The following is a 57,671-nucleotide window of genomic DNA, read 5'->3' as shown; positions in this document are numbered from 1 at the left end:
CCGGCCGTGCGGGCCTCATGTGCGGCGCTGGCGGCGGCGATCAGGGCCTTGGACGGGACGCAGCCGTAGTTGAGGCAGTCGCCACCCATCTCGCCCTTTTCGAACAGCACGACCTTGAGGTCCAGCTGGGCCGCGCCCGCCGCGACCGACAGGCCGCCCGAACCGGCCCCGATAACGGCCATGTCGACCTTGAGGGTTTTCGGGTTCACAGGGCGTCTCCGGTTTTGGCGCGGCGGCGCTGGTACAGGGTGACCCCGAGCGACAGCAGGCCGAGACCCACCAGCGGCAGGAGGATCATCGGTTCGAAGATGACCCCGGCGTCCGGCGTCTCGCCGCGCGCGATCAGTTCGCCGATCCCGGCACCGATGCCGCTGTAGATGAAGGTCGCCGGCATGATGCCGAGAAAGGTCGCCAGCGCATAGGCACGTAGCGGCGCATGGGCCAGGGCGGCAGCGATATTGACCAGCCAGAACGGGGCCAGCGGCACCAGACGCAAGGTCAGGATATAGCCGAAGGCCCCGGCCTCAACGCCGTCGATGACCGCCTTCAGCTTGCCGCCGGAAGCCTCGGCCCGGCGGCGCAACACCTCACCCAGCGACGTACGGACAGCATAGAACACCGCCACGGCCCCGAGGGTGGCTCCGACCACGGTGGCCGAGCCGCCGATCCACGGTCCGAACAGAAAGCCGCCAGTCAGGGTCAGGATCAGGGCTCCGGGCAAACTGACCGCCGTGGCCACGGCGTAGACCGCCATAAAGGTGATCAGGGCCAGGATCAGATTATCGCTGACGAAGGCGCGCAGGGCCGCCTCGTGGGTCTGCAAGGCCTCGATATTGAGGTAGCGGGTCACACCGCTGGCGAACACGGCCACCACGACGATGATGAGGACCAGCAAGGGTAGATAGCGTTTGAGCTGGCGCATCAGTTTCCTGTCGTGGCGTTGATCGCCCAGTTGTAGTCGTCACCGGCGATGCGGCTGGTCTGTCCGAGCCGGGCCGCCAGCGGCGCAGCGGCATATTGCGTGAGGTGGGCGATGACGCGGGCGTCCGTGCCACCGAAGTCCGCTGCATACCATTTGTAGATCGAGGACACAGTCAGCGACGACCCGTTGAAGGTGGCACCGCGTGAATGGTTGACATAGGCGCGCGCAGCGGCGTCCAGCGCTGGTCCGAGGCCTGCGCCGCGCCAGGCGCGAAGCGGCAGGTTGGGACAGCTGAACGAGGCGCAGTTGACCGCATAATGGACGCGCGCATCGGACCAGCCCTTGCGCAGGATCTCATGCTCGATGTCGTCCAGCGACAGGTCGACGCCACCGACCCGGGTGACCGTCTTCTTCCAAGGTCCGGAGACCAGCAGGGAGGACCGGATGTCGCGGATCGACCGTACCGGCCAGGCGTCCAGCACCACCCGGATGGTCGCAGCATTGTAGAGGTTGGCCCAGTAGGCGAACTGCTCGGGCCGGGTCAGGCTCAGCGGATCAAGTGCCGACAGGGCGTCGATGTAGCGGGTCAGGGCAGCGCGGTCGGCGGCCGAGCCGCGCCAGCCGGCGTAATCGACCCGCACGACGTCGTCGCGGGAGTTGCGCGCCCGGCGGCCCAGCAGGGCGTCGAACGCCCCATGATCGGCCACAGCCTGACCCGCCTGTCGGCCGGTGAAGCGCGACGTGGTCTGGGCCAGGACGGGGCTCGCGCCGAGGCCGGCGATCAGGCCGACACCGGCCACGATCAGGCCGCGTCTGTTGAAGGGAGTCATGCTCAGAACCTCGCTGTCAGTCGGGTGTAAAGGAATCGGCCATTGATTCCGACCGGCGACAGGACGTCCCAGGGCAGATTGCCGAAATAGTTGATCGCCGGGTCGGACCGGTCGGGATAGTTGTCCAGCAGATCGGTAACGCCCGCCGCCCAGGTCAGGTTTTCAGTGACGTCGAACGCCCCCTCCAGATCCACGCTGGTCTCGGAACCGTATTCCTGGCGGGGTTCGAAGCCGCCGCCGAAATTGAACACCCGCACCGTCGAGCCATAGCCGTTCAGCCGACCGAGCAGGCGGTAGCGGTCGGCGGTCCATTCAGCTGAGAGCAATGCCTTCCAGCGCGGTGCGGCCTCCTCCAGCGTGTTGATCTCCTCGACCCCGATCAGGGCGAAGGTGGGGTCGAGCGCCAGCAGGGCCGCCGGCGTGGCGCGGCGGCCGGTGATTTCCGTTTCGGCATAGCTGTACCCCGCACCCAGGGTCAGCTGTCCGGCGCTGAACGGGATGCGCCAGCTGGCCACGGCGTCGACGCCGGTGGTCTCGGTGTCCACGGCATTGGTGAAGAAGCGTACCGACTGGAGGCCCGTGCCGCCCGGTTGGGCCTGGACGAAGGCTTCGAGCGTCTGGCCGAAGAAACGATCCGACAGGGTGATGCGGTCGTCGACCTGAATCCGGAACGCATCCAGCGACAGGGTCAGTCCGACGACCGGCGCGGCCGTCACCCCGGCCGACAGGTTGAAGGCCCGCTCCTCGCGCAGATCCTCGGCCCCGAGCGAGCGGGCGATGGGATCGGAGACCGGCAGGGTTCGGGTGCTGGCCAGGGTGCCCCCCACGCCGAAATTGACGGTCCGGTCGGTGAAGGCCGTCTGGCCGAGGAAGGGCGCGCGAACGCTGTTGGAGACCGCGCCGCGCAGATGGACGGTGGGGCTCAAGGCATAGGACCCGGCCAGCTTGCCGGTCAGGGTCTCGCCGAAGTCACTGTAGGTCTCGGCCCGCACCGCGCCTTCGATCAGGAGCCGCTCGGTGGGGCGCAGGCCGACTTCCAGATAAGCGCCGCCCACGTCGCGCGACACCGAGCGTTCATCGGTCGGATCGAGGCCGGGAGCCCCCTGCGCGCCGATGGCCAGGGCCAGCGGCCCGGCCGCATAGGAGGCGAGATCCCCCGCCCGGGTCTCATAGGTCTCGTGACGGTATTCCAGGCCGGTGGCGACATCGGCTTCGATCGACCCGATCGGGACCGTGCGTGTCAGGTCCAGATTGGTGCTGGTCTGATCGAACAGATAGGTGCCCGACCGGAACGCGCGCGGCGTGGCCGTGCCCAGCGACGCATTGAGGCTGTTGCGGACGCCGTAGGTGAATTCGTTGCGGCCATAAGTCAGGCTGATATCGCTGCGCCAGGCTCCGAGCGGCGCGCGCCAGCCCGCCGTCAGCGCAAGATCGTCGTCCTCACCCGTCGTGATCGGCAGGAAACCCTGCGGATAGATCGCCGTCAGATTGTCGGTGCCGTCCGGATAGCGGAAGAAGGTCGCGCCCTCGGTGTCGCTGTGTCCCGCCGTGCCGAAGCCATAGAGCTCACCGCCGGCGACGGGGACCGCCGCGTTGAACCACAGGCCGAGGGCCTCAACGGCGGGATCGCCTTCCGCATAGTTGCGCTGTCCCGCCAGCGCCAGATTGGCCGGGGTGGCGGCGATGAAGAACGGAATCTGGTCGAAGCCGGCGCGATTGGTGGCCTTGCGGTCGCGGTAGCCGACACCGGCCCTCAGGAAGCCGCCATCCCCCAGCGCCATGCCGCCCGACGCTGACAGGGTGAAGGTCTCACCGTCGGTCAGGGTCTGGCCGATCGCCCCGACATCCGTGCGGTGAAAGCCGTAGCTGGTCGAAATCTCGAATCCCGACGGACGCTCGTCGAGGATCACATTGATGACCCCGGCGATGGCGTCTGAGCCATAGACGGCTCCGGCCCCGTCGCGCAGCACCTCGACCCGACCGACAGCGCCGAGGGGGATGGTGTTCAGATCGACCGCCGCCGTGCCGCGACCGATCTTGGTCTCCGTATTGACGATCGCTGACGGATGCCGCCGACGGCCGTTGACCAGAACCAGGGTCTGGTCCGGACTGAGGCCGCGAAGCTGGCCCGCGCGGATATGGTCCGATGTGCCCGAATTCGACTGACGGGGGAAGTTGAACGACGGGGCCAGGACGCTGATCGCCTGCCCCAGTTCGCCGCCCACCGCGCCGGTCGAAATCAGGTCCTGACGGCTCAGAACGTCGATGGGAACGGGTGACTCGGTTGCGGTTCGGGACGGCAGCCGGGTCCCCGTCACCACCACCTCCGGCAGCACGGCGTCCGGAACCTGCGGCTGCTGGAGTTCGACAAGGGCGACGAGGGCGAGTGACAACATGGGGGTTCCGGGTCTAGATCAGGGTCGCCGAGGCGTGGGTCAGACCTATTCGCCCGGCTGCCTCATTGGTTACAGCCGGGGCGATCCATGCGGGGGCGCAGGCTGTAACGAATTGGCCAGACGTCCGAATAGGGGGCTGTGTGAAGGCGCTGGAAGCACGGCTGAAGCCGCTCATGATCGCCGGACTCGACGGAGAGTCCCGGGCGTGGCGCGAGTTTCTGATGCTGTTGCGCCCGGCGCTGCACGCCTATTTCAACCGCCGTCAGTTTCATGGCGACGCCGATGTCGAGGATCTGGTGCAAGACGCGCTTCTGGCCATTCACACGAAGAGAGAAACCTGGCGGCGCGCCGATCCGGTGACGCCCTGGTGTTTCACGATCGCGCGCTACAAGCTGATCGACCACCTGCGCAAGTCCGGGCGCGCCAAGCTGGTGCCGCTCGTCGATGACCTCGTGATGGCGAGCGATGGCGTCGAGGACGGCGCGGTGCGCCATGACCTTGACCGACTGCTTGATACGGCCCCGGCGCGCCAGCGTGCCCTGATCGAGGACGTCCGGTTGTCTGGTTTCAGCCTCGCCGAGGCCGGCAAGCGCGCCGGGATGACGGAGGGGGCCGCCAAGGTCAGTCTGCATCGCGCCATGAAAGCCTTGATGAAACGGGTGGGTGATCGTGAACACTGACGATCTTATAGAGGCCCTGGCCTGCGACGCCCGGCGCGTTCCGCCCGGGCGCGCGGGATTGCGCGTCGCCTGCTGCACCGGCATGGCGCTGTCCGCCGCCGCCGTCGTGGTCTGGCTGACGCTCGGATTCAGGTCTGATCTGGTCACCCTGGTTGACGACGCCAGCTTCCTGATGCGTCAGGCCTATACTCTGTCGATTGCCGGCTTCGGTGCCCTGCTTCTGCTCAGGCTGGGTCAACCGGGAGCTCCGTTGCGTCTGCCGCTCGTCGGACTGGCCGTCACCGTAGCGGTGATCCTGATTGCGGTCGTCGCCGAGCAGTCCGCGCTAACGGGTCCTGCCCGGATGGATGCCTGGCTGGGACAGTCATGGCGGTCGTGCACCCTTCGGGTTGCCGCCATCAGTCTGGTGGCGACACCCTTCATCTTCATCGCCGCGCGACGGCTGGCTCCGCTACGGCCGACGATGGCGGGATTCGTGGCCGGCCTGGTCGCCGGCGCAGTGGCGGGCAGCGCCTACGGCCTGTTCTGTCCGGAAGCCTCAGTGTCCTTTCTGGCCAGCTGGTACAGCCTGGGTATTCTCGCAGCCGGAGCGATCGGTGCCGGCGTCGGACGCTTCCTGCTGCGCTGGTAAGATCGGCCAGGACGGCGAGCGTCCGGAACGCGGGAGTTTCGTCGTGCGAGTCCCGCGGATACTGCAGCAATCAGTAGCGGACGTCGTCGCTGAACACCGCGGACCGGATCAGCGGAATCTGTTCGCCGGATAGCGCCCGGCCCTGAATCCGGCCGCCTGCCAGCGAACCCGCTGTACGCATCATCAACCATAGATGCAGCGAAGCGTCATCGGCGTTTGACCTCCGGCGCGAGCGCGGCAATGATGGTTCGTCCGGGTTCGCGAAGGGGGTCGGACAGACCATCCAATCCTTTCAAACCTGCCCTGCGGATTCCGCAGATGGAGGCGAGCGTGCACAGACGAAACTTCCTGTCTCTCGGCGCAATGGGTGTGGGGGGGCTTGTTATCCCGTCCATGTTCGCCGGCAAGGTGATCGCGGCCGAGGATCTCGTTTCCTCGCTGGACGTCCGGATCAAGAAGGCGCTCGCCGATGCGGCGATGACCGCGGCGACCCAGGTTGGTGCCAGCTATTGCGACGTCCGGGTCGGCCGTTATCTGCGGCAGTTCGTCATCACGCGCGAAGCCAGTGTCCAGAACATCGTCAATACGGAGTCGACCGGCGTCGGCGTCCGTGTGATCGCGGACGGGGCCTGGGGCTTTGCCGCAACGAATGTGATGACCAACGACGCCGTGGCCGAGGCGGCGCGCCAGGCCGTCATTATTGCCAAGGCCAATGCCAAGGCGTTGACCGCACCCGTCCAGCTGGCCCCGGTGACCGGCGTGGGCGAGGTGACCTGGCGCACGCCGATCGTGAAGAACGCGATGGAAGTGCCGATCGGGGAGAAGGTCGAGCTCCTGATGGGCGTCAACGCCGCCGCGACCGGCGCGGGAGCCAGCTTCGTCCAGTCGATGCTGTTCCTCGTCAACGAGCAGAAATATTTCGCCAGTACCGACGGGTCCTACATTGACCAGGACGTGCATCGCATCTGGCCCTCCCTGAACGTGACCGTGGTGGACCAGGCGACCGGCAAGTTCCGCAATCGCGAGGGTCTCTCCTCGCCGATGGGTCTTGGGTTCGAATATCTGGACGGGGCGGCTTCCGGCAAGACCACGCTGCCGAACGGCGTCGTCGTGTACGGCAACTCCTACGATATGAAGGAGGATGCGATGGCTGCCGCCCATCAGGCGCGGGCCAAGCTGTCGGCCCCCTCGGTCCAGCCGAACAAATACGATCTTGTCCTGGACCCGTCACACACCTGGCTGACCATCCATGAATCGGTCGGCCACCCCCTCGAGCTCGACCGCGTGCTGGGCTACGAGGCCAACTATGCGGGCACCAGTTTCGCGACCATGGACAAGCTGAGGGACGGCTTCCAGTACGGCAGTGATCAGGTCAACCTGATCGCCGACAAGGTGCAGCCGGGCAGCCTCGGCGCGGTCGCCTATGATGACGAGGGCGTGGGCACCAAGAAGTGGGACCTGGTGCGCGACGGCAAGCTGGTCGGCTATCAGGCGATCCGTGATCAGGCGCACATCGAGGGCAAGGCGGCGTCGGATGGATGCTGCTATGCGGACAGTTGGTCCAGCGTCCAGTTCCAGCGCATGGCCAATGTTTCACTCGAGGCCGGCAAGGCACCGCTCAGCGTCGCCGATATGATCGCTGACGTCGAAGACGGCATCTACATCGTGGGCGACGGCTCGTTCTCGATTGACCAGCAGCGCTACAACGCCCAGTTCGGCGGCCAGCTATTCTACGAGATCAAGAACGGGGCGATCACTCACCAGATTGAGGATGTGGCCTACCAGATTCGCACCCCGGAGTTCTGGAATGCCTGCTCTGCGATCTGCGACGAACGCGACTACCGGCTGGGTGGATCGTTCTTCGACGGCAAGGGGCAGCCGTCCCAGGTATCCGCTGTGTCGCACGGGTCCAGCACCGCGCGCTTCGACGGCATCAACGTCATCAACACCGCTCGTTCGCTCGGCTGATCGTGCAAGGAGACTGAACCATGAGCATCCTTCCTGAAGCGCAGGCCCGAGCCATTCTCACCAAGGTGGTGGCCTTCTCGACCGCCGATGAGTGCACCGCCCAACTAAACGGATCGACACAGGGCAATATCCGCTTCGCCCTGAACAATGTGTCCACCAGCGGAATCGTCGACGATATCGGCCTTTCCGTGCAGGTGGCGTTCGGCAAGCGTATGGGCACCGCGACGATCAACCAGTTCGACGACGCCTCGCTGGAGCGGGTGGTGCGCCGGGCTGAGGAACTGGCCCGGCTGGCTCCCGAGAACCCGGAGTTCATGCCGGCTGTCGAGGCCCAGACCTATACGCCGACCGCGACGTACAGCGCCGCAACGGCCGCGATCACGCCGGAGGATCGCGCGGCGGTGGCGACCAATTCGATCGACCCCTGCAAGGCGGCCAATCTGATCGCCGCCGGCTATCTGGAGGACGTGACCGGCTTTGTCGCCTTCATGAACAGCAAGGGCAATTTCGGTTATCAGACCTCGACCAGCGCGGATTACACCTGCACGGTCCGAACCGAAGACGGTCGCGGATCGGGTTGGGTGGGACACAATGTTCAGGACGTCTCCACCTTCGACGCCGACGCCGACGTGCGTATCGCCATGCGCAAGGCCAGCGCCTCCGCCGAGGCCCTGGCGCTGGAGCCCGGCAAATACACGGTGATCCTCGAGCCCGCGGCGGTCGCCGGACTGGTCGGCTTCATGATGAATTTCTTTGACGCCCGGTCCGCCGACGAGGGCCGGAGCTTCCTGTCGAAGCCGGGCGGCGGCAACAGGATCGGCGAACAGATGTTCGGGCCGGAGGTCAACATCCATACGGACCCCGGTCATCCCGACGCCGCAGTCTATCCGTGGGATGGCGACGGCCTGCCGCGCACGGCAAGGCCGATTGTCGAGAACGGTCGGATCTCGAGCCTCGAATATTCGCGCTACTGGGCTCAAAAGCAGGGCAAGCCCGCGCTGGCGGGTTCGGGCAACCTGATCATGACCGGCGGCGACAAGTCGACGGCCGATCTGATCCGGTCCACCGAGCGCGGAATCCTTGTCACCCGGACCTGGTACATTCGCATGGTGGACCCGCAAACGGTGCTGCTGACCGGCCTGACCCGCGACGGGACCTTCTATATCGAGAACGGCCAGATCAAACATCCGGTCAAGAATTTCCGCTTCAATGAGTCGCCGGTGATCATGCTCAACAACGTCGAGGATCTGGGTCGGGCCGTACGCGTGCAGAGCGATGAGGGGGGGTATGTCATGGTGCTCCCGGCCATGAAGATCCGCGATTTCACCTTCACCTCGCTGTCGGACGCCGTCTGACGGTGACTGGCCGGCCGGATATATGAACCGCTCGCAGTTCCTTCGGCTGGGTGCCGGCGGGCTGGCCAGTCTGGTGCTGGCGGGACCGTCCCGGGTTTTGGCGTCCGCCGGCTACGATTTCTGGCTCACCCGGCTGCGCTATGACTCGGGCGACTGGGATGTCGACCAGCGCATGCCGTCGAACCTGATCACGTCGCTGATCGACTATACGACGCTGCGCGTCGATCCGGCCGAGCGGGTGATTGCCCTGTCGGACCCCCGGATGCTGACCGCACCATTTTGCTATCTGGCGGGGCATAAGCTGGTCGAGTTCTCGGCGGCGGAGCGGCGCAATTTCGAACGCTATGTCCGCAACGGCGGGTTCGTGTTCGTCGACGACTGCAATCACGACATCGACGGATTGTTCGCCCGATCATTCGAGGCTCAGATGCGGGCCATTTTCGGGCCGTCTGCACTCAAGACCCTGCCGGACTCACACCCACTCTACCGCAGCTTTTTCCGTTTCGACGGACCGCCCAATACCGGGATGGAGCTCAATGGCTGGGGCGATGATCTGGTGCACGACTATTTGAAGGGCATCGAGATCAACGGTCGGCTGGGCGTGCTCTACAGCAATAAAGACTATGGCTGCGAGTGGGATTATGACTGGCGAAACAAGCGCTTCCTGGCTGTGGACAACACCCGGTTCGGGGTCAATATCGTGATGTACGCCCTGTCGTCGTAGACCTGCCGCCCGCCATCTCTGTTCTTACCCCGCCCCGGGACATTCCATGACCAAAGTTGTTTCCGAAGCCGATATCCAGGCGCAGATCGCGCGACTGGGCGACCTGCGTGCCGCCATCGGTCAGGCGATCGTCGGGCAGGAGGAGGTGGTCGAGCAACTGCTGATCGGCCTGCTGGCGGGCGGGCACTGCCTGCTGGAAGGCGTTCCGGGGCTGGGCAAGACGCTGCTGGTGCGCTCGCTCGGCGAGGCCCTGAAGCTGGAGTTTCGTCGCGTCCAGTTCACGCCGGACCTGATGCCCAGCGATATCCTGGGCACGGAACTGCTTGAGGAAGATCATGGCACCGGCCATCGGCATTTCCGCTTTCAGCCGGGACCCGTGTTCACCAACCTGCTGTTGGCCGACGAGCTGAACCGAACCCCGCCCAAGACCCAGGCGGCGCTGCTGGAAGCGATGCAGGAACGCACCGTCAGCTATGGTGGCGTGACCCATGTGCTGCCGTCGCCCTTCTTCGTGCTGGCGACGCAGAACCCGCTGGAGCAGGCGGGTACCTATCCGCTGCCGGAGGCCCAGTTGGACCGGTTCCTGCTGCATATTCGCGTCGACTATCCGACCGCCCAGGAAGAGCACGACATCATCGCTCAGACCACCGGGGCCAAATCCGGTGTCGTGCCCCAGGTCATGCAGGGCAAGGAAGTCCTGGCGCTTCAGGCCCGGGTGCGTGAAGTCCATTTCAGCGAGGCCCTGCTGCGCTGGGTGACCACACTGGTGCGCGCCAGCCGTCCGGGCGACGGCGCGATTGAGGACATCCGGAAATATGTGAAATGGGGCGCGGGTCCGCGCGCCGGGCAGTCGCTGGTTCTGGCAGCCAAGGCGCGGGCGCTGTTGCAGGGTCGCCTGGCGGCCACGCGCGAGGACATCATGGCGCTGGCCGGGCCAGTCATGCGCCACCGGCTGCTGCTGTCGTTCGCCGCCGAGGCCGAGGGGCGCAGCGCCGATGACATCATCGCGGCCCTGGTGCGCGCCACGCCCATGCCCGACGCCTGAGCCGGTGTGTCTGGCCCATGATCGACTTCCTGCCCCCTGACGTACGAAGCCGGCTGAAAGGCCTGCGCCTCGTCACGCGTCGGGCGGTCGGTGGACAGGGCATCGGCCTGCACCAGAGCCACAGTCGCGGTGCCGGGCTCGAATTCGCCCAGTATCGCGCCTACGAACGCGGCGACGAACCGCGTCAGATCGACTGGAAGCTCTACGCCCGATCGGACAAATTCTTCGTGCGTGAGGCCGAACGGGAGAGCCCGGTTTCAGTGTGGATCCTGATGGATACCAGCGCCTCGATGGGTCAGGCGGACGGCGGTCGGCCGGACTGGTCGCGACTGGATGCGGCCAAGGCCCTGACCCAGGGCTTGGCCGAGCTGGCCCTGGGTCAGGGTGACCGCTTCGGCTGGGCTGCACTCAACGATCAGGGTTTGCGGTTGTTGGCACCGACCACAGGCACTCGCCAGCGCGACCGGCTGCTGCTCGAGCTGCTGCCGCTGCGTGCGGGTGGCGGTTTCGCCCGGGAGGACCAGTTGTCCCCGATCTGGGAACGGATCGGTGCCCGCGATCTGATCGTCGTGCTCAGCGACTGTTTCGATCCCGGCGTCGTGGAATTCGTGGAAAAACTGGCTGCCGCCGGTCGCGAGGTGCTCGTGATCGAGATGCTGACCCTGGGTGAACGGGATTTTACATTCAGTGGCGGCCATCGCTTCCGCGATCCGGAGACCGGTGAAGAACTGATCGGTGACGGTCCCGCGCTCCGCCCGGAATTCCTGCGCCGGTTCGGTGAGGCGCGGGCGGCGCTACACGCCCGGCTGGACCGGGCGGGGGTACGCCACACCGAGCATGTCCTCGACCAGCCGATCGACCAGCCGCTGAGACGGCTGTTCGGGGCTCATGACGCGGCGGAATACGCATGATGCCCGGCCTGCTGCTGCCTGGGGCACTGGTGGCGCTCGCGGCGATCCTGATACCGCTGGTGATCCATATCGCGCGGCGGACTGAGGAAAAACCGATCGAATTCGCCGCGTTGCGCTGGCTGCGACAGAAGCCACGTCCGAAGTCGCGCCTGCAGTTCGACGAGCGGCTGTTGCTGGCGTCCCGACTGTTGCTGCTGATTCTGCTGGCGCTGTGGCTGGCGGCACCCGTGCTGTTCGGGGCGGCGGGGACAGCGCCCTATGTCGCCGTCGCACCGGGCGTCGACCTGTCCCGGGCCGGCACGATCGAAGACGAGGCGGTCGCCGACTACCGCCGAACGCACTGGCTGGCCCCCGGCTTTCCGGCATTAAGCGAGACGGGACCTGTGGGTGCGGTGCCGCTCGCCAGCCTGCTGCGCCAGCTCGATGCCGATCTTCCGGCCGACACGCCGCTTGTCGTCGTCGTGGCCGAGGTAATCGACGGGGCGGATGCCGAGCGGCCCCGACTCTCGCGCCGGGTGGAGTGGCGCGTCGTTCCCGGGGCTGCACCTGTCGTGGGGGCAGGGCCGGTTCCGGTTCCGGCCCTGTCGATCCGGTATGACAGTGATCAGGCGGCCGGGCTGCGTTACCTGCGCGCCGCGGCGCTGGCCTGGCAGCCGGCCGGCGGCAATGCGGATCTGGAAGTTGGCGGCATCGACGCGGCCCTGCCGCCGGTGACGCGCCGGCTGATCTGGCTCGGCACCGGCACGCTGCCACCGGCGCTGCTGCGCTGGGTCGGGAGCGGCGGGACAGCCCTGATCGGGTCCAAGGCGTTGTTTCCGGAGGATGTCGACCGGGTCGTGGTCTGGCGCGATGAGCTGGGCCGTCCGCTGGTCGAAGCCGCGCCGATGGGTACAGGGCGTCTGATGCAGTTCAGCCGGCGGTTGGTGCCGGCCGAGATGCCGGCGCTGCTCGAAGCCGACTTTCCGGTTCACCTGCGGGCGGTGTTGGCACCGTCAGCGACAGCGCCGACGCGCGTGAGCGCGGTGGACTATACGCCCACGACCGGCGCACGGCACGTCGAGCCGGCCCCCCGGGATCTTCGCCCGTGGCTGGCGGTGCTGATCGGCCTGGTGCTGTTGGGTGAGCGCTGGCTGGCGACGCGTCGCCGGCGCGGGGTGAGCCCATGACGGCCGGGACCCTGCTGGCGACGTGGACCGGACCGGCGCGGCGGCGTGGGCTGCTGAACGACGCCCTGCTGTTCGTGCCGGCCCTGCTGGCGCTGACGGCGCTGGCGTGGCGGGGCGGGGGACCGGCTATCGGGACCGGCGTGCTGGTGGTCGGGGCCGGTCTTGGCCTGTTCGTGGCGTATAGGCGGGCGGCGCGGCTCGACCGGGATTGGCTCGTCAGCAAGCTCGACGGCTCCCGTGCGGACATGGAGGACAGCGCCGAGCTGCTGTTCGCGGACCCCCAAACCCTGGGCGATCTGCAGCAGCTCCAGCAGGCGCGGCTGTTCAACCGGCTGGACACCGGCAAGCCCGAGACCCTGAGAGCGGACTGGTCGCGCCGTCCGATCATGGCGGCGTGGCTCGTCGCAAGTATCGTCATCGCCGGTGCCGTCGTCTGGCCGTCCGCGGCAGATCGACCCGTCGTCCTGGCCCCCAGCGTCGAGCAGACGCCGGTGGTCGCCGGTGTGCCGCGTCTGGTCGGGCAGAACCTGCGCATCTTCCCGCCCGCCTATACCGGCCTGCCGATGCGGGACGAGCCGCGACTGGATGCGCGGGCACCTTTGGGCTCGCGGCTGGAGTGGACCCTGCGTTTCGATCCACAGGCCGAGGCCCCGGCCGTGGTGACGCTGGCGGGGGTGAAGCTGGCCTTGCGGCGGTCGGGCGACGACTGGATCGCCAGCCGGGTGCTGGACAGCTCATTCCTGTATCGCGTCGATCCGGCGTCGGGGCGGGGGCCGGTCTCGCCGTTGCATCGCATCGACGCCATTGCCGATACGCCGCCCGTTGTCCGGGTCGTGTCGCCGACCGAAAGCCTGACCACGGTGACCGCGGGCCAACGCAGCTGGACGCCGGGGTTTGCCGTCAGCGACGACTATGGCGTCGCCGCTAATGCCCGGCTGCGCATCACCCTGGCGATGGGGGAGGGCGAGAACATCACCTTCACCGAACGCGAGATCGGCGTGACGGGACGCGGGTCCGCACGCGACCGGCGGTTCGCGCAGCGGCTGGATTTCGCGGCCCTGGGCTTTGCCGCGGGGGGCGATCTGGTCGTTCAGCTGATCGTGCGGGACAACCGCGCCCCCGGCCCACAGGAGGTCCGCGGTCCCAGTCTGATCCTGCGTTGGCCGTCAGCCAGCCGCACCCAGGGGGCGGGACTGGAGGGGATGGTCAACACCACCCTGCCGGCCTATTTCCGCAGCCAGCGCCAGATCATCATCGACGCCGAGGCCCTGATCGTTCAGCGCCAACGTTTGACGTCAGACCGTTATATGTCGCGTTCCACCGGCATCGGCGGTGACCAGGAGATACTGCGCCGCCGATACAGCGAATTCCTGGGTGGCGAGAACTCGGCTCCACCCCAGCTGCCGACCAGTGATGCGGTGGAGGTGCATACGGACGACGACGGTCATGGCCACGCCCCGCGCACGACCTCGCCGGGGTTCGGCTCACCGGAAGATGTGCTGGCCCAGTTCGGCCATCCGCATGATGATTCTCCTGCCGCCAGCCTCGATCCCGAGACGCGCGAACTGCTGAGGCAGGCGGTCGACGCGATGTGGCAGGCCGAACTCCAGCTCAAACAGGGCCGACCGGACCTGGCCCTGCCCCATGCCAATCGCGCCCTGAACTTTATCAAGGAGGTGCAGCAGGCGACGCGCATCTTCCTGGCGCGGGTGGGATCGAATCTGCCACCGGTCGATCCGTCCCGACGCATGACCGGCGAACGCGAGGGCATTGCCAGTCGCACCCTGCCGATCGCACCGGTCGAGGCCGCCGATGGCCCCGCTGCGGCGGCGTGGCGCGCGCTGGGTCAGGGACCGGAGGCGGTGCGCGGCCCGGTGGTATTCGACGCGCTTGAGCGGTGGATACGATCCAACGCCGACCGCCTGCCGGACTCGCTGGCGCTGTCGGGGGCGCTGGACGCCGTGCGGCGCGATCCGGACTGCGACACCTGCCGTCAAAAACTGCGCGCCCTGTTGTGGACCGCAATGGAAAGACCGCCCGCCAGCCTTGACCGGCGTCGACCCGCCGACCCGGTCGGCGCGCGCTATCTCGGCGCGCTGGAAGGGGGCGCGCCATGACGCCCAAGCTGATCCTGGCCGTTGTTCTGGTCTGTGCTGTCGTCGCGGCATGGGTGCGGTTGTTCCTGTGGCATCGGTCGGCCCCGCGCGAGGCGACCGGAGCCCTGTGGCGCGTGATCGTGCTGGCGGGGTTGCAGCCGGTCTGGGCGGCCTTGCTGTTCTTCTGCCTGTTTCCACCCGGCGTGCGAACGGCCTCGGTGGATTTGGTGGTCGCGACCGCGGGTACGCCCCGCACGGCGACCCGGACACCCGGCACCACGCTGATCGCCCTGCCCGAGGCCCCGGCCCTGGCCGGAGCGGAACCCGCACCGGACCTGGGCACCGCCTTGCGGCGCTATCCGGGCGCGCGGCAGATCACCATTCTCGGCGGGGGTTTGACGGCCCGCGACCGGGACGCGGCGCAGGGGATCGCCATAGCGTTCGACCCGCCGTCGCTGCCGCAGGGTCTGGTTTCACTGACTGCACCACGGCGGGCCGCGCCATCCGCCGGTTTCAAGGTCGGCGGACAGCTGTTGGGCCTGCCCGGCGCGACGGTCGACCTGATCGATCCCGCCGGACGGGTAACGGACACACAGAAGGTCGCCGATGACGGCCGGTTCACCGTCTCCGGCACAGCGCGCTCGGCAGGGTTGGTGACCTTCGTCGTCCGGGTGCGTGATGCCCGTCGGCAGGTAGTCGAGCAGGCGGATGTGCCGGTGCAGATCGAGAGCCAGGCCTCGCCCAAGCTTCTGATCATGGCCGGTGCACCGGGGCCAGAGGTCAAATACCTGCGGCGATGGGCCACCGACGCCGGGTTCGATGTGACGGTTCGCGCCAGCGCCGGTGGCGGTGTCCAGATTGGCGACGCACCGGTCGCGATTAATGTCGCAACACTGCGATCCTTCGACGCCGCGATCATCGACGATCGCAGCTGGGCAGGACTGGGCGGCCAGCGGGCCGATGTCCTCCGGGCCGTGCGGGGCGGTCTGGGCCTGGTGCTGCGATCCGGCGGATCACCGCAAGACGGGGCGCTGGCTCAGTGGCGGGCGCTGGGCTTCACCGTCAGCGGTCGCGACGGGGTGGCACCGATCGCCCTGTCCGCCACGACGGACGCCGACCTCGCCCGGACGCGTCGAGGCATTCCCCAACCGGACGCCATCGCCGATCTGGACGCCGGTGATGACTTCCTGCCCGCGATCAATCGCCTGACCGTCACGCCGGGCGGCGAGGGAACGGTGCCGGTGCTGCACGACGCCGGCGGTGCGACCCTGTCCGCATGGCGGGCCATCGGGCGCGGGCGGGTCGCCGTGTTCACGGGGATCGACAGCTTTGGCCTGACCCTGACCGGCAAGACCGATCTCTATGGCGATTGGTGGAGTACAATGTTGTCCGCCGTATCGCGTCCTGTTGCGGGGGTAGCGCCCGCCTTTTCCGGCCCGGCCTGGGTCGGCGACCGGGTCGCCCTGTGCGGCCTGACCAGCGACGCCCGGGTCGAGCGGCCAGACGGCACGCTGGCGACGGTGCGGGTCGTAGCCGGGGGCTGCGCCGGCTACTGGCCGGTGGCGTCCGGCTGGCATCTGTTGCGCAAGACCGGACTCGGGATTGATGAACAGGTGTGGCCTTTCTTCGTCCATCCGGTGGATCGCCTTGCCGGGGTGCGGGCCGCGCGCGACCGTGATGCAACACTGATGTTGGGCAAGGCCGGGCCCGGCCCGGCGGAGACGATCCATGAGGCCCGGGAGATCCCCGGGTCGCCGTGGCCGTGGTTCATCGCCTGGCTTGTCGCCAGCGCCGGGCTGTGGGGACTGGAGCGCTCGCGCCTCGGACGCGCGCCGACGCAGGCCTGATCAGCCCAACGACCGCGCCGTGTTGATGACGTTGATCCCGTCGAACCGGGTGGTTGATGAGCCGTGGCTGACGGCCGAGACCTGACTGGGCTGGCCCTTGCCGTCGAAGAATGAGCCGAACATCCGGTAGTCGCTCTCGTCGCACGTCGCGCTGCAGGCGTTCCAGAACTCCGGGGTCCGGATCTGATAGGCGACATCGCCCAGCGGCCGGGTGATCGCCCCGTCCTTGATTTCGTAGAACAGCTGCCCGCCGAACTGGGCATTGTAGCGCTGCTGGTCGATTGAATAGGAGCCGCGACCCAGGATGTAGATGCCGTTCTCGACATTGGCGATCATGTCGGCGGCCGTCATCGGCGTCTTGCCGGGCTGAAGTGAGACATTGGGCATGCGCTGGAACTGGATGGTCGACCACGAGTCCGCGTACGAACATCCGGCTGACTGCGTATCGCCGAGGATGTGGGCCTGGTCGCGCGTCGCCTGATAGTCGACCAGTACGCCGTCGCGGATCAGGGGCCAGCTCTTGGTAGCCACGCCCTCGTCGTCATAGGCGACGGCACCGAGGCTGCCCGGCTGGGTACGGTCTGCCATGATGTTGACGATGTCGCTGCCGTATTTGAACCCGGTCTCACGTTTGTCCAGCGTGGCGAAACTGGTGCCGGCATAGTTGGCCTCATAGCCCAGCACCCGATCCAGCTCGAGCGGGTGGCCGACGGACTCGTGGATGGTGAGGCCGAGGTGGCTGGGGTCGAGGACGAGATCGTATTTGCCGGGCTCGACCGACGCGGCGGATATTTTTTCGCGAGCCTGGGCGGTCGCGGCGATCGCGTCCTCGCGCATGTCGTAGGAGGCACCGTAGACGACCACGCCGTTCGGCATGACGGTCTTGTCGCTCGAATGGCCATCCAGATATTCGTAGCCCATCCCCATCGGCGACGAGAGGCCGTCGCGGGTCCGGAACTTGCCCGAGCCCTGATCGACCGCTGTGACCGTGAACGGGGCCCAGATGCGGTGCACGTCCTGATCGACGTAGGATCCGTCGGTGCTGGCGAAATATTTCTGCTCATTGACCAGGAACATGCGCGAGGCGACGAAACTGGCCCCCGCGCCGGTCGCCGCGGAGTTGACCCCCATCAACAGACTGATCTTCTCCTCGATCGGGACCGCCATCGCATTGCGCTGGATCGGCGTTTGCCAGCGCCGCTCGCCGAGGGCGGGGGCGGGAGCCAGTTGCACGGGGCTGGTCTGGCTCTTCGCATTGGCCCTGGCGATGGCCGTGGCCAGCCGGGCCGTATCGGCGACGGCCTCGGCTGTCAGGATGTTGGTCGCGGCGAAACCCCAGGCCCCGTCGGCGATGACCCGGACACCGGTCCCGCTCGACTCGGTGTTGACGACATTCTCGACGTTCGCCTCACGGGTCATGATGAACTGCCGCATGTAGCGGCCGACCCTGACATCGCAGTAGCTGGCCCCGGCCTGGGTCGCGGCGCTCAGCCCCGCGTCGGCGAGCCGCTTCTTCGTCGCGACATCCATGATCTCCACGAGTTGTTCGGCGGCGATGGCCCGGCCGGCGAAGCCCGGGATAAGCAGCCCACCGGCTCCGATTCCGCATGCGGTGAGGAAGTGACGTCTATCCAAGGTCTTCTCCCGGCAAAGGTTCATCCCGACCAGGACCGGGACTGCAGCGTCCGTCGTTTCGTGGCTCTACAGGCGTGATGCGCACCTTCACCGGTGTTGTCACCGGGGTCAAACAGTCAGCCCCGAATTCCGACGTGATGGAATCCACCTGTGCGGTCAGTCCAACGCCGGGTTTCTCCATTGGACGTATCCATCCAGCTCCAGAAAGTTGGCATGGGTTTCCATTGGAACGAGGGCGGATTGCCCACCTGCATGTTCCACTCTGGTCGACTTAACGTGTCGGTATCGCTAGAGCTTATCTAACGATGGTGGGTGAGCATTGATGTCTGAGGTTTTCGTCTCCTATGCCCGACCGACGGAACCGCAGGCCAAGGTCATCGCTGAGGCGTTGCGGTCGCGTGGGTACGCCGTCTGGCGGGATGACGAGCTGCCGGCCCATCGGGCTTATGGCGAGGTGATCGAGGAACGGTTGCGCTCGGCCAAGGCGGTGGTCGTGATCTGGTCGGTGGACGCCATCCGGTCGCAATGGGTCCGGGCCGAGGCCGACGTGGCCCGGGAGGCCGGCACCCTGATCCAGCTCAGCATCGACGGCGTGCCGCCGCCCATGCCATTCAACCAGATCCAGTGCGCGGACCTGTACGGCTGGACCGGCGACCTGACCGTACCCGGCTGGCTCAAGGTCGAAAGCAGCGTTGCCTCCCTGGTCGGCACCCGGTCTCCTGAAACCGGTGCCGGCAAGGCTTCAGCCTCGCCGCGCAAGGCCGCCGTCTGCGTCCTGCCCTTCATCAACATGAGCGGTGATGCCGAGCAGGAGTATTTCTCGGACGGCATCAGCGAGGACATCATCACCGACCTGTCCAAGGTTTCGGCCCTGTCGGTAGTGGCGCGCAACACCGCCTTCAACTTCAAGGGCAAGACCCTTGAGGTCAAGGATTTGGCCCGCCAGCTGAACGTCACCCACGTACTGGAGGGCAGCGTACGCAAGGCCGGCGGGAGGGTGCGGATCACCGCCCAGCTCGTCGACGGCGAGGCCGGCGATCCAGTCTGGGCCGACCGGTACGATCGTGACCTGACCGATATTTTCGCCATTCAGGACGAGATTTCCAAGGCCATCGTCAGCGCGCTGAAGCTGAAACTCCTGCCGAAGGAGAAGAAGGCGATTGAACAGCGGGGCACGACCAGTCCGGAAGCCTACAACCTGTATCTGCTGGCGCGCCGCACATGGGTCGACGGCACCAACGACGATCATCGTCGTTCTGAGGTGGTGATCCGCGTCTGCCATCAGGCAATCGCCATCGACCCCGACTACGCCCAGGCTTGGGCGCTTATCGCCCTGGCCCAGACCGACCTTCGGTTCTGGCACGGGCGAACGGAGGACGGGCGCGAGGCGGCCGAGCGCGCGCTGGCAATCGATCCCAATCTGGCCGCGGCTCACTGCGTCAAGGCCCGCTATCTTCAGCATGAAGGTCTGTTTGAAGACGCCAACCGTCAGATCGAGACCGCCCTGAAGCTCGACCCCGAGTCCTGGGAGGTCAACAAGGAGTCGGCCTTCCTCTTCTTCCGCCAGGGACGGATCGCCGACGCCGCGCGCTATTTCACCAGGGCTGTCGACCTGTTGGATGACGACTATCATTCAGCGGGAATGCTGATCACCTGCTACGGTGCCCTGGACGAGCCGGAGTCGAAGTTGAGCGCCGCCCGAACGACCTTTGCCCGGGTCGAGCGCGCCTTGACCCGCGACCCGACCAACTCCAAGGCGCTGGGGCTCGGGGCAGGGGCCCTTGCCGTGATGGGGGAGGCCGAGCGGACCCGGGAATGGATCGCGCGGGCGATGCTGATCGACCCCAACAACATCCTCCAGCGATACAATCTGGCCTGCACACTGACCGCCTTCCTGCAGGACGACGATGCGGCCATGGACCTGTTGGGTCCCTTTTTCGACCAGGTGACCCACATCCAGTTCCAGCACGCCGAGGTCGATCCTGACATGAACCGGCTGAGGGGAATCCCGAGGTACGAAACCATGGTGGCCGCCGCCCGGGGGCGGCTGGCCGCTGCGGACGAACATGAAGCCAAGCCGGCGAAGGGTGCCTAGATGTCGGACATCTTCATCTCCTACGCCCGACCTAACGAGGCGCTGGCGAAACAGGCGAGCGAAGCCCTGCGCGCGGCAGGCTACAACGTCTGGCGCGACGACGAGCTGCCGGCTCACCGTGCCTACAGCGATGTGATCGAGGAGCGGATCAAGGGAGCCAAGGCGGTTCTGGTGCTGTGGTCCAATGACGCCGTCCGGTCGCAATGGGTAAGAGCCGAAGCCGACGCCGCGCGCGAGCTGGGCACCCTGGTCCAGGTCAGTGTCGACGGTTCCCTGCCGCCCATGCCGTTCAACCAGATCCAGTGTGCCGACCTGTTCGGCTGGGCCGGTGACACCGACTGGCCGGGTTGGGCCAAGGTGGAAAGCAGCATCGCCTCGCTGGCCGGGGTCGCGAGAGCCGCCAGCGTGACAGCCGATTCCGACTCCGGGCGGGAGGCAGAGCGGCGCGCCGTGGTCTGCGTGCTGCCGTTCGTCAACATGAGCGGTGACGCCGAGCAGGAGTATTTCAGCGACGGCATCAGCGAAGACATCATCACCGACCTGTCCAAGGTCTCCGCCCTGACGATCATCGGCCGCAATACCGCCTTCGCGCTCAAGGGAAAGCCGGTCAATCTGGCGGAACTGTCGCGGGATCCCGGGGCCACCCACGTTCTGGAGGGCAGTGTGCGTAAGGCCGGCACGCGGGTGCGGATCAACGCGCAGCTGACCGACTGCGCCAGCGGCCACCAGGTCTGGGCCGATCGCTACGACCGGGACCTGAACGACATCTTCGCCATTCAGGACGAGATTTCGAAAGCGATTGTCGGCGCGCTTAAGCTGAAACTTCTGCCTCAGGAGAAGAAGGCGATCGAGCGTCGCGGCACGACCAGTTCCGACGCCTACAACCTATATCTTCTGGCGCGCCGGCACTGGATCGACGGGAACAACATCGATGAACGCAGGGCGGCGGTGGTCGTCCGCGTCTGCCGCCAGGCCATCGCCATCGATCCCGACTATGCCCAAGCCTGGGCCCTTATGGCGTTGGCGCAGACCGACCTGCGCTTCTGGCACGCCAAGCCCGAGGACGGACGCGAGGCCGCCGAGCGTGCGCTCGCAATCGATCCTCACGTCGCCGAGGCGCACTGCGTCAAGGCCCGGTACCTTCATCACGACGGCCTGATCGACGAAGCCAATCGTCAGCTCGACATCGCCTTAAATCTCGACCCCGAGTCCTGGGAGGTCAACAAGGAGGGCGCGTTCCTGTATTTCCGACAGGGACGGATTGCCGACGCCATCCCCTATTTCGAGAAGGCGGTTGCCCTGGTCGACGGCGACTACCACTCGGCTGGCATGCTGATCACCTGCTACAGCGCCCTGAATGACCAGGGGCCGCGACTCCGCGCCGCCAAGACGACCTTCGGCCGGGTGGAACGCGCCCTGGCGCAGGACCCCACAAACGCCAAGGCGCTGGGTATCGGCGCTGTGGCCCTGGCCGTCATGGGTGAGGCGACGCGCACCAAGGAATGGGTCGAACGCGCGATGTTGATTGATCCGGATAACATTCTGCAAAGATACAATCTGGCCTGTTGCCTCACGGCATATCTAAATGATGACGAGGGGGCGATCGACCTGCTTGTTCCCTATTTCGAGCAAGCCCCCAAAACGCAGATCGAGCATGCGGAAGCCGATCCGGACATGAACCGTATCCGGGATAATCCCCGCTTCCAGGCCATGGTCGCGGCCGCAATGGCGCGGCTCGACGGTCAGGCGTCCGACGACGCCGCGAAATGACGGGCAGCGACGCGCCGCGCCCGACCACGGGCCTGACCGCCGCCATCGTCGGGCACCGCCTGAACCGGATCTCCGATCCGCCCGCCGTGCAGGCCCGTCTGGAAGCGATCCTGCGCACGATCGACGCCACGCTGCGTGACACAGCCGGTGTTTCGACATCGCCGCGGCTGAGGCTCATATCGGCGCTGGCGGAGGGGGCGGATCAGCTGGCGGTATCGGCGGCCACGGCGGTGGGGTTGGGCTGGGACGCCGTCCTGCCCTTTCCCGTCGAGACCTATGAGCAGGACTTCAGCCCCGACGCGGTGGTCGGCTTCCGTGAGTTGCTGGCCCAGGCCGGTTCGGTTCTGGTGCTGGACGGCCAGGGCGACGGTGCAGAGCGGGACCGGGCCTATGACGCCGCCGGCAAGGCGTTGCTGGATAATTGCGATGTCCTGATCGCGGTATGGGATGGTCTGCCCGGGCGTGGCCGGGGCGGCACCCATGACGTGGTTCAGGAGGCCGTCCGGCGTCAGATCCCGATCATCACCCTGGCCCCCGACGGCGGCTCGGCTGTTCTCCGCCTCAACCCGGCGGGCACCGGCGGCACCCTGAGGCTGGAGGACCTGATCGCGGCACCGCTGGATGGCCTGGCGGCATTGATCCGGCAGATCGTGGGAGAGTCGGTCGAGCCCCCGTGGCCCCCGCTTTTGCGCGCGCCGCACCGGTCGTGGAACTATTCCGCCTATCCATTGCTGCTCAGCCTGGTGGGCCTCGGCAAGAAACGGACGCCCGGAACGGACGCCTCTGATCCGGCACCGGCGGTTACGCCCGGCGCGCTGGAGCAGGCCTTCGCCTGGTGGGACGATACGGCGGTCGTCGCCGCCCAGGCCTTCCGGTCGGCCGTGATCGTCAATTTTGCGCTGGCTGCGGTGGCGGTCAGTCTGGCTGCGCTGTCGTTGTTCGCGGGTGGTGCCAAATGGATTTTCGTCCTGGCCGAGGTGGTCACGATCATGCTGCTGCTCGGCAATACGACGCTGGCCGGGCGCCGGCGCTGGCAGGAACGCTGGCTGGAATCGCGGGAGGTGGCCGAGCTGTTGCGGGTCTGTCTGATGCTCCGCAAGGTCGGGGTCGGTCGCGGGATGGCGGCGACGGATGAGCCGGGCTGGAAAGCCTGGTACGTTCAGGCGCTGGCGCGGTCCCAGGGACTGGAGGCCGCCGATCTGTCTGACGCGGACCTGGCGTCTCGCGATCTTGTCGCCCGGATCTCCGATCAGGCGGCGTGGAACGAGGCGACTGCGCACCGTATGCATCTGGCCGGCCACCGGATCGAACGCTTCGGCGAAACCCTGTTCGTGCTTGTGCTCGCGGCAGCAATCAGCTGGTTGATCCTTCGCCTCGCCGATCCCCATGCGGCCCACACGCTCACCTATGCTCTCACGGCCGTCACTGCGGGCCTGCCTGCGGTGGCCACGGCCAGCTACGGTATCGGCGTCATCCTGGACTTCGAAGGGATTGCGGACCGGTCGGGGCGCATGGCTGCGGCGCTGCGGAGTTCACTCGCCGGCTGGGATCCGTCGCGCGCCAATGTCGCCGAACTGCAGGGGGCCGCGCGCGTGACCGCCGATATCATGCTGGGCGATGTGGCCGCCTGGCGTCTGCTGGCCCAGGGGCGACGGCTCAAGATTCCCGGGTAGTTCGACGGAGCCGTCAGTCCGCCTACAGATCGCGAGCGACCACGAAATGGGTCCGGCGCGGTCTCGGGGGTTGGCTGGAAATGTGCGCCGACAACGCCCCCTTCACTCAGGAAACTCGCCTGGTTGGGACTCATTTCCTCTCTCAGGCGTGGCGTCCCAAGATTGGGACGCTGCGTCGTTTTTGCTGTCAACAATAGCTGCTAGTTACCCGAAGATTAACGACTAATTGCATTGGGCCCTGGGGGCGCTCGCTGTTGGTCGTCTGTCTGATCAGGGCACAGCCCTGTGATTCCTCTGGGTAGGCTCTCCGACATGACCTCGATCAAATCCCGCGCTGTCACCGGCTCGCGTTCGTCCCCGCGTGCGGCCAAATCGGCGGCCAGCGGCCTGATCCGCGCCGGCCTGCTGGGCAGCACGGCGCTGGTGGCGGTGGGTCTGGCGGCGACGGGGGCCATGGCCCAGACCTACACCCCGACCGGCGGCGGCACGATCGTGGTCACCGGCGGCGGGACGACGACCGACAACACAGGGGCCAGTGGCGGTTTCCAGAACGTCGGCGGCGTCGGCATGACGATCAGCGGTGTCGACATCACCAACACGAGCGGGGCACCGACCACCAGTGCGATCAGTTTCACCCGCTCGGCCTCTTCGGGAAGCGGCGACGGGTTCACGTTCAACGGCACCAACACCCTGGTGGCGGCAGCCGGCGGTAACGGGTTCAACTTCAGTTCGACGGGGGGCAACAACACCGGCTTCAGTATCAACGGGCCCCTGATCGTCACAGGGCTGAATGGCGTGGTCGTCTCGACGCTCGGCGACATCTACCACAGCGGTGCCGGCACGCTGAACTTGATCGCCCAGACGCCCGGCTCGGGCTCGGGCCTGCTGTGGACCGCGGGTCGCAGTCTCGGCGACAGCAGCCTCAGCGGGGCCTTCAGTGCTACCAATTTCCAGTACGGTGCCAATCTGACGGCGAGCAATGGCTACGTCTATTTTACCACGGGCACCGGCGGCGCGATCACCGGGGTCAATACCGGGATCCGGACCACCGCAACGGCCGGGTCCGACGTCGCCATCCGCTCGACCATCAACGCCAGCGCTTTCGGCATCCAGACCAGTTCCGGCATCGGCGGCAATGTGATCACCAGCAACGGTGCCATCGTTTCCGGCGGCATCGGCATTGATGCGACCAGTGGTTCGGCGACCGGCAATACGGTCACCGCCAACGCCAATATTACCGCCAATGGCGGACCCGCCATCCGCACAGACGGTGTGTTTGCGACCGGCGTCGCCAGTGGCGTCACCGTCAGCGGCACAACTATGGGCGTGCAGGCCCTGACGGCCGGCAGTTCGGTCACCAACTTCGGCACGATCACCGCTGTCAGCGCCGGCGGTGACGCGATCAATTTCTCTGACGGCGGCACCATCAACAACGTCGGCGGATCGATCGCCGGTGCCGACCAGGGCATTCTCAGCAGTGCCGGGACCCTGATCGTCACCAACGCCGGTTCGATCACCGGCGGGACCAATGATGGCATCACCTCGCTGGGTGCCTTGGCCCTGACCAACACCGGCACGCTCAGTTCCACCTCATTCTCGGGCGTAGCCCTCGTCGGCGGCGGCTCGGTGACCAACTCGGGCACGATTACCGGGGGCAATAATGCGACCTATGGCTATGGCGTCCAGAACGCCAGCGCCTCGGGCACCACCCTGATCACCAACCAGTCGGGCGGTTTGATCAACGGCGGTACGGGCTCGATCCTGCTGAACGGCGCGGGCAACACTACGATCGACCTGCAGGCCGGGTCGACCACGACCGGCCAGATCCTGGCGCAGGGCGGCGGGACCCGTAACATCACCGTCGCGGGCACTCTGAACGGCAACTATGCCGGCACGGCGGGCACCGGCACCACTACCTTCACGCTGGCGACCGGCGGCGCGATGCAAAGCGCGAATTTTGGAACAGGCACCACCACGTTCAACTGGACCGGCGGGACCATCGCCGGAGGCGTGACGACGACGGACGGCAGCTACCAGAATCTCAACGTCAATCTCGGTGCCGGCGGTACCGGTACGATCGGTGGCGTTTCGCGCTTCTTCCTGAACGCCAACAGCGGCACGGTTACCTTGACCGGCAGCAATGTGACGTCGCTCAAGCTGCTGGGCGGCAATATCGTTCTTGATACGGACCTGGATACCGGGGGCAGCACCACCGCCTCGTTCCAGACAACTGCGGGGTCGACGCTCACGGTCAACGCCGGGCGTTCGCTGATCTCCAGCACCACAGGCGTCAATCTCTCGGTTGCCGGTACGGTCACCAATGCCGGCACGATCACCGGCGGTCAGACGAACGGGGTCAACAGCAATTTCTATTTCTACGGCGTCAACAACCAGGCGGCCGGCACGGTCATCAACAACAGCGGCACGATCGCCGTCGGCGAATATAATCTGGTCGCCGCGATCCAGAACTCAAACAATCTGCAGGTCAACAACACCGGGCTGATCCGCGCCGGTGCGGTCAGCTCCACGCTGACCACAGACGGTATCCGGTCCTATAGCGGCACCCTGACCGTCGCCAACTCGACAGCCGGCAGCATCATCGCCGGCGGCGAGGCGGGGATCCTCACCACCGCCGGCACGCTGGCGCTGACCAACGCCGGCTATGTGGTCGGCACGACCCGCGCCATTAACGCGGCGGGCACGGTAAGCATCACCAACTCCGGCACCATTGGCACCGGTCAGGTCAACGATATGGGCGTCTATACGGCCGGTGGCACCGGCTATGCGATCAGCACCAACGGCGGCACCATCACCAACTCGGGTACGATCCGCGGTGCGTCGGCCGGTATCTATTCGAGCAACGGTCTGACCCTGACCAACACCGGGACGATTACGGGGGACGCCATCCCTCAGTCCGGTCTGGCCCGAGACGGCGTTACGGTGCTCAATGCCCCGTCCACCATCCTCAACGCCGGCACGATCAGCGTGCCGGTCTATTCGGCGCTGCTGATCCAGGGCGGGACTATAACCAATGCGGCGGCAGGATCGCTGACCGGCGGTAGCGATTCGACCTACGGCGTGGCGGTCCAGTTCTCGGCCACGGGCGGCACCTTCACCAACTACGGCAGCGCCACCGGTGCCGGGGCCGGGGCCGTTCGGGTCAACACCCCGGGCGCTGCAACCACGATCAACCTGCATGCCGGTTCGACCACCGGGGCGCTCCTGCTCAACAGCGGCAACGACACCGTCGCCATCTATAACGGTCGCGGTTCCGCCAGCGGGGCGACCATCGACGGGGCCAGCGGCATCACCCTGCAGGCGGCCGGAACCCTGGCGGCGGCGTCGTTCGGCGCGATCAACATGGGCGCGGGCACCAACACCCTGGTGCTGGCCGGCATCGGCGACGGCACGGCCGCCAACGGCACGGCGGGCACGATGGCCAACGGAACGGTCGGCGGCGTCAGCAACCTGTCCAAGATCGATAGTGGTTTGTGGACCCTGACCGGGGCCGGCAGCTACGCCGGTACGACAACGGTGTCGGGCGGCACGCTGCGAGTCCTCAACATCGGCAACGGGCTCGGCAACGGTGCTGTGTCGATCGCCTCGGGCGCGACGCTCAATTTCGACAACCAGACCGGCGGACTGATGTCCGTCAAGGGAGATGCCTTCACGGGTGCCGGCCGAATTCTGTTTACCGGCAACGCCGGCAGCATCACGGCCTTGGGCAACGGTGGCAATGGCAATGTCCAGATCAGCCTGGCGCAGGGCGGCCTGATCGATGTGCAGAGCGGAACCGTCAACGGCAGCAGTTCCGGCCAGGGCTTCTGGACCAGCAATATGGGCAGCCTGAACATCGCGTCGGGCGCGCGGCTTGATGCGGTCGAGGGTCTGGTCCGGGTCGATGCCCTGACCGGTGCCGGTACCCTGTCGGGGGGCTTCGGCGGCACTGTGCCGGTCACCATCGGCGTCGCCGGTGGTTCGGGCACCTTCAGCGGCGTCATCCGGGACAGTACAGAATTTGCGGGTCGCTACCTGGCCCTGACCAAGGTCGGGGCCGGCACGCAGACCCTGAGCGGAACCAACACCTATACCGGTCAGACCTCGATCCAGGCCGGCACGCTGGAGGTCCGCGGCGGATCGGCCATCCTCGACACCGGTGTGGTGTCTGTGTCGTCGGGCGCGACCTTCCTGGTCTCCAATGCCGAGACCATCGGCCGGCTGACCGGCGCGGGCGCGGTCAACCTGGCCAACGGGGCCCTGACCCTGTCCAACAGCTCGGGCACCTATAGCGGTGCCATGTCGGGCACGGGCGGCCTGGTCCTTTCGGCCGGGTCCCTGACCCTGGGCGGGGCGCTGACCAACGGCGGCGGTCTGGTGCTGAACGGCACCACCACGGCCAATCTGCTGTCCGCCGGCTCGATCACCGTCGCCGGCAATGCCGTGACGATGAACGGAATGTCGAACAGCTTCACGAACTCCGGATCGGTCTCCAGCTCGGGCGGCATCGGCGTGACCGCCTCGGGATCTCTGACCCTGACCAATGCCGGCAGTATAGATGCGGCGAGCGGAACCGGCCTGGACCTTTCGGGCGCGACCAACGTGGTCTCCAATCAGTCCGGTGCCACCATCAACGGCACACACGGCATCAATCTCGGGGCCGGAGCGACCGGCACACTGGTGACCAATAACGGAACCATCACCGGGGCTACCCAGGCCATTCTGGCGGGAGCATCGACCGGGATCGCCGTGGTCAACTCCGGGGTCACCCACGGCGAGGACAACGCCCTGGTGGCCTTCGGTGGCCCGGTGTCCGTCATGAACCTGGCCGGCGGCCAGATGACCAGCGCGCGCTTCAGCGCCATCTTTTCCAGCGGCGCGGCAACCTCTGTCACCAATGCCGGACTCATCAGCAGCAGCTTCGGCGTCTTTCTGACGGGCGGCGGCGGCTCGATCACCAACCAGTCGGGCGGCGTCATCTCCGGCACTGGTCCGGCGATCATCTTGCAGGGGGCCGGCTACAGTCTGGACCTGCAGGCGGGCTCGACCGTTAACGGCGTGGTCGACGCCTCGGGTTCGACCGGCCTCAACACGGTGACCCTGGCCGGCGACCTGAACGGCGGCTACACCGGCGGTTCGGGTGCGGACAACGTCACCCTGTTCGGCGGCATGACCGTCTCCGGGCAGATCACCGGCGGCAGCGGTGTCGACGCCCTGATCCTGGGCGGCATGTCCGACGGCAGTCTCGACATCGGCCAGACGCTCGGCTTCGAGAGCCGGACGCTGACCGGCGGCGGCATCTGGACCCTGAGCGGTGCGGATTCCGATGCCGCCGACTGGACCCTGGACAGCGGCACCCTGCGGCTGACCGGAATTCAGTCGATCAACCGCGGAGCCGGCGTTCTGGTCAATGCGGGCGCGACCCTGTCTGTCGGCGACACCAACGCCATGGGCGCCCTGAACGGGACCGGAGCCGTCACCATCGACAGCGGCCAGATCCTCATCGCCGGCTTCAACGACGCCGACAGCGTATTCAGCGGCGTCATCTCCGGTGCCGGCAGCCTGTCCCAGAGCGGTGCCGGCGTCATGACCCTGTCGGGTACCAACACCTTTACAGGCGATGCCCGCGTCGATGCCGGCACGCTGCGGCTGGGGGCGTCCAATGTGATCGCCGACACTGCGCGTCTGTTTGTGTATTCGGGTGCGACCCTGGATATTCAGGGCTTCAACGAGACCGTCGGACTGGTCTCGCTGGAGGGCACCCTGAACGGAACGGGCACCCTGTCGGCCGCCGACTACTATCTGTACGGCGCGACGGCCAACGCCAATCTGGGTGCAGGATCCCTGTTCAACGTCGGTGGGGTCTCGATCCTGAACGGCACCTCGGCGGCCGGGACGGTCGCGGTTCAGGCCGGCACCCTGCGTCTGGGCGAGTCCGGGCGGCTGGCCGATAGCGCAAGCCTGTCGGTGTTCTCGAACACGACGCTCGATCTGCAGGGCTTCGACGAGACGGTGGCGACAGTCTTTCTGAACGGTACGTTGACGGGCGCTGGCACGCCGTTCTCGCCGCTGGTCAACGGCGACAGCAAGTCGCCCGAACTGGTGGCCTGGAACCCGCCTCCTGTCGGCACCGGCACGCTGACGGCGGCCGAATACTATCTCGACGGGGCCACTGTCCTTGCCAACCTCGGCACCGGCAAACTGTTTAACACCGGCGGGATCTCGACCCTGTACGGAACGGTCGCGGCCGGGCAGGTCTCGGTCCAGGCCGGAACCCTGCGACTCGGCCAGTCAGATCGTCTTGCCGATACCGCGACTGTCTCGGTTCTGAGCGGAGCGACGCTGGACCTGACCGGTAATGACGAGACGGTCGCCTTGGCCTTGCTGAACGGAACGCTGAACAGCACGACGAACATCCTGATGCCTCGCGCCGACGATGCCCAGGTCATTCTGGCCCTCACCGTCAGCACCAAGGGCACCGACGGTCCGCTGACGCTCCCGGCCCCGACCGGCACCGGGACCCTGACGGCGGCCGAGTACTACCTGAACGGCGCGACCATCAACGCCAACCTCGGCGCGGGCACCCTGTTCAATCTGGGCGGCACCTCGGTGCTGACCGGCACGTCCGCAGCCTCGCAGGTCAATGTGAACGCCGGGACCCTGCGTCTCGGCGCTTCGAATCGTCTGGCCGACACGGCCACGGTCTCGGTCTCGAGCGGGGCGACCTTCGACGTCAACAGCCGGACCGACACGATCGGGTCCCTTTACGGTGCCGGTGCGGTCGCGATCAGCTCGGGTCGCCTGACCTTCGGCGGGGCGGATTCAGCCTTCGGCGGCACCCTGTCGGGGGCCGGTTCGCTGGTCCACACCGGCGGGCTGTTCACCCTGGGGGGCAGCCACACCCTGCAGACGATCAGCAACACCGGGGGCGAGCTGCGCTTCCTCGCGACGACCACCGGCAACGTCGCCGTCAGCGGCGGCAGCCTGACCGGGGCGGGCACCATCGGCGGGGCCCTGACGGTCTCCGGCGGCGCGACCCTGTCGCCCGGTCTGGTCGGACAGGCCAATGGCATCGGCACCTTCTCGGGCGGCAGCCTGACCCTGAATGGTGGCACTCTGGCGGCCGACTTCCAGGGCCTGTCGGGCGGCAATCTGTCCGACCGGCTGGTGGTTTCCGGCACCGCCAATCTGACCGGCGGCACTCTGGCTCCGAGCTTCGGCAGCCCGGCCAGTGGCTATGACCTGCTGACCCGCTACCAGTTCCTGACGGCCGGCCAACTGGTCGGTACCTTCAGCAACGGTTCGGCCTTCACTGCGACCTCCACCCAGTCGAACCTGTTCTGGCGGGTGCGCTACGACCTGACGCCCAATGCGGCGGTGCTGGAGCTGCGCAAGCTGGCCAGCTTCGATCTGGGCACCGGCGGCAGCGGCAACCAGAATGCGGTCGGCCGGGCCCTGACGATTGGCCAGCTACAGGCCTCGGATGACTGGACCAGCGTGCTGAACATGCTGTCCGGTCTGAGCGGCCCACAGCGCCAGGCGGCATTCGACAGTCTGGGCGGCGAGGCCCTGGCCGATATGTCCAGTTCGCTGTTCTCGGCCAATGACACCTTCATGGAGGCTGTCCGCAACGCGGGGGCGACCCGCGCTCCGGGTTCGGCTCCGCTCAGCTTCGCCAGCGCCTTCAGTTTCGTCGGCGGTCGCGACGGGGCGGCGGCCATGGTCACCGGCGTGCTTGATGCCTTCGACCCGTCGGCGGAAGCCGGCACGGGTCGTGGCGGCTGGATCTCGGTCCATGCCAGCGACGTTGATCTTGAGGGCAAGGCCGGCCAGGCCGATCTGCAGACACGACTGAACGGTTTTGTCGGCGGCTATGCCGTCGGCACCGGTGCCTATGTGTTTGGCGCGGCGGCCGGAGCAACCCGGGTCGAGGGCGACGTCAGCGGACGCCAGTCCTCGTTCGAGAGCGATCTGGTCCATGCGGCCGGCTATATGCGTTTCGACGACGGTCGCTGGGCTTCCGACGTGACCGCCTCGGTCTATAGCGGCGAGATCGACAGCCAGCGCACGGTGACGGCCGGGGCCTTTTCCGGCCAGGCCCTGGGCCGGACCCACGGCGGTGGCCAGTCGCTGTCGGTCAGCATCGCCCGTCGCTTCGCCAATGACAGCGGCGGCACGGTCTCGATCGGTCTGATGGAGACGATGTCGCGCAGCACGGTCGACGCTTTCACCGAGCGGGCCGCTGGCGGCCTGTCGCTGGAGGTCGCGGAGCAGGAGCGCAACTGGGAGACAACGCAGCTGAACCTGCGCGGCACCCAGGACTACCAGCTGAGCGGCCAGCCGCTGCGGCTGTACGGCGGCGTCGGCGTGCTGATCACCACGGGCGATCGTGAGGCGCGTTCCGACATGCGCTTCAGCGGGGCCGCGACCGGCTTCGGCGGCTTCACCGTCGAGGGGGCCCAGGCCGCCCCGCTGGCCGGGGTCACCGAGTTCGGTCTGGAGTACCAGCCGCGCGAGGGCCTGACCCTGTCGACCGGCTATCGCGCCGTGTTCAGTGAACGCCTGAACGACAACCAGGTCGGTGCCCGCATGAGCATCGAATGGTAGGGTAGGCGGAAGCCTGCGGAGCCCCCTGCTCCCGGAGGGGGTGGGGGGATAGGCCAACGACGACACGTCTCCGGCTTGAGGTTGTAGAACGCGGCTAGCGGAGTAGGCTGCGGCGACGTCGGCGTGTCGCTGAGTGGCGGCTGGCAGTGGCTGGAGACACAGCGTCAGTTGAACGTGTTCCAGCCCGGCGTCGGCCAGTCCAGCCCCGAGACCGGCTACGTCCAGCTCGAGGCCCATGCGGCCCGGATGTTCACCCACGGCGCGATGTTCCTGCGTCCGGCCCTGAACGCCACCTATACGGCCCTGCACCACGCCGGCCTGACCGAGACCGGTCTGGACGGGCTCGGCGTCGAGGTGCTGCAGGAGACCCAGTACATCGGGTCGGTCACGCCGGAGCTGGCCGTGGGGGTGACGATGCAGGACGACGCGCGCGGCTATGCGGCGGCGACCTTCACCGTCGGCCAGGGGTTCCGCTCGGACGACCAGCTGGTGCTGCCGATGCGGCTGCTGGGGGCCAATCCGGCCGCCGATCCAGCCCTGATCGCCACCGCCCTGGATCGTCAGGCGCTGCACCTCGGGGCCGGACTGCGTGTGGCCCGGGCCAGTGGTCTGGAAGTGCGCGTCGGCTACACCGCCGAGCTCAGAGACGGCGTCCACAACCACACCGCCGGCATCAACCTGAAGATGCCGTTCTAGGACCATGCCCGGCCGCCCCGGGAGCCGGGGAGACCGGGCGGTTCGGCGGTGGGGGCGATCGATCGCCGACGGTCTCCCGAATTGAGGGTTGCTCCGGATAACGCCTAGCGAACGGTTGCAGCGCCGGTGGAACCCAGAAACCGGATGATTTCGCCGACAGAGCTCACGGCGGTGTCGCCGGGCGTGGTCATGGCCAGTGCCCCGTGGGCCATGCCCCAGTCGACCGCGGCCTGCGCACCGAAGTCTGAAAGCAGGGCGTGGATGACCCCGGCGGCGAAGGCGTCTCCACCCCCGACGCGGTCGAGGATTTCGAGATCCTCGATGTAGCGGGAGGCATGGCGGACGTCGCCGTCCCGGATCAGGCCGCCCCATCCGTTGCGCGACGCCGTCACCGGGTCGCGAAGCGTGGCCGCCACCACAGACAGCTGTGGGTAGCGGGCCAGCAGTTGATCGACACTGTGATCAAACGGCCGCCGGTCCGTCGGCGTCTCCCGGGCGGCCGGGGCGTTGGCCTCGCCCAGACAACCGGCAATGGCCAGTTCGTCCCCGAACAGCACGTCGCAGTTCGACACGATCTCGCGGTTCACCTCGCGTAGCGCCTCCGGGTCTCCGTGGCTGACCCACAGGCTGGGGCGGTAGTTCAGATCGAAGGACACCACGGTGCCATGCCGTCGGGCCGCCGTCACGGCTTCCAGCGTGATCGCGGCTGCCGAGGACGACAGCGCCGTGAAGACCCCGCCGGTGTGCAGCCAGCGCACGCCGTCGCGGCCAAACAGGGCGTCCCAGTCAATCTCGCCGGGGGCCAGCTGCGATGCGGCGGAGTTGGCGCGATCGGAACAGCCCAGGGCACTGCGAACGCCAAAGCCGCGCTCGGTAAAGTTCAGGCCCATGCGGGTGTCACGACCGATTGTATCGGCCTCGCGCCAGACGACCGGACTCATGTCGACGCCCCCCTGAAGGATCAGGTCCTCGGCCAGCGCGCCGAGCTCAGTGCGCGGCAAGGCGGTCGCGATCGCAGTGCGCCAGCCGAAGGTCCGGCGCAGACTGCGGGCGACATTGTACTCGCCGCCGCCTTCCCAGACGCGAAAGGACCGGGCTGTGCGCACCCGGTCCTCGCCCGGGTCGAACCGGAGCATGACCTCGCCCAAGGCGAGGCAATCCCACCGGCATTCGCCGGGCATTTTCGGCGAGAGTTTCGGCGACAAGGGTGCGGCTACGGACATGACGGGCTCATCAGGAAAAATAGAGACCGCCATTGATATCGATATTGGCCCCGGTGATGAAAGCTGCCGCCTCCGAGGCGAGGAAGGCTGTGGCCGCGGCGACCTCACTGGCCTTGCCCTCGCGCCGCAGGGCCGTAGATCCGGCCACCGCCTTGCGCACCTCATCCTTGGAGAAGATGTCGTGGAAGCTGGTGCTGATCATGCCGGGGCACAGGGCGTTGACGCGAATGCCCTTGGGCCCCAGCTCCTTGGCCATCGACCGGGTGAAGGTGGTGACGGCCCCTTTTGACATGGCATAGGCGGCGGCCCCGGGCCCACCGCCATCACGGGCGGCCAGCGACGAGAAATTGATGATCGAGCCACCGGCCGACATCAACGGCACCACGGCCCGAGTCATCAAGAAGGCCGACTTCACATTCAGGTTCATCACCTGGTCGAAGAAGGCTTCGTCCATCTCGAGCAGGGGTTTGCGGGCCACCATGCCTCCGGCCAGATTGACCAGGATGTCGACGCCCTCCCCGAACGCCGCGCGGCAGGCGGAGACCAGCCCGTCGACCTCGGCCGCGCGTGTCACGTCGGCCCGATGCAGGATCGCCTGTCCGCCCGCGGCCTTGACCAGCCGCAGGGTTTCGGCGGCACTGTCGGCGTCATTGGCGAAATTGATGCAGACGCGGGCCCCCTCGGCGGCGAGTTTAAGCGACACTTCGCGGCCGATGTCGCGGCCACCGCCGGTGACGATGGCGACTTTGTTCTGGAGGGTCATTCAGTGATCCTTGGGAGAAAGGGAGGAGGATTCAGTTGCCGGCTGTACGGGCTCGAAGCGGCCGCTGACGAACCAGACGAACAGAAGCGACAGCGGCACCAGGGCCGCGACCAGCAGGAAGATCGGTCCGTAGGAGACCCGGGTCATAACCGGGACCAGCCAGGTGATGATCAACGTGCCCGCCACAGCGGCCATGCCGCCGGCACCGGCCAGCGATCCCACCGACCGGCGATCAAACACGTCAGCGGGCAGGGTCTGGATATTGCCGATGGCAATCTGGAAGCCGAACAACACCGCCGCAATGATCAACACGGCCGAGGTCGGGTCCGCCGCCTGCGGCGCGGCGATCAGGGCCGGGGCCATGATGGCCCCACCCACCGTAACGACGATCTTGCGGGCCCGGTTCACCGTCCAGCCTGACCGGATCAACACCCCGGAGAGCCAGCCACCAAGCAGGCTGCCGATCATGGCGCCGACGAAGGGCACCCAGGCGAACAGACCAATCTGTTTGACGTCGAAACCGAAGGTCTCGGCCAGATAGATCGGCAGCCAGGAGACAAACAGCCACCAGATCGGGTCGAGGAAGAAGCGGGCCCCGATGATGGCCCAGCTCTGACGATGCGACAGCAGCTGACGCAGGTTGGGCACATAGGCGGGTCTGGATTCGGCGACGGCGGCGGCGTCGACGGGCGCGTCCAGGATCAACGCCCGTTCGGCGGCGCTGACCCAGGGATGGGTCGCCGGGCCGGACTTGTAGATGATCAGCCACGGCAGCAGCCAGACGAAACCGAGCAGGCCAACCAGGAGAAAGGTCCCTTTCCAGCCGAAGCTCAGGAACAGCAGGGCGATCAAGGGGGCCGAGACAATCGCCCCGATCGACGCACCGGCATTGAAAACGCCCTGGGCCAGGGCCCGCTCACGCGGCGGGAACCATTCGGCATTGGCCTTGACCGCGCCAGGCCAGGCACCAGCCTCGGACAGGCCCAACATGGCCCGGAAGATGCTGAACGACAGGATCGAGTTGGCGGTCGCGTGCAGCATGATCGAGATCGACCAGGTCACGATCGACAGGGCAAAGCCCATCCGGACCCCGATCTTGTCGAATATCCGGCCAAAGGCGAACTGGCCGGCAGCGTAGAACAGCATGAACACTGTGACGAGCAGCGCGTACTGCTCCTTGGTCGCGCCGATGTCGGCCGAAATCTCCGGCCACATCACGGCCATGGCGTTGCGGTCGATGTAGTTGATGACGGTGCCGATCGCGATCAACGCGACGATCACCCACCTCAGCCTCGTGGTCTTCATGGCCGTGTCTTCCCTGTTTCGGGTCGGTCGTCGCGGTTGCCCGCGCGCCGGCCTCTATCGATCGAAGCGCGCATGGGTGCCCGACCATTGGTAGGTTTGTCCGTCGACCGTGACCCGATGGGTGGCGGTTGAACTGCTGTCGCCGGCCAGGCCGATGGCCAGCACCGCGCCGGACGTCAGGGTCAGCACCACGACGTCGGCGTCGTTGCTCGCGCCCTGTTCGATCGAGGCGATCCGGCTGTGCGATCCGGTCACCGTCTCGACCGTGCCGTCGTAACGACCGTGCGGCTCCAGAACGCTGAAGAATCTGACGTTGGCCTGCCCTTCGGTTCTCTGGATCAGGGCCGGTTCGCGGCGCAGGTTGAAGTCGGGGTCATTGGCGCCGCTCTCGACCAGCAGGGCCTGGCTCGGGGCGCTGGCCCCGAAGCGATAGCTGTAGAACCGCCCGTCCAGCAGCCAGGTCAGACTGCGCTGGGTCTCGGCCACCGGCGAGATGCCATCGACCCAGAGATGCTGGTAACCCGCTGCCTCGCCCAGCACTGGACGCGCCTCGAGATTGCGTCGGGCTTCAAATCCGACGGTCATGATGTGGCCGTTGAAATGCAGCGGCAGATCGTAGCGGACCGGGCTGTCCGAGCGCGCGCGCAAAAGGTCGATGGCGACCGGCAGGGGCAGATCAGGATGCCGGACCAGCATCAGCGAACGGTCGAATACGACACCCTCATAGGCACCCACCATCCGCGACGAGGCAATCTGCAGGCCGTCGTCCGTGACAAACAGGCCGGTGTTGGGCCAGTGCGCCTCAGCGGTTTCGAGGTCGCCGTCGAACTGGCTGCGCCCATCCACCACGAGGGTGTTGTGAGCGATCGTCTGGCTGGCCCAGGAGTCGTTTTCGGGCAGATAGACACCCCCGGCCTTGGCCTCGATGTTCAGGAAACGGGCCGCGCCATAGTCGGTCACCACCTCATGGCCGTTGTCGTAAAACAGCCAGTTGAGACGGTCGTAGTGGCCGTGCCCCATACCCTGGGCGGTATTCTTCATCACCAGGGTCTGGCCGGTCCGGTCGTCGCCTTCGCGCAGGATATCCAGGGCCCCGTGGTCGCCGTCGGGGCCGTCGCGCAGCCGGGTCGAGCGGAAGGCAAAGGCCTGATCGCGGCTGGCCGCCAGACCTTCGGCCACGGCCAGACCGTCGGGCGACAGCAGGGTGCGACCCTGACGTCGGGCGATCGACAGCAGGGTCGGATCACCGGTGCGGCCGTAGGCGACGGCGACGCCGGACACCAATTCCTCGGTGTCGATCCCCTTGTCTTTGATGGCGTCGTTGATCGGCAGGAAATAGCCGCCGTAGCTGCTCTGGATCGTGGTGGTGACGGCCTTCAGCAGGACGCCGTCGCGACGCTGGAAGATCTGCCGTTCGGGTTCGTTCTGGTCGATGGCACGGGCGAAGATGACGAAGGGCGCGAGGGCGTAGCGTTGATAGTACGGCCCCTCTTCGTAGTAGCCGTCCGGCGAGAACAGCCGGTCGATCTGGCGCAGGAATCCGCCCTGCCCGTCCTTGGCCAGACCCAGCAGGGCCTTGTCGACCAGATCCTGATCGCGCAGCACATAGCCGGTCATGCCCACGCCGGCGACGGCCCAGGTGGCGTGATTGTGAATCAGGTTGAAGACGTGCGGGCTGCCGTCCGACAGAAATCGCGCCATCGGCCGGAACACGCCGGTGTCGATGGTCTCGCGCTCGGCCGGAGTCAGGCTGTCGCGCACGGCGTCATAGCCCTGGACAGAATAGACCAGCCAGACGGAGTCGTTGAGGGACTGCCAGAACAGCCGGCCGCGCCGGCTGCTGCGGGTCACCGGGTGGGGCCCAAGAGTCGGGTAGAGCTCGGCATAGGCCAGCAGCATGTCGCGCACGAAATGGGCGTAGCGGACATCGCCGGTCAGCCGGTACAGGGTCCCGGCCTCGTAGATGGCGCGCTGATTGCGCTTGTGCTGCTCATGGGTGAAGCCGCCGCCCGGATCGACAGGAACCGGTACATTGATGCCGGCCGCCATGGCCGCGGCCACCGAGGTCTCGAACCGGATCCGTTCCCGCGCGAACATCGGATAACGATCCCCGGCTTCGGCCATCCGCCGCCAGTCGGCGGGGGATACGAGAACCGGACCGGTCGCATCGGAGCGGGACGCCGATGGGGGCGAAGCTGCCTGTGCGTGCGCAACGGGGGGCACCGCCAGCGGCAGCAGGGCGGCACCGGCCAGCAAGGTCAGGACCAGACGGTTCATTGGGCCGGTCCCGGGCTAAGGTTGGTCCAGGTCGCGGGCGCGCGATCCACGGTCGTGCCGGTCTCGCTGAGGCTGGGAGCACCCACAGTGCGGTAGAAGCGCACGCCGCCGCCGTCGACGAAGCGATTGTCCGAAAGCCGCGCGTTCTGGACGCCGTGAAGAGCCAGCGCGACCGGCGGAGTCTGCCGTGCGCCGACGCGCTCGAAGGTCGAACCGGACACGACGATGCGCGGTCCGAAGGTGCTTTCGTCCGTGCCCCCGCGATAGAGGTCGACCGCCGGCCCGGCGATGTCGGAAAAGCTGGAATCGACGATCTCGACCCCTTCGGCGTTGTAGAAGCCGAGGTCGTCGGTCTCGGTATGGGCGGCGAGGACCGAGCCGCTGATGTGGTCGGCGCGGACGTGTCGCAGGATGATCTGGTCGGCAGTGGTGCCCTTGGTCAGGGTAATGGCGTCGAAGGCGCGGTTCACGTTGAGGTCGGTGAAGCGGCTGTCTTCGATCACCAGCCGGTAGTTGGCGGCCCCGGGGCCGGTGCGGATCACGGCGTTGCCGACGCTGTCCGGCGCAAGTGCTCCGCTCATGGTCAGGCCGCCGAGCTTCAGCGACCCGCCGCGTGCGATTTCGAACAGGGTCGGGCGGCTGAAATTCACGATGGCCTCGCCGCCATCCGGCCCCCGGACGGAGATGACCCGGGACACCGCAAGCACCTGGTTGACGACGTAGACACCGGGGGACAGCACCAGCTGGTCGCCGGGCTGGGCCGAGACGAAGGCTGCGGTCAGGGTGTCGTCACCGGGCGCGACCGGGATAGTGCGGCCGGAATCGAAAGCGGCGCTGTCGGCCCCCTTCACATACCAGGCGACGCCGGTGTCCTGGCGTCGGGTGACACGCAGATCGGCTCTCGCGCCCACGCCGTTCAGGCTGACCGGGACCTGTAGACCGCCCGCGCTGCGCTCCAGTTCTACGGCAGCGCGACGAACGCCGGCCAGGGCGGGGGGAGGGCCGTCCGGCGACTGGATGTTATCTTCAAGCGCCAGTCCGGACATGTCGCCCTGGATGCGGAAGGGGTCGCGTCCGTCGGCGTTGACGATAAGATTGCTGGCCATCCGGCTGGACACCGGCGCGGCCGAGCGTTCCGCATCCATGCCGGCACCCAGGAAGATGCTGGCGGAGTCGATGATGGTGTTGTTTTCAATCACCGCATTCTCGACCCGGACATAGCGGTTGGCCGGGGAGTTGGGCACGCCGTACATGACGGTCAGGGCGCTGGCGAAGCCCGTTCCCATCAGGCCCTGCATGTAGTTGTTGCGGATCGTCTGATTGCGATTGATGACGCGAATTCCGCCAGTGTGGTCGACGCCATTGCCGATGAAAACATTGTCTTCGACCAGATTGCCGTCGCCGTGGCGTAGGGTCAGCGCCCCGCGCGATTCGAAGAAGACATTGCCGCGATAGACGTTGGCCCCCGATTTGTTCGAGATAATCTCGATCTCGCCGTCGCAGTGGTCGAACCAGTTGAACTCCACCGTGGTGAAGCTGTCGGACTCGGCGTCGTGGCTGGTGCCGACACGAAGGGTTTCGCCGCCGTTCGAGCCCAGGCTGGGCCGCGGACCGAAATAGTTGTGATCGATGCGATGGTGGTTCGCCAGACCCTGCTGTGCGTCGCGCACCACGACCAGGGTGGTTCCGGCGTTGGTCTTGCCGACGATATGATTGTGATCGAAGCGGTTATTCTGGCCGTACAGGGCGACCCAGTTGTCCGAGTCGCGGCGGTCGGGCTTGCTGAAGCCGTCGATGACCATGCCGGTCACCCGACTGTCTGTGGCCCGGTCCTCGCGATTGCGTCGGAACGAGATCACTTCACCGGTCGGTGAGTAGCCGTCCCGGAACACCAGATTGGCGACGACCAGATAGCGGCCCGCGATGCGCAGGTTCGACTGGCCTGTCAGGATGACGCCCCCGGGAGTCTGGGCGGTCACGGTAATGGGACGGGCGGCCTGACCCTGGCCCGAGACCAGCATCTGGAAATCCTGCCATTGGCCATCGGCCAATACGATGGTGTCACCCGGGCGCGCGGCGCGCATGGCGCTGGAGAATTCAGCCGGGGTGCGGACGAGGCGTCCAGCCGAAATCGCCTGGGCTGATTCCGCATTCACGGTTGCGGCGCTGAAGACCAGACAAAAAAGGGCGACAAAAAGCCGGACAGTCATGGTGGATACTCCCTCCCAGCGGCGGCTTTCAGAACTCTGATTGGTCCCTTGCCGTCGGACCGGACCGTAACGAACCGGATTTCAGTGTCAACCAATATGAACTATTCGGCTGACAAAGGGGACAACCAATTGCCTGTTGTGGCGGGCGCGACCTCAGTCCTGGTGGGTCTAGGTGCCGAATGATGGCGGATGATTGGCTGGGAGGGGACTGATTTTCCGGTCAGGCGGCCCGCATCGCTACGGAGGTATAGTTAATAGATAGACCAATTCGTGAGCCAAATGAAGAAAATTGGTTGACTGCGCGGTTCGCGTCATCATAGCTTCCGGCAAGCCCGTCAAAACGGGCATGTCCTGGGGAGGTAATTATGCGGTCATCGAACGTTCGGAATTTGTCTCGTTTGCCGAACCGGCGCCCGCTGAAGGCGGCGTTGCTGTGTGGCATGGCCTGGACCTTTGGCGTCGGCATGGCCCAGGCACAGGACGCGACGCCTGCCGGGTCCGCGTCCCAGGTGGAGGAGGTCGTCGTTACCGGCTTCCGCGCCTCGGTGCAGTCGTCGATCAGCCAGAAGCGGAATGCCGACATCGTCGCGGACATCCTGTCGGCCGACGACATCGGCGACCTGCCGGCCTCGTCGATCGGCGAGGCGATCGAAACCATCACCGGAGCTTCGACCCATCGCGAGAAGGGCGGTGCCTCCGAGATTTCAATCCGGGGACTCGGTCCCTTCCTGGGCTTCGCCACCTTCAACGGCCGCGAGGCGTCGAACGGCAGCGGTGACAGGTCGGTGAATTTCAACCAGTTCCCGTCCGAACTGATCAACACCGTCGCGATCTACAAGACCCAGCGGGCCGACTTCATCGAAGGCGGGGTGGCCGGCATCATCGATATGCGCACGATCCAGCCGCTGGACTTCGGGCGCCGGCGCATACAGCTCGAGGGGCGGGCGCTCTGGGCTGACTATGATTCAAAGCTGAACGATCCGGCCGGCCCGGGCTGGCGCGGCACAGCCAGCTATGTGGACCAGTTCGACCTCGGCGGGGCCGGTATGCTGGGCCTCTCGCTGGGGATCCAGTCTCTCGAAACCACCAATCCCGAGGAACTGTTCACCAGCAGTTCGACATGGGTCGCCTGCAACGGCACGCAGACTGTTTCGGCGACCTCAAACTGCAGCGAGGTCTCGGCCGCCCAGGTGGCGTCGGGCACGCCCTACTATCTGATCCCCGGCAGTCGCACCTATCGCCAGTTCATCGAGAATGACCAGCGCGATGCCATCTTCGGTGCCCTGCAGTGGCGTCCCAATGATGTCCTGGAATTTTCCCTCGACTATCAGAGCTCGCGGCGGACCTACACCGAGGATCGACAGGACCTGAATTTCTCTGAAACGCGGCGCGGCGTGAACAGCCGGGACGTCAGCGCTGACGGTGTGTTGCTCTTCTATACCGGCAACAGTTCGATCGAATCCACGCCGACCTTCCGCATCCGGGACGAGCAGTATGACGGTGGCGGCCTGGGCGTGAAATGGGACGTTCGCGACAATCTGACGATCAGCGGCGACCTGGCCTATTCGAGTACCTATCGCAGTGAGATGGACCGGCAGACGCGCCTGCGCTCGTTTAATCGCGACGTGAACAATGTCGTTGTCCCCGGCGTCATCAACACCAACCGGGTCGGCTACACCTTCGATTATCGCAACAGCGACATCCCCGCGATTACGGTCGATCCGCTGTATGACCTCAACGACCACGACAATTTCAGCACCAACGGTCGGGTTCGCCGCGACGAACTTGTGCGTGAGCATGAGGTTCGCTCCGCGCGGGTCGACGTTGAATACAGGCGTGACAACAGTGTCATCACGACCGTCAAGGCCGGTACCCGCCTGTCGGACATGACCTATACCGACTTCGACGATCGGGTTGAGCGGAGCTATACGACGGCTCAGACCGGGGCGGCCAATCTGGCCTGCCGTCGTGATTTCGCCCAGAGCGACTTCCTGTCCAACGCCTCCGGCAACACGATCACCAGCTGGGCCCAGTTCGATGCCCTTTGTCTGTTCGAGGCCCTGACCGGGGTCGCCGATACCGGGCGCAACGCCGATACCCGCGCCATCAGCAACCGGGATGTCGAGGAACGCACCATCGCCGCCTATGTGATGGCCGACTTTGACACCATGCTGTTCGATCTGCCGTTCTCGGGCAATTTCGGGGTTCGCTATGTGAACACCGACGTCACCTCGCGCGGCCTGCGGAGTGGGCTGAATGTCATCAACAACATCGATGGCAGCGTCACCCTGGTGTCGACCGGGGCGTTCGAGACCCAGACCTTCGAAGGCAGCTCCGACGCCTGGCTGCCCAGCTTCAACGGTACGTTCGAGCTCAAGGATGATCTGCTGTTGCGGGTCGGTGCGTTCCGGGCGATGTCGCGCCCTGATCCCAGCGCCCTGGGGGCCGGACGGACCATTACCCTGGAAAGCGGCCTGTCGTTCCCCACGGTCGAGGATGCCATCAACAACATCACGGCCAATGGCAATCCGGCGGCCGAGCCCCTGCTGTCGTGGAACGCCGACCTGTCGCTGGAATATTATCCGAACCCGGATTCCATGTTCAGCGCCGCCATCTACTACAAGCAGTTCAACGGCGGCTTCGCGCCCACCGTTTCCAATGAGACCTACATTATCGGCGGCACACCCGTCGTGGTCCCGGTCCAGGTCGATACGGCGACGGATGATACCAGCGACCTGTTCGGCCTGGAGCTAACGGTCGCGCACCGGTTCTCGAACCTGCCGGCCCCGTTCGACGGCCTGGGCGTCAAGGCCAGCTACAACTACGCCGACTCCAACTACCAGACCCACGATCTGCGCCTGGGCGACCAGGTCGATCCGGTGACGGGGGTTGTCACGCCCGGGATTATCGAGTCGGCCGGCATCTTCGGCCTGTCCAACCACGTCTTCTCGGGATCGGTCTATTACGAGATCGGGCCGGTGGAGCTGCAGGCCATCTACAAGGCCCGGACGGAATATTATCAGAAATTCGTCGGGGGACCGTCCCAGAACCGCTACATCCGCGACACCGATACGCTGGACTTCCGGGCCTCCTACCGGGTGAACAGCCATCTGTCGTTCAGCTTCGAAGCCTCGAACCTGACGGACGAGCCGCGGATTCACGACATGCCGGTACCTGGCAGCCTGCGGGAATATAACACCTACGGTGCGCGGTATTATCTCGGAGCGCGATACCGCTTCTGATCCTCTGGTGCGGGGCGCGCGACGGTCACGGATGCCTTGAACGGCGTTTGGTCCTCGCCGCCCCAAACCGGGGCCGTCATGATGGAAGCATTGGGGTTCGCAAAGTGATATCTGGCTAAAAGCATGTCCGAGAAACGACTCTATCAAACCATCGCCCGGGAGATCCGGACCCTGATTGATTCAGGGGATTTTCCCGTAGGAGCCCGGCTGCCCGGGGAGCGTGAACTCGCGGAACGCTTCAATGTGAGTCGGGTGACCATCCGGGAGGCGGAGATCGCTCTGGAAGCCCAGGGCCGGATTTCCATCCGCACCGGGTCCGGGGTTTATGTCACCCGGCGACCGGAGGGCGGGCCTGACGCCTTGCCCAATGTCACGGCGTTCGAACTTACGGCAGCCCGCGCCGTGATCGAAGCCGAGGCGGCAGCGCTGGCGTCGGCGAACATCACGGACGACCAGCTCGATGAGCTCGAGGAACTGATCCTGTCGATGTCCCGAGCGGAAAACGGCACCGACAGCGAGGGCGAAGATGCAGATCGGCTGTTCCATCTGACGATCGCGCGGATTTCGGGCAATCCCGTCATCGAGTATTTCGTCCAGATGATCTGGCGCATGCGCACGGAACTGCCGCGGGTCAAACGGGTCTATGCCAGCGTCTGCAAGCATGACGGTGAGGCACGGGCCGACGAGCATTCCGCTATTCTTGAGGCCCTGCGAAATCGGGATCCCGCCGCGGCGCGAGTTGCCATGCGCGACCACTTCCACCGGCTGTTCGAAACCATGCTTGAGGCTGCGGAGTCCGAAGCCTTGAGCGAGGTCCGCCGGCGCACCGAACTGGACCGCGAACGCTTCCTCGCCACCACCCGCATTTAGCCGGCCATTTTCGCAGACCTTCTCGTCAGCGCGCCGGTTCTGCCGCGACCGCCAGGCAGTCGATGATGCCATCAGTACCGAAGTCGGCCCGTGCGGTCTGACCCTTGACGATAGGATGGACGCCTGCGGCAGCTCCGGTCGAGACGAGATCACCCTTTTTCAGCGTCCGCCCGCGGCGATGCAGGTGATTGAGCAGAAAGGCCAGGGACTCGAGCGGTCCCCCGGGAATCGCTGCCGCCCCGCCTTCACCGCAGACCTGGCCATCGATGCTGACCCCGCAGCGCAGGCCGGGCAAACGGCTTGACCAGTCGGCGATCTCCTGACCGACAACCAGGCCGGCATTGTTGCCGAAATCCGCTGCCGTAACGGCGGGCCCGTGTTGATTGATCCCGGCGAACGGACTTCCGGCGACCTCCACCCCGGTGAAGGCGCGGCTCACCAGGCCGGCGGCGCTGTCCGCGGTCCAGTCATCATGCCCGAGCGGGGTTTCGCCGATCTCGAGCACATATTCAGCTTCGACCGCAGTATAGCCCCCGCTGATCACCTCGACCGACACCGGCATCGAGCCCGCCGACCGGACCAGCCGGGCGAAGATCGGACCCGCCAGACGCCCGACTCCATGGGTCGTGTCATGCGGAGCCCCGATGCGGGCCAGTTTCCACCCGGCGATTCGATCCGGCCAGGCGGCGATCGCCGCATCCTGAATGGCATAGGCCTCGGCCAGCGATGCGGGTCGAGGGCCAGGAAAGTCCGCCAGGGCCCGCGCTTCGCGCCTGGCCGCCACCAACAGGGCCGCCGTCGTCCGGGACTGTGTCTGATCAAGAGCCAATGCCGTCCCGCCTGTTCCCGGCGGACCGGGGCCCGCATCAAGTGCAGACGGCATGTAAGGGAAGCCGCCTCGACCGTCCAATCCCCCGCCGACAAGACCAAAGCCTGTCGCCGCCTGAGACGGACTACCGGCCCAGATCAAGCCGCAGGACTGTCGGGATGTGGCCCTGAAACGCAGGGACGCATGTCAGTGAGGACGTGTGTGGCGGACAGAGAGGGATTCGAACCCTCGGTACGCTTTCACGTACACACGCTTTCCAAGCGTGCGCGATCGACCACTCCGCCACCTGTCCGTTCCACGCCTGGGCGAGGCCGCCGGGGGTCGTCCCGGCGGAGGCGAGGCTGATAGACCACCATGCCCCCCTCGGCAAGCCGGTTTGCCGTCCCTATATGGACGGCAGCCTGTTCTGGAGTTGTGAAATGTCGATCCGCGAGACCGCCGGCCTGCCTGATGCCGCCACCGCCCTGCCGGGGCGGGACACACCGCTGCCGACCGACGCGGGGCATTTCGTCAGCGGACACCCGCTGCAGGGACCGCATCCGCAGGGGTTCGAGACGGCGATACTGGGCATGGGCTGTTTCTGGGGCGTGGAGCGGATCTTCTGGTCGTTGCCCGGCGTCTGGGTCACCTCGGTCGGCTATTCCGGCGGGATCACGCCCAATCCGACCTACGAAGAGACCTGCACCGGCCGCACCGGCCATGCCGAGGTGGTGCAGGTGGTGTTTGATCCCGCCGAGCTCAGTTTCACCGAACTGCTGAAGGTGTTCTGGGAAAATCACGACCCGACCCAGGGCATGCGTCAGGGCAATGACGTGGGCACCACCTATCGTTCGGCCATCTATTATCTGAATGACGTCCAGAGGGCCGAGGCCGAGGCGTCGCGCGACGCCTATCAGGCTGCATTGGCGGCGGCGGGGCGGGGGACCATCACCACCGAAATCGCGCCGGCCGGGCCGTATTATTTCGCCGAGGGCTATCACCAGGCCTATCTGGCCAAGAATCCGGACGGTTATTGCGGTATCGGCGGCACCGGCGTGGTCTGTCCGATCGGCGTCGGCGTGGGAGCCTGACAATGGACCGGGCCGGGGTCGGCAGAGTCTGCCTGGCGTTGAAGGCGGCGACGCTGGATCATCCGTTCGGTGACGATCACGACGCCTACAAGGTCGGTGGCAAGATGTTCGCCATGGTCGGTGGCAAGGGCGGCGTGTCGTTCAAGGTTTCGGACATCGCCTATGAAGTGCTGACGGAAACCGGCCACGCGCGACCAGCCCCCTATCTGGCGAAGGCCAAATGGGTGCATCTGGACGATCCGGCCGACTGGCCCGACGACGAGCTGGCCGATCATCTGCGGACGGCCCACGCCCTGATCGTGGCGAAGCTGACGAAGAAGGCGCGGGCCGAACTGGGTCTTACCTGATGGCCTGCTCGGCGATCCAGGCGTCCATGCGCGCGTCCAGCAGGTCCAGCGGCAGCGGGCCATCGACCAACAGGGCGTCGTGGAAGGCCCGGATGTCGAAACGGTCACCCAGGGCCGCCTCAGCGCGGGCGCGGATGGCCCGCAAGCGGATTTCGCCGATCTTGTAGGCCGTGGCCTGGCCGGGCCAGCCGATATAGCGCTGCAGCTCGGTCTCGATGTTGAGCGGGGACAGGGCCGAGTTGTCGCGGAAACAGGCCCGGGCCTGTTCGGTGCTCCAGCCCATCCAGTGCAGGCCGGTGTCGGCCACCAGGCGGCAGGCACGCCACATCTCGTAGCTGAGGCGACCGAACCGCTCGTAGGGGGTGCGGTAGAAGCCCATCTCCTCGCCGAGGAACTCCGAATACAGGCCCCAGCCCTCGATGAAGGCGGTGACGTCAGCCCCGCGCCGGAAATAGGGCTGGTCCTCGGCCTCCTGCTGCAGGGCGATCTGCAGATGGTGTCCCGGCACGGCCTCATGCAGGGTCAGCGCCGGCAGTTCGTACAGCGGACGCTGGTCCAGATGCGAGGTGTTGACCATATAGCCGCCGGCCACGCCGGTCTTCATCGAGCCGCCGTTGTAGCGGCCGGTGGTGTAGCTGTCCTCGATGGCCCTCGGCACCGGGCGCACACCGTAGGGCAGGCGCGGCAGGGTCCCGAACAGGGCCGGCAGGTGGTCATCGGCGCGCTTGGCCATCTCCGACGCCTTTTCCAGCAGGTCCTCGCGTGAGGTGGCGTAGAATTGCGGGTCCGTGCGCAGGAAGGCGAGGAAGCCGGCGAAATCGCCGGTCCAGTCCGCGGCCTGCATCTCGCTCTCCATGCGGGCGCGGATGCGGGCGACTTCCTCGACGCCGATCTGATGGACCTGGTCGGGGGTCAGGTCGGTGGTGGTAAAGCCGCGCACGAAATAAGCGTACATGTCGCGACCGCCCGGGCGCAGGCCGAGGCCGGGCTCCACGGGCGCGGCCGGCGCGGCCTCTTCAGTCAGAAAGGCCAGCCAGGCCTGCCGGCGTGGCACGATGCTGTCGGTGATCACGGCCCGCGCCCGGTCGCGCAGCGCCGTCTGGTCCGCCGCAGTGATGTTAGAGGGTAGATCGGTGAAGGGCTTGAGCAGGGCATCCTCGTCGAGCGGCTGGGCCGCGTCGGTACGGGCCAGCAAGATCGCGCTCTCGACCACGGAGGCAGGCTGGACCATGCCGGTGGCCACGCCGCGTCGGGCATCGGCCAGGGTATCGTCGTACAGTTGCGGCAGGCCCTGGAGCCGGGCCAGCCAGGCTCCGGCGTCGGCCTTGTTGGCGATACGGGTCGAGGAAGCCATATAGGCGGCGGTCTGGCCGAAACCGCCTTCGGAGCTGAAGGCGAGCCGGCCCGTATCGAGGGCGATCCCTTCCAGGTCGCGGCGCAACAGGAACAGGACGAAGGCGCGGTTGCGGGCGTCGGCGGCGTTTAACTGTGCCGGCGTGATCGCTTCAGCGCGGTCCAGCAGGGCCTGGATCGGGGCGCGGCGCGCCAATTGGGCCGCGCGCGAGAGGTCGGGCAGGCGGGACAGGGCCTCGCGATCCCCATCCAAGCCGGCGGTGATCGGATCGTTGGCGCGCAGGAAGGCCTCATAGTCGGCGAGGACACCGGCGAGGCGGGCGTCAGATGCCGCCGGCGCGGGCGTGCTCCGGGCCACGACCGGGGGCGTCTGGGCCAGGGCCGGCAGGCCGCAGGCGAGGCCGGTCAGAAGGGCGGCGGCCCCGATCATTGCGCGTTTCATGGTGTCATTCCCCAAAATCCAAGGTGGACTGCACCGGAGGGCGGGTGTCGCGTCAACCGTCAGGACCGGTATTCCCTGTGGGGGAGGTGCCGGGAGTTAGCCGCAAAAGGCGAAGAAGCGGGCGATCCGCGCCGTTGAACCCGGATGGGCGACATAGGCGTGGATGTCGTCGGCCTGGCGATGCGCGAGCCAGCCAACGGCCTGAAAACGCTGGAACACCGGGGCGGCGGCAGGAGCGGCGGCCGACAACACCACGCCGTCGACCAGTTCGGACGCCTCGGTGGTGGCAGAATAGCGAGCGGCCTCGCCGCCGGACTCGAGGCTGATCTCCGGCGCGGCCCCGGTCTCGCCGACGGCGCTGAGTGCCAGACGGCCGCTGCCGCGTCGACAATCCAGGCCCAGCCGCAGGTCGTCGCTGTCACGCAGGCCATAGGCCAGGCTGGCCTCATCGCCGTCCGCATGCAGGTACCAGTCATAGTTGGCGACCGGGGCGGTCGGGTAGGCGGGAGCCAGCAGGGTCGGGGCCGGGACGGCTACAGGCGCGCAGGCCGCTGCGCCCAGGGCAAGACCGCTCAGCAGCAGGGGAACAGGCAGGCGCATGGCGAGGATCCGTTTCAGCTGGTGCAAAGCTCGGTGAAACGGCGCAATTTGGCAAGGTGCGTTCGCTGAACTTCAATATTGCGGCGCTCCTCTCCGATCATGACATCCAGATGCCCATCGGCGGCAAAGGCGGCGAAGACTGGATGATCGCTGCGCAGAACCAGGCGCAGACCGTCACCGCGGGCGGGCTCGAACGCGGCCGTTGTCGCGGCCGCGCCGGCGGTCACCCGGGCAAAGCCGTGGGCCGGAGCAGCCGGGTAAAGGGACAGGCGGACGACGCTGGAGCCGGGCTCGCATTCGAAGGTCGATCGCAGGCGGGCCGTATCCGGGACCTCATTGGCCAGGACCAGCGGATCATCGTCATAGAGAGTCCAGGTCCAGCCGGGTGTAGACGGCGCAGTCAACTGGATCAGAAGCGTCAGGGCGACGCCTGTAAGGCCGGTCATGCATCAGCTCCCCCGAGACGTAGAACCACAGACTTGGTCAGACGCGGGCCGAACCGCAATAGGCAAGAAAATTCGCGGCGACCCGCTGTTCGGCAGGAGCGGCTGTCAGGTCAAAGTCTCCGGCCTCGCCGCGGACACGCAGAACACCACGGCTGGCCAGCGATTGCAGGGTAGGATCACGCAGGGCAATACGCACTTCGGACGCGTCACCACCACTAAGCGGATCCAGCTCCTCCGAGCGGTCGACGGCCTGGATCAGGTGAGGGGCGATCGGCTGGACCGCACCATAGACCACCACGCTGGACCGGCCTGGCTCGCAGGTCATCATCAGGGCCAACTGGTCGGAGTTCGCCACCCCATAAGCCAGCTTGGCCATCGTGCCCTCATGGCTGAGGTGCCAGCCCATGGTGACGGGCGTGGCGGTGAGATCATAGGTCGGCGTCCGGGTCTGGGCAGCGAAAGCGACCAGACCCATGGCGGCGACGGCAGGGACAAGAATTTTGAACATTTGATACTCGCGTCTGAAGCTCAAACGCGGGTAGTCGTTAACGGTTCACGGCTCAGCTTGCCAAAACCGCTAATGCTCGGTCGCAGCGAGGGAGTCTATTCCCGGATCACCTCCCCCGCGCCCATGGCTGTGGGGGAGGCGCAGGCCTCAAAACGGGCTGAAACGTTCGAGCAGGGACTGGGCAGCCGGGGTGGCCTGGACGCGACTGATGTCGCCGCGGCCGCCGTAGCTGATGCGGGCCTCTGCGATCTGGGTGTGATCGATGGTGTTGGCCGAGGAAATGTCCTCGGGGCGCACGATGCCGGCAACCGTCAATTCGCGGACCTCGCGGTTGGTGCGCACTTCCTGCCGACCCTGGATCACCAGGTTGCCGTTGCCGAGGACGTCGGTGACGACGGCGGCAATGGTCAGGGAGACCTTTTCCGAGCGGCTGACCGAGCCGGAGCCGTTCGCGTTAGACGATCCGGACATGCCTACCATGTTGGCCGGATCAAACCCGCCCGGGAAGGCCCGGCCGATGCTGTTCTCAAGACCGAACAGGTTCGAGACGCCGCCCGCGATGTCGTTGGTACGGGTGCGGGCCGTGGTGTTCTGGGTCTGGGCCTGGTCGTCGATGTTGATCGTCACCGTCAGGATGTCACCGATTCGACGGGCACGCTGGTCACCGAAGAAGGTTCGGGCTCCGGTGCGCCACAGGCTGTTGGCACTGGCGGCGCGCCGGGCCTCGGGGGCCGGCAGATAGGTCTGTTGGGTCGGAACCAGGGCGGCAGGATAGCCGATCGGAGCCAGTTCGGGGCCGCGCACCGCCTCCATAGCCGAGGAGCAGGCTCCGAGGGTGAGGGCGACGGTGGTGATGGTCAGGATTGTACGCATGACAGTCAGTCTTTCGGCTGGCCCGGACGGGCAACGAATTCCTAGAGGGCGGCGCGGGCTGCACGGGCGGCGGGGCCGGCGATAGCCTGACCCGGGCTGACCGCCAGGGCGTCGATGGTGCGGCCCGAATCAAGATTACGGATGGCGACGGGTTCGCCGGCCGCGGCATTGTCCATGGCCCGGCCGCTGATGGTCAGACGGACAGCCCCGACGATGTAGACGACCTGGACAATATCGTTGCGGGAGATGACCCGCTCGGCCCGCACCGACCGCGGGGGTGCGACAAACCGGGCGGTGGTCGGGGCCGGAGCCACGCCTGCCGGAGCCGCCGTGGAGGCCGCGGTGGACGGGGACAGGTCTGCACTGCGAATAACCACGCGTCGCAGACCGCGAGGATTGTCCCACTCCAGTCCTGACTGGCGCGCCAGGCTCTGCAGTTGGCCGGCCTCCATCACCACGGATGGACCGCTGCGGCGGGCAACGACGACCGACGAAGACGCACCTGCGCCGTCGAAGATGTCGCCGAAGGTCACCTGGCCGTCGGTGTCGACGGGGTTGGCCTTCAGGGTGACCGGTCCGGCCAGCGCCGATGTGGCGATCAGCAGGGCGGCACTGGCGATCAGGGTGCGGGATACGATCTGCATGATTCTAGCCCTTCACCTGGGCCGTCACCGACAGCATCTGGTCGGCGGTGGAGATGACCTTGGAGTTCATCTCATAGGCGCGCTGGGCGATGATCAGGGCGCTGATCTCGGACACGGCGTCCACGTTCGAGGATTCGGTGAAGCCTTGCAGAATCTGGCCATAGCCCGCTTCGCCCGGGGCCCCGGTCGTGGCCGGACCGGAGGCGGCGGTTTCCAGCAGCAGGTTGTCGCCGACCGCTTCGAGGCCCGCCTCGTTGAAAAAGGTGGCGAGCTCCAGCTGGCCGACCGTCTGGGGCTCGGGCGAGCCCTGGGTGAGAACCTGGACCAGGCCGGTCTTGGAGACCACCACGTCGATCGCGTCCTGCGGGATAGAAATGGTCGGCTGGACGGCATAGCCGTCATCGGTGACCAACTGGCCTTCCCCGTTGAGAGAGAAGTTGCCGGCTCGCGTGAAGGCGGTTTCACCGGAGGGCAGATTGATCTGGAAATAGCCGCGCCCATTGATCGCCATGTCGAAGCGCCCGCCGGTCTGGCTGGGGCTGCCCTGGTCGGTGATGCGGTAGACGCTGCCTGCCTTTACACCGGCACCGATCTGGATCCCGGTCGGGACCACCGTGCCCTGGGATGAGGACTGAGCCCCCATGCGCTCGACGTTGTGATAAAGCAGGTCCTGAAATTCGGCCCGCTGCCGCTTGAACCCGATCGTGTTCATGTTGGCGATGTTGTTGGAGATGACCTCCACGTTCAGCGCCTGTGCGGCCATGCCGGACGCCGCGGTTCTGAGAGCTTGCATGGTTCAGCCTTCCCTTAGTTCACCCGTCCGAGGCGCTCGACGGCGCGCTTGGACAGGTCGGTGGTCTGTTCGATCAGCCGGGTGATGGTCTCGTAGGCGCGGCTGACCTCGATCAGGTTGGTGATCTCGAGGATCGAGTTGACGTTGGAGGCTTCCAGCATGCCCTGCTGGATCCGGGCGTCCGTGGCATCGATGGCGACGGCGTTGGAGCGATTGCGATACAGGCCGTCACCGCTCTTTTCGATCGCGGCCAGGCTGTCGAAACGGACGACGCTGAGACGACCGACCAGTTGGCCGTTCTGGGTTATGGTTCCGTCCGACCCGACGGCGATCTCGCCCATGGCCGGGTTGAGGATGATCTCGCCGCCGTCGCCCAGCACCGGCACGCCGCCCTGGGTGGTCAAACGGCCCTCCGGATCGAGGGTGAAGGCTCCGTCGCGGGTATAGGCCTCGCCGGCACCGTCCTGGAGTTTGAAGAAGGCCCCTTCGCCTGCAATGGCGAAGTCCAGCGGTCGGCTCGTCTGGGTCAGGGCTCCCTGACCGAAATCACGGCCGACACCATTGTCGAGCACAAAGCTGACGCTGGGGCGGACATTGTCATTGCGCGCCCGGGCCCCGACCTCGGTGCCGATCAGCAGCTGCTCGACCTTGAAGCCGGTGGTGTTGGCATTGGCGATGTTGTTCGCCACGACGTCGAGCTCACGCCGCAGGGTCATTTGCCGGGACAGTCCGATGTAGGTGGCGTTTTCCAAGTGGGGCGAGCTCCTTTGTCCCGTCCCTCGCAATGGTCGTGCCAGAGTGGTTAACGCAGTGGTGGCGGGAACAATCCCGGATTGGACCCTCCGTTCACCCGGCAGGATTTGCCGGTTATCAACGTCCCGTTAACCAAAAGGCCCGCTACTGGACACAGGGATTCTCCGGGGCGTCGCGCATGTTCAAATTCGGCAAAAAGAAGGGCGACAAGGCCGCCGAGGCGGGTGAGGGCGAAGCTCCGCCCGCCGCCGAGGGCGAAGATGCCGCTGCCGAGGGCGCGCCTGCCAAGAAGAAGCTTCCGCTCCTCTTCATCATCATCCCGGCCGCCTTGCTGGTGCTGGGCGGCGGTGGTGGTGCGGCCTTCTTCCTGATGAAGCCCAAGCCGGCCGATGCCGAGGCCGCCGGCGACGCCCACGGGGCACCGGCCAAGGGCGGGCACGAGAAAAAGGCGGAGAGCGGCGGGCACGGTGCGCCAGCCGGTGGTGAAGCCAATCCGGCCCTGGGCACGATCGCCGAAGGGCCGGACGGTGTTACCTTCTTCACGCTGCCCGACATGGTGGTGAACATCCAGTCCGCCGACGGTCGTCCCACCTTCCTGAAGTTGAAGCTGACGCTGGAGATGGCTGACCCCAATCTGGCGTATCATCTGCAGACCGAGGCCCCGCGGATGCAGGACATGTTCCAGAGTTTCCTGCGCGAGCTCCGGCCGGACGATCTGGCCGGTTCGGCGGGCACCTTTCAGCTGCGCGCCGAACTGCTGAGGCGCGTCAATCTGATTGCGGCACCGGGCAAGGTGGACGCCGTCCTGATCGAAGAAATGCTGGTCCAGTAGATGACGGATACTGCGCTAGACGAAACCCCGGCCGATCCGTTCGCCACCGACATCGGTGACGAAGGTGCTGGCTCGGGCATGGCTGAACGCGTTCTGAACCAGGATGAAATCGACAATCTGCTCGGTTTCGATCTTGGAGACGACGACGGGTCGGAGCGCTCAGGCATTCGCGCCATCATCAACTCGGCCCTGGTCAGCTACGAGCGGCTGCCGATGCTGGAGATCGTCTTTGACCGCCTGGTGCGGCTGATGACGACCTCACTGCGCAATTTCACCTCGGACAACGTCGAGGTCAGCCTCGACAACATCTCGTCGATCCGTTTCGGCGACTATCTGAACTCGATCCCGCTGCCGGCGATCCTGGCGGTGTTCCGGGCTGAGGAGCTCGATAACTACGGCCTGCTGACGGTCGATTCCAACCTGATCTATTCGATCGTCGACGTGCTGCTGGGCGGGCGTCGGGGCACGGCGGCGCTGCGGATCGAGGGGCGACCCTACACCACGATCGAGCGGGTTCTGGTGCAGCGGATGGTTGAGGTGGTTCTGGCCGATGCCCAGGCCGCGTTTGAGCCGTTGACGCCGGTGCATTTCAATCTCGACCGGCTGGAGACCAATCCGCGCTTCGCCGCCATCGCCCGGCCGGCCAATGCCGCCATTCTGGTCAAGCTGCGCATCGATATGGAAGACCGGGGCGGCCGCATCGAACTGTTGCTGCCCTACGCCACGCTGGAGCCGATCCGGAAGATGCTGTTGCAGCAGTTCATGGGTGAGAAATTTGGCCGTGACAATATCTGGGAAGGCCACCTGGCCACCGAGCTCTGGACCACGGACACCGAGGTCCGTGCCGTGCTGGACGAGCAGCAGGTTCCGCTCTCCAGCGTGCTGAATTTCAAAGTCGGCGACACGCTGATGCTGAATGCCACGCCTGATTCCGACATCTCGATTCGGTGCGGTTCAATTCCGGTGACCACGGGGAAGATGGGTCGGCGCGGCCAGAATATCGCGGTGCGTGTCGAGAACCCGATCAACGTCGAGGTTGCCTCCAGCCTCACCAGGGGGAAGCGCTGACATGACCGGAATCGTCCTCGACTCCATACTGATGCTGATGCTGGTCGTGGCGATCGGCTACGGCGTCCGCCTGGAGCGCAAGCTGATCGCCCTGCGCGTCGGTCAACTGGCCTTCGCCGGCGCGGTGACAGAGCTGAACACCGCCGCCGGGCGGGCTGAGGCAGCCCTGGCCTCGTTGCGGGCGTCCGGGCAGGAAACTGACCTGCTGCATGACCGCATCATCAAGGCTCGCGCCGTCAAGCAGGAGCTTGAAGCTCTGATCGCCCGCGGTCCGACCCGTCCGGTCGCCGCCGAGCCGGCAGATCCGGAAGTCGCGCCATCTGCGCACCCGGTGCTGGTCAGCGACCGCGATGAGAAATCCCGCCGCATGGCTTCGCTGGTCGAGCGGATCGGCGGCGTTGCGTCTGAGGTGAAGCCCCGCCCTGAGGCAGTCAAACAGTTCGCACCCGTGTTTCAGGCCCTGGCCGCTAACCAGGCTGCTCAACAAAGCCTCAACCGCGCGCGTCGTAGTCTCGACGACGACCTGTTCGCCGCCTGACCCCTGTCCGAGTAGAATCCGATGAGCAAGATACCCCGCCTCCTGCCCCTGATCGCCATCGCCATCGGCGGTGTCGTGGCAGTGCGTGCCCTCGGCGTAGCCCCCGGACTGTTCGACGGGGCCAAGGCCTGGGCCGAGGAGGCCGTGCCCGCTGCGGCACCGGGCACCACGCCGACGACGCCGGCCCCCGCGGTTTGTGCGCTGACGCCGGACCAGTTGGCCCAGCAGGCGGGCATTTCCCCGGCCGAACTGCGCATCATTCAGAGCCTGTCGGCCCGACGCACCGAACTGGATGCGCGGGACGCCGACTTCGCCACCACCCTGCCGCTGATGGTAGCCGCTGAACAGAAGCTCGATGCCAAGGTCCAGGCGCTGGCCTCGATCCGCACCGAGGTCCAGGGCTTGCTGGGTCAGGTCGATGAACGCGAGAAGGAAGAGGTCGACCGGCTGGTCGCCGTCTATTCTGCCATGCGTCCGCGTGAGGCCGCGGCTGTATTCGTCGGTCTCGATGACAATGTCCGCCTGCCGGTTGCCGCAGCGATGCGCGCACGTTCGCTGGCGGCTGTGATGGCCCAGATGCCGCCTGCCGCTGCGCGGGAGCTGACCGAGAAGCTGGCCCATCGCTTCCAGGCCCAGCAACTGGCGGTTCGCGCCGCCGCTGCCGGGCTGACCTCGGAGGCGGCGACGCCCACGGTCGCTCCTGCCCCTGCGCCGGTCCGGACGGCCGCAGTGGCTCCGCCCGAAACCAGTGCACCGGCCCCGGCAGCCGCGGCGGCTCCGACACCCCGGCCGGTGGCCAATCGCACCCCGGCTCGCACGACCCCGCGCCGCGCCGCCACTCCGCCGACGCCGACGCCGACACCGGCGGCCGGTCCCCGGCCGTACAGCGCCGGCGGTACGCCGGCCGCGACGACCCCGGCCGCCGGAGCCTCTGCCGAGGCTACCCCGACCCCGCCGCGCCAGACGGTCCAGTAGAGCCCCCATTGGCAGGACCGGCGGCGACCGCTATCACCGCGCCTTCCTCTGACGCAGACCCGCTGGCCGCCATGTCCGACACGCTTCCCGACCGCCTTTCGGTGGACCCTTCCAGCCCGTTCCACGACGGCGAACTGCTGGCACGCGGGATCGGCATCCGTTTCAAGGGCGAGGAAAAGACCAACGTCGAGGAATACTGTATCTCCGAGGGTTGGGTCCGGCTGGCGCTGGGCAACCGCGTCGATCGCAAGGGTAAGGCCCTGACGGTCAAGCTGCAGGGACCGGTCGAGGCCTTTATCAAGGCCGAATAGGCCAAGGCCGGCCTTTGCGTCGGCTCGGATTTTCTTTCCAGTTTGAATCTGGACCATTTTTTGGATTCAGGTCGATTCGACCTGAAACAAAAATGGTCTAGGGTCCGCGCCTCAATCCTGAGTCTGGAGACGCGCCCGTGTTCCTTTCTGCCCGTAGTCTGGCCGCCAGCGCGCTCGCGCTGGGCCTCGTCGCCACGCCGGTCCTGGCCCAGGACGCAGGCACGATCCAGAGGGCAGGCCAGCTCCGTGACCAGGCCATGGCCAGCAATATCGCCCTGGACTACGTCACCCAACTGACGACCCGCTTTGGTCCGCGTCCGGCCGGGTCCCATTCCGAGCAACAGGCCGCCGTCTG

The 57,671-nt window shown here is 66.5% G+C and carries 44 protein-coding genes and 1 tRNA gene (2 of these 45 only partly in view); 25 read left to right on the top strand and 20 right to left on the bottom strand.

Translation table 11 applies throughout. The annotated features are described in order from the left end of the window. The 4 genes in view from AAC067_RS09660 to AAC067_RS09645 are tightly spaced (at most 2 nt apart) and all read right to left on the bottom strand, a layout consistent with a single transcriptional unit that may run on beyond the window. On the bottom strand, nt 1-209 hold the start of the coding sequence (locus AAC067_RS09660; RefSeq protein WP_339931938.1) for an FAD-dependent oxidoreductase. 1,213 nt of this gene lie to the left of the window's left edge; 209 of the gene's 1,422 nt are visible here — the first part of the coding sequence; the start codon lies at nt 207-209; its stop codon lies beyond the left edge, outside the window. Continuing rightward, the gene (locus tag AAC067_RS09655) at nt 206-922 is read right to left on the bottom strand and encodes a TVP38/TMEM64 family protein (protein ID WP_339931936.1); all 717 of its coding nucleotides are present in this window, start codon (nt 920-922) and stop codon (nt 206-208) included. Before AAC067_RS09655 ends, AAC067_RS09660 begins: the two co-directional genes overlap by 4 nt. Continuing rightward, complete coding sequence (locus AAC067_RS09650) at nt 922-1,752, bottom strand: DUF547 domain-containing protein (RefSeq protein WP_339931934.1); 831 nt, start codon at nt 1,750-1,752, stop codon at nt 922-924. The genes AAC067_RS09655 and AAC067_RS09650 overlap by 1 nt, the downstream gene beginning before the upstream one ends. Nucleotides 1,753-1,754: 2 nt before the next feature. Next, entirely contained in the window at nt 1,755-4,148 is a 2,394-nt protein-coding gene (locus AAC067_RS09645; RefSeq protein ID WP_339931932.1) for a TonB-dependent receptor, read from the bottom strand. 140 nt (nt 4,149-4,288) lie between these two features. Between AAC067_RS09645 and AAC067_RS09640 the strand changes: the two genes are divergently transcribed. The 10 genes from AAC067_RS09640 (at nt 4,289) to AAC067_RS09595 (ending at nt 16,571) form a co-directional block, all read left to right on the top strand. After that, nucleotides 4,289-4,828 carry a sigma-70 family RNA polymerase sigma factor gene (locus tag AAC067_RS09640; RefSeq protein WP_339931930.1) on the top strand — a complete coding sequence of 180 codons (540 nt, stop codon included), beginning with the start codon at nt 4,289-4,291 and terminating at the stop codon, nt 4,826-4,828. Beyond that, nucleotides 4,818-5,459 (top strand): DUF1109 domain-containing protein, encoded by a 642-nt coding sequence (locus AAC067_RS09635; RefSeq protein WP_339931928.1) that lies wholly within the window; start codon nt 4,818-4,820, stop codon nt 5,457-5,459. The genes AAC067_RS09640 and AAC067_RS09635 overlap by 11 nt, the downstream gene beginning before the upstream one ends. Nucleotides 5,460-5,852: 393 nt before the next feature. Next, the gene (locus AAC067_RS09630; RefSeq protein WP_339931926.1) at nt 5,853-7,427 is read left to right on the top strand and encodes a TldD/PmbA family protein; all 1,575 of its coding nucleotides are present in this window, start codon (nt 5,853-5,855) and stop codon (nt 7,425-7,427) included. Nucleotides 7,428-7,447: 20 nt separating this feature from the next. Continuing rightward, a complete protein-coding gene (locus tag AAC067_RS09625) occupies nt 7,448-8,782 on the top strand; it encodes a TldD/PmbA family protein (protein WP_339931924.1) in 1,335 nt (444 codons plus the stop codon). Between the two features lie 22 nt (nt 8,783-8,804). After that, nucleotides 8,805-9,506: a DUF4159 domain-containing protein gene (locus AAC067_RS09620; RefSeq protein WP_339931922.1), complete on the top strand. Its 702-nt coding sequence runs from the start codon at nt 8,805-8,807 to the stop codon at nt 9,504-9,506. 46 nt (nt 9,507-9,552) lie between these two features. Continuing rightward, complete coding sequence (locus AAC067_RS09615) at nt 9,553-10,551, top strand: MoxR family ATPase (RefSeq protein WP_339931920.1); 999 nt, start codon at nt 9,553-9,555, stop codon at nt 10,549-10,551. Nucleotides 10,552-10,568: 17 nt separating this feature from the next. After that, nucleotides 10,569-11,462 carry a DUF58 domain-containing protein gene (locus tag AAC067_RS09610; RefSeq protein WP_339931918.1) on the top strand — a complete coding sequence of 298 codons (894 nt, stop codon included), beginning with the start codon at nt 10,569-10,571 and terminating at the stop codon, nt 11,460-11,462. Then, nucleotides 11,459-12,628 (top strand): BatA domain-containing protein, encoded by a 1,170-nt coding sequence (locus tag AAC067_RS09605; protein ID WP_339931916.1) that lies wholly within the window; start codon nt 11,459-11,461, stop codon nt 12,626-12,628. Before AAC067_RS09610 ends, AAC067_RS09605 begins: the two co-directional genes overlap by 4 nt. Beyond that, a complete protein-coding gene (locus tag AAC067_RS09600) occupies nt 12,625-14,745 on the top strand; it encodes a DUF4175 family protein (protein WP_339931914.1) in 2,121 nt (706 codons plus the stop codon). Before AAC067_RS09605 ends, AAC067_RS09600 begins: the two co-directional genes overlap by 4 nt. Beyond that, the gene (locus tag AAC067_RS09595) at nt 14,742-16,571 is read left to right on the top strand and encodes a hypothetical protein (protein WP_339931912.1); all 1,830 of its coding nucleotides are present in this window, start codon (nt 14,742-14,744) and stop codon (nt 16,569-16,571) included. The genes AAC067_RS09600 and AAC067_RS09595 overlap by 4 nt, the downstream gene beginning before the upstream one ends. Here the strand turns inward: AAC067_RS09595 and AAC067_RS09590 are convergent, their stop codons facing one another. Further along, a complete protein-coding gene (locus AAC067_RS09590; protein ID WP_339931910.1) occupies nt 16,572-18,206 on the bottom strand; it encodes a TldD/PmbA family protein in 1,635 nt (544 codons plus the stop codon). It lies immediately after the preceding gene. Between the two features lie 322 nt (nt 18,207-18,528). Here AAC067_RS09590 and AAC067_RS09585 point away from each other — a divergent pair, with 322 nt between their 5' ends. The 5 genes from AAC067_RS09585 to AAC067_RS09565 all read left to right on the top strand — a co-directional run bounded on the left by AAC067_RS09585 (nt 18,529) and on the right by AAC067_RS09565 (nt 33,044). Next, nucleotides 18,529-20,301 (top strand): TIR domain-containing protein, encoded by a 1,773-nt coding sequence (locus AAC067_RS09585; protein ID WP_339931908.1) that lies wholly within the window; start codon nt 18,529-18,531, stop codon nt 20,299-20,301. Continuing rightward, complete coding sequence (locus AAC067_RS09580; RefSeq protein ID WP_339931906.1) at nt 20,302-22,071, top strand: TIR domain-containing protein; 1,770 nt, start codon at nt 20,302-20,304, stop codon at nt 22,069-22,071. It begins immediately after the preceding gene. Continuing rightward, on the top strand, nt 22,068-23,744 hold the full coding sequence (locus tag AAC067_RS09575) for a hypothetical protein (protein WP_339931904.1): 1,677 nt from the start codon (nt 22,068-22,070) through the stop codon (nt 23,742-23,744). The genes AAC067_RS09580 and AAC067_RS09575 overlap by 4 nt, the downstream gene beginning before the upstream one ends. Before the next feature lie 312 nt (nt 23,745-24,056). After that, nucleotides 24,057-32,348, top strand: coding sequence for an autotransporter-associated beta strand repeat-containing protein (locus tag AAC067_RS09570; protein ID WP_339931902.1), 8,292 nt, complete (start codon nt 24,057-24,059; stop codon nt 32,346-32,348). A gap of 123 nt (nt 32,349-32,471) precedes the next feature. Further along, nucleotides 32,472-33,044: an autotransporter outer membrane beta-barrel domain-containing protein gene (locus AAC067_RS09565; RefSeq protein ID WP_339931900.1), complete on the top strand. Its 573-nt coding sequence runs from the start codon at nt 32,472-32,474 to the stop codon at nt 33,042-33,044. Between the two features lie 104 nt (nt 33,045-33,148). On the opposite strand, the gene AAC067_RS09560 is transcribed toward AAC067_RS09565, so the two are convergent. The 5 genes from AAC067_RS09560 to AAC067_RS09540 are packed head-to-tail and all read right to left on the bottom strand — an operon-like array spanning nt 33,149 to nt 40,822. After that, nucleotides 33,149-34,267 (bottom strand): sugar kinase, encoded by a 1,119-nt coding sequence (locus AAC067_RS09560; RefSeq protein WP_339931898.1) that lies wholly within the window; start codon nt 34,265-34,267, stop codon nt 33,149-33,151. A 10-nt stretch (nt 34,268-34,277) separates the two neighbouring features. Next, the gene (locus AAC067_RS09555) at nt 34,278-35,030 is read right to left on the bottom strand and encodes a glucose 1-dehydrogenase (protein ID WP_339931896.1); all 753 of its coding nucleotides are present in this window, start codon (nt 35,028-35,030) and stop codon (nt 34,278-34,280) included. Beyond that, nucleotides 35,031-36,335, bottom strand: a complete 1,305-nt coding sequence (locus AAC067_RS09550) for an MFS transporter (protein WP_339931894.1) — start codon at nt 36,333-36,335, stop codon at nt 35,031-35,033. It abuts the gene before it with no gap. Nucleotides 36,336-36,389: 54 nt separating this feature from the next. After that, entirely contained in the window at nt 36,390-38,612 is a 2,223-nt protein-coding gene (locus AAC067_RS09545; RefSeq protein ID WP_339931892.1) for a heparinase II/III family protein, read from the bottom strand. After that, nucleotides 38,609-40,822 carry a polysaccharide lyase 6 family protein gene (locus AAC067_RS09540; protein ID WP_339931890.1) on the bottom strand — a complete coding sequence of 738 codons (2,214 nt, stop codon included), beginning with the start codon at nt 40,820-40,822 and terminating at the stop codon, nt 38,609-38,611. Before AAC067_RS09540 ends, AAC067_RS09545 begins: the two co-directional genes overlap by 4 nt. Nucleotides 40,823-41,220: 398 nt before the next feature. On the opposite strand from AAC067_RS09540, the gene AAC067_RS09535 reads away from it, so the two are divergent. Together AAC067_RS09535 and AAC067_RS09530 are read left to right on the top strand one after the other, a co-directional pair. Further along, nucleotides 41,221-44,064: a TonB-dependent receptor gene (locus tag AAC067_RS09535; RefSeq protein ID WP_339931888.1), complete on the top strand. Its 2,844-nt coding sequence runs from the start codon at nt 41,221-41,223 to the stop codon at nt 44,062-44,064. 123 nt (nt 44,065-44,187) lie between these two features. Then, on the top strand, nt 44,188-44,934 hold the full coding sequence (locus AAC067_RS09530; RefSeq protein WP_339931886.1) for a FadR/GntR family transcriptional regulator: 747 nt from the start codon (nt 44,188-44,190) through the stop codon (nt 44,932-44,934). A gap of 25 nt (nt 44,935-44,959) precedes the next feature. On the opposite strand, the gene AAC067_RS09525 is transcribed toward AAC067_RS09530, so the two are convergent. Beyond that, a complete protein-coding gene (locus tag AAC067_RS09525; protein ID WP_339931884.1) occupies nt 44,960-45,763 on the bottom strand; it encodes a 2-keto-4-pentenoate hydratase in 804 nt (267 codons plus the stop codon). Between the two features lie 202 nt (nt 45,764-45,965). Then, a tRNA-Ser gene (locus AAC067_RS09520) sits at nt 45,966-46,055 on the bottom strand. Between the two features lie 127 nt (nt 46,056-46,182). Between AAC067_RS09520 and msrA the strand changes: the two genes are divergently transcribed. Further along, complete coding sequence (gene msrA / locus AAC067_RS09515; protein ID WP_339931882.1) at nt 46,183-46,833, top strand: peptide-methionine (S)-S-oxide reductase MsrA; 651 nt, start codon at nt 46,183-46,185, stop codon at nt 46,831-46,833. A 2-nt stretch (nt 46,834-46,835) separates the two neighbouring features. Then, the gene (locus AAC067_RS09510) at nt 46,836-47,180 is read left to right on the top strand and encodes an MmcQ/YjbR family DNA-binding protein (protein ID WP_339931880.1); all 345 of its coding nucleotides are present in this window, start codon (nt 46,836-46,838) and stop codon (nt 47,178-47,180) included. Here the strand turns inward: AAC067_RS09510 and AAC067_RS09505 are convergent. The 8 genes from AAC067_RS09505 to flgF form a co-directional block, all read right to left on the bottom strand. Next, entirely contained in the window at nt 47,173-48,975 is a 1,803-nt protein-coding gene (locus AAC067_RS09505) for a DUF885 family protein (RefSeq protein WP_339931878.1), read from the bottom strand. The genes AAC067_RS09510 and AAC067_RS09505 overlap by 8 nt on opposite strands. Nucleotides 48,976-49,071: 96 nt before the next feature. Beyond that, nucleotides 49,072-49,575 (bottom strand): hypothetical protein, encoded by a 504-nt coding sequence (locus tag AAC067_RS09500; RefSeq protein ID WP_339931877.1) that lies wholly within the window; start codon nt 49,573-49,575, stop codon nt 49,072-49,074. A gap of 14 nt (nt 49,576-49,589) precedes the next feature. Beyond that, nucleotides 49,590-50,021, bottom strand: coding sequence for a hypothetical protein (locus tag AAC067_RS09495; protein ID WP_339931875.1), 432 nt, complete (start codon nt 50,019-50,021; stop codon nt 49,590-49,592). Nucleotides 50,022-50,058: 37 nt separating this feature from the next. Beyond that, nucleotides 50,059-50,529: a hypothetical protein gene (locus AAC067_RS09490; protein WP_339931873.1), complete on the bottom strand. Its 471-nt coding sequence runs from the start codon at nt 50,527-50,529 to the stop codon at nt 50,059-50,061. 147 nt (nt 50,530-50,676) lie between these two features. Further along, nucleotides 50,677-51,402: a flagellar basal body L-ring protein FlgH gene (gene flgH / locus AAC067_RS09485; protein ID WP_339931871.1), complete on the bottom strand. Its 726-nt coding sequence runs from the start codon at nt 51,400-51,402 to the stop codon at nt 50,677-50,679. 41 nt (nt 51,403-51,443) lie between these two features. Continuing rightward, nucleotides 51,444-52,046, bottom strand: a complete 603-nt coding sequence (gene flgA, locus AAC067_RS09480; protein ID WP_339931869.1) for a flagellar basal body P-ring formation chaperone FlgA — start codon at nt 52,044-52,046, stop codon at nt 51,444-51,446. Between the two features lie 4 nt (nt 52,047-52,050). Next, nucleotides 52,051-52,839 carry a flagellar basal-body rod protein FlgG gene (flgG, locus tag AAC067_RS09475; RefSeq protein ID WP_339931867.1) on the bottom strand — a complete coding sequence of 263 codons (789 nt, stop codon included), beginning with the start codon at nt 52,837-52,839 and terminating at the stop codon, nt 52,051-52,053. Between the two features lie 14 nt (nt 52,840-52,853). Then, entirely contained in the window at nt 52,854-53,591 is a 738-nt protein-coding gene (gene flgF, locus AAC067_RS09470) for a flagellar basal-body rod protein FlgF (RefSeq protein WP_339931865.1), read from the bottom strand. A 179-nt stretch (nt 53,592-53,770) separates the two neighbouring features. Between flgF and AAC067_RS09465 the strand changes: the two genes are divergently transcribed. The 6 genes from AAC067_RS09465 to AAC067_RS09440 form a co-directional block, all read left to right on the top strand. Then, entirely contained in the window at nt 53,771-54,424 is a 654-nt protein-coding gene (locus tag AAC067_RS09465) for a flagellar basal body-associated FliL family protein (protein WP_339931863.1), read from the top strand. After that, nucleotides 54,425-55,492, top strand: a complete 1,068-nt coding sequence (gene fliM / locus AAC067_RS09460; protein WP_339931861.1) for a flagellar motor switch protein FliM — start codon at nt 54,425-54,427, stop codon at nt 55,490-55,492. A 1-nt stretch (nt 55,493) separates the two neighbouring features. Then, nucleotides 55,494-56,030, top strand: coding sequence for a DUF6468 domain-containing protein (locus tag AAC067_RS09455; protein ID WP_339931859.1), 537 nt, complete (start codon nt 55,494-55,496; stop codon nt 56,028-56,030). Nucleotides 56,031-56,051: 21 nt separating this feature from the next. Next, a complete protein-coding gene (locus AAC067_RS09450) occupies nt 56,052-57,005 on the top strand; it encodes a hypothetical protein (protein ID WP_339931857.1) in 954 nt (317 codons plus the stop codon). 71 nt (nt 57,006-57,076) lie between these two features. After that, nucleotides 57,077-57,316, top strand: coding sequence for a DUF3297 family protein (locus AAC067_RS09445; RefSeq protein WP_339870592.1), 240 nt, complete (start codon nt 57,077-57,079; stop codon nt 57,314-57,316). A 137-nt stretch (nt 57,317-57,453) separates the two neighbouring features. Next, nucleotides 57,454-57,671 carry the 5' end (the start) of a M20/M25/M40 family metallo-hydrolase gene (locus AAC067_RS09440; protein ID WP_339931855.1) on the top strand. The gene runs 1,213 nt beyond the window's last position, so the window shows 218 of its 1,431 coding nt (coding positions 1-218); its start codon is at nt 57,454-57,456; its stop codon lies beyond the right edge, outside the window.

Origin of the sequence: uncultured Brevundimonas sp., assembly GCF_963977465.1 — a bacterium.
In the GTDB taxonomy this organism is placed as follows: domain Bacteria; phylum Pseudomonadota; class Alphaproteobacteria; order Caulobacterales; family Caulobacteraceae; genus Brevundimonas.
The sequence above is the reverse complement of the archived record's forward strand: the minus strand, read 5'-3'. Positions and strand labels throughout refer to the sequence as shown.

Bases quoted from the DNA above. Each gene is read 5' to 3' on its own strand.
- AAC067_RS09655 (WP_339931936.1), bottom strand. From the start codon at position 922: ATGCGCCAGCTCAAACGCTATCTACCCTTGCTGGTCCTCATCATCGTC.
- AAC067_RS09650 (WP_339931934.1), bottom strand. From the start codon at position 1,752: ATGACTCCCTTCAACAGACGCGGCCTGATCGTGGCCGGTGTCGGCCTG.
- AAC067_RS09645 (WP_339931932.1), bottom strand. From the start codon at position 4,148: ATGTTGTCACTCGCCCTCGTCGCCCTTGTCGAACTCCAGCAGCCGCAG.
- AAC067_RS09630 (WP_339931926.1), top strand. From the start codon at position 5,853: ATGTTCGCCGGCAAGGTGATCGCGGCCGAGGATCTCGTTTCCTCGCTG.
- AAC067_RS09625 (WP_339931924.1), top strand. From the start codon at position 7,448: ATGAGCATCCTTCCTGAAGCGCAGGCCCGAGCCATTCTCACCAAGGTG.
- AAC067_RS09620 (WP_339931922.1), top strand. From the start codon at position 8,805: ATGAACCGCTCGCAGTTCCTTCGGCTGGGTGCCGGCGGGCTGGCCAGT.
- AAC067_RS09615 (WP_339931920.1), top strand. From the start codon at position 9,553: ATGACCAAAGTTGTTTCCGAAGCCGATATCCAGGCGCAGATCGCGCGA.
- AAC067_RS09610 (WP_339931918.1), top strand. From the start codon at position 10,569: ATGATCGACTTCCTGCCCCCTGACGTACGAAGCCGGCTGAAAGGCCTG.
- AAC067_RS09605 (WP_339931916.1), top strand. From the start codon at position 11,459: ATGATGCCCGGCCTGCTGCTGCCTGGGGCACTGGTGGCGCTCGCGGCG.
- AAC067_RS09600 (WP_339931914.1), top strand. From the start codon at position 12,625: ATGACGGCCGGGACCCTGCTGGCGACGTGGACCGGACCGGCGCGGCGG.
- AAC067_RS09595 (WP_339931912.1), top strand. From the start codon at position 14,742: ATGACGCCCAAGCTGATCCTGGCCGTTGTTCTGGTCTGTGCTGTCGTC.
- AAC067_RS09585 (WP_339931908.1), top strand. From the start codon at position 18,529: ATGTCTGAGGTTTTCGTCTCCTATGCCCGACCGACGGAACCGCAGGCC.
- AAC067_RS09580 (WP_339931906.1), top strand. From the start codon at position 20,302: ATGTCGGACATCTTCATCTCCTACGCCCGACCTAACGAGGCGCTGGCG.
- AAC067_RS09575 (WP_339931904.1), top strand. From the start codon at position 22,068: ATGACGGGCAGCGACGCGCCGCGCCCGACCACGGGCCTGACCGCCGCC.
- AAC067_RS09570 (WP_339931902.1), top strand. From the start codon at position 24,057: ATGACCTCGATCAAATCCCGCGCTGTCACCGGCTCGCGTTCGTCCCCG.
- AAC067_RS09560 (WP_339931898.1), bottom strand. From the start codon at position 34,267: ATGTCCGTAGCCGCACCCTTGTCGCCGAAACTCTCGCCGAAAATGCCC.
- AAC067_RS09555 (WP_339931896.1), bottom strand. From the start codon at position 35,030: ATGACCCTCCAGAACAAAGTCGCCATCGTCACCGGCGGTGGCCGCGAC.
- AAC067_RS09550 (WP_339931894.1), bottom strand. From the start codon at position 36,335: ATGAAGACCACGAGGCTGAGGTGGGTGATCGTCGCGTTGATCGCGATC.
- AAC067_RS09545 (WP_339931892.1), bottom strand. From the start codon at position 38,612: ATGAACCGTCTGGTCCTGACCTTGCTGGCCGGTGCCGCCCTGCTGCCG.
- AAC067_RS09540 (WP_339931890.1), bottom strand. From the start codon at position 40,822: ATGACTGTCCGGCTTTTTGTCGCCCTTTTTTGTCTGGTCTTCAGCGCC.
- AAC067_RS09530 (WP_339931886.1), top strand. From the start codon at position 44,188: ATGTCCGAGAAACGACTCTATCAAACCATCGCCCGGGAGATCCGGACC.
- msrA (WP_339931882.1), top strand. From the start codon at position 46,183: ATGTCGATCCGCGAGACCGCCGGCCTGCCTGATGCCGCCACCGCCCTG.
- AAC067_RS09510 (WP_339931880.1), top strand. From the start codon at position 46,836: ATGGACCGGGCCGGGGTCGGCAGAGTCTGCCTGGCGTTGAAGGCGGCG.
- AAC067_RS09505 (WP_339931878.1), bottom strand. From the start codon at position 48,975: ATGAAACGCGCAATGATCGGGGCCGCCGCCCTTCTGACCGGCCTCGCC.
- AAC067_RS09500 (WP_339931877.1), bottom strand. From the start codon at position 49,575: ATGCGCCTGCCTGTTCCCCTGCTGCTGAGCGGTCTTGCCCTGGGCGCA.
- AAC067_RS09495 (WP_339931875.1), bottom strand. From the start codon at position 50,021: ATGACCGGCCTTACAGGCGTCGCCCTGACGCTTCTGATCCAGTTGACT.
- AAC067_RS09490 (WP_339931873.1), bottom strand. From the start codon at position 50,529: ATGTTCAAAATTCTTGTCCCTGCCGTCGCCGCCATGGGTCTGGTCGCT.
- flgH (WP_339931871.1), bottom strand. From the start codon at position 51,402: ATGCGTACAATCCTGACCATCACCACCGTCGCCCTCACCCTCGGAGCC.
- flgA (WP_339931869.1), bottom strand. From the start codon at position 52,046: ATGCAGATCGTATCCCGCACCCTGATCGCCAGTGCCGCCCTGCTGATC.
- flgG (WP_339931867.1), bottom strand. From the start codon at position 52,839: ATGCAAGCTCTCAGAACCGCGGCGTCCGGCATGGCCGCACAGGCGCTG.
- AAC067_RS09465 (WP_339931863.1), top strand. From the start codon at position 53,771: ATGTTCAAATTCGGCAAAAAGAAGGGCGACAAGGCCGCCGAGGCGGGT.
- fliM (WP_339931861.1), top strand. From the start codon at position 54,425: ATGACGGATACTGCGCTAGACGAAACCCCGGCCGATCCGTTCGCCACC.
- AAC067_RS09455 (WP_339931859.1), top strand. From the start codon at position 55,494: ATGACCGGAATCGTCCTCGACTCCATACTGATGCTGATGCTGGTCGTG.
- AAC067_RS09450 (WP_339931857.1), top strand. From the start codon at position 56,052: ATGAGCAAGATACCCCGCCTCCTGCCCCTGATCGCCATCGCCATCGGC.
- AAC067_RS09445 (WP_339870592.1), top strand. From the start codon at position 57,077: ATGTCCGACACGCTTCCCGACCGCCTTTCGGTGGACCCTTCCAGCCCG.